This is a genomic window from Streptomyces sp. Da 82-17, from assembly GCF_046098215.1.
Taxonomy (GTDB): Bacteria; Actinomycetota; Actinomycetes; order Streptomycetales; family Streptomycetaceae; genus Streptomyces.
The window spans coordinates 109,646-163,636 of record NZ_JBJURH010000014.1 but is presented as its reverse complement, the minus strand read 5'-3'; the positions used below and the strand labels follow the sequence as shown (position 1 = coordinate 163,636).

Annotated in this window: 57 protein-coding genes (1 of these 57 running past the window's edge); 30 read left to right on the top strand and 27 right to left on the bottom strand. The window is 74.1% G+C overall.

Annotation, left to right across the window (positions count from 1 at the left end):
* On the top strand, positions 1-369 hold the 3' portion of the coding sequence (locus ACIDOF_RS23780) for a uracil-DNA glycosylase (RefSeq protein WP_409008080.1). It extends 330 nt beyond the left edge of the window; the window shows 369 of its 699 coding nt (coding positions 331-699); its start codon lies beyond the left edge, outside the window; it ends in the stop codon at positions 367-369.
* A gap of 139 nt (positions 370-508) precedes the next feature.
* The gene (locus ACIDOF_RS23775) at positions 509-1,039 is read left to right on the top strand and encodes a hypothetical protein (protein WP_409008079.1); all 531 of its coding nucleotides are present in this window, start codon (positions 509-511) and stop codon (positions 1,037-1,039) included.
* Positions 1,040-1,086: 47 nt separating this feature from the next.
* On the opposite strand, the gene ACIDOF_RS23770 is transcribed toward ACIDOF_RS23775, so the two are convergent.
* Both ACIDOF_RS23770 and ACIDOF_RS23765 read right to left on the bottom strand, forming a co-directional pair.
* Positions 1,087-1,593, bottom strand: a complete 507-nt coding sequence (locus tag ACIDOF_RS23770; RefSeq protein WP_409008078.1) for a hypothetical protein — start codon at positions 1,591-1,593, stop codon at positions 1,087-1,089.
* A 124-nt stretch (positions 1,594-1,717) separates the two neighbouring features.
* Positions 1,718-2,410 carry a TetR/AcrR family transcriptional regulator gene (locus ACIDOF_RS23765; RefSeq protein WP_409008077.1) on the bottom strand — a complete coding sequence of 231 codons (693 nt, stop codon included), beginning with the start codon at positions 2,408-2,410 and terminating at the stop codon, positions 1,718-1,720.
* An 81-nt stretch (positions 2,411-2,491) separates the two neighbouring features.
* Here ACIDOF_RS23765 and ACIDOF_RS23760 point away from each other — a divergent pair, with 81 nt between their 5' ends.
* On the top strand, positions 2,492-3,661 hold the full coding sequence (locus tag ACIDOF_RS23760) for an FAD-dependent monooxygenase (protein WP_409008076.1): 1,170 nt from the start codon (positions 2,492-2,494) through the stop codon (positions 3,659-3,661).
* A gap of 126 nt (positions 3,662-3,787) precedes the next feature.
* Positions 3,788-4,729, top strand: a complete 942-nt coding sequence (locus tag ACIDOF_RS23755; protein ID WP_409008075.1) for a Gfo/Idh/MocA family protein — start codon at positions 3,788-3,790, stop codon at positions 4,727-4,729.
* Here ACIDOF_RS23755 and lnt read toward each other — a convergent pair.
* The 4 genes from lnt to ACIDOF_RS23735 all read right to left on the bottom strand — a co-directional run bounded on the left by lnt (position 4,617) and on the right by ACIDOF_RS23735 (position 7,666).
* Positions 4,617-6,326 (bottom strand): apolipoprotein N-acyltransferase, encoded by a 1,710-nt coding sequence (gene lnt, locus ACIDOF_RS23750; protein WP_409008074.1) that lies wholly within the window; start codon positions 6,324-6,326, stop codon positions 4,617-4,619. The genes ACIDOF_RS23755 and lnt overlap by 113 nt on opposite strands.
* Positions 6,327-6,438: 112 nt before the next feature.
* Complete coding sequence (locus ACIDOF_RS23745; RefSeq protein WP_409008073.1) at positions 6,439-6,900, bottom strand: nuclear transport factor 2 family protein; 462 nt, start codon at positions 6,898-6,900, stop codon at positions 6,439-6,441.
* Positions 6,901-7,013: 113 nt separating this feature from the next.
* Entirely contained in the window at positions 7,014-7,190 is a 177-nt protein-coding gene (locus ACIDOF_RS23740) for a hypothetical protein (RefSeq protein ID WP_409008072.1), read from the bottom strand.
* Positions 7,191-7,327: 137 nt separating this feature from the next.
* Positions 7,328-7,666 (bottom strand): deoxyxylulose-5-phosphate synthase, encoded by a 339-nt coding sequence (locus ACIDOF_RS23735; protein ID WP_409008071.1) that lies wholly within the window; start codon positions 7,664-7,666, stop codon positions 7,328-7,330.
* 188 nt (positions 7,667-7,854) lie between these two features.
* On the opposite strand from ACIDOF_RS23735, the gene ACIDOF_RS23730 reads away from it, so the two are divergent.
* Complete coding sequence (locus ACIDOF_RS23730) at positions 7,855-8,082, top strand: antitoxin (protein ID WP_409008070.1); 228 nt, start codon at positions 7,855-7,857, stop codon at positions 8,080-8,082.
* Positions 8,083-8,121: 39 nt separating this feature from the next.
* Here the strand turns inward: ACIDOF_RS23730 and ACIDOF_RS23725 are convergent, their stop codons facing one another.
* Positions 8,122-8,994, bottom strand: coding sequence for an undecaprenyl-diphosphate phosphatase (locus ACIDOF_RS23725; RefSeq protein WP_409008069.1), 873 nt, complete (start codon positions 8,992-8,994; stop codon positions 8,122-8,124).
* A 250-nt stretch (positions 8,995-9,244) separates the two neighbouring features.
* Positions 9,245-9,973, bottom strand: a complete 729-nt coding sequence (locus ACIDOF_RS23720; protein WP_409008068.1) for a TVP38/TMEM64 family protein — start codon at positions 9,971-9,973, stop codon at positions 9,245-9,247.
* Positions 9,974-10,010: 37 nt separating this feature from the next.
* Between ACIDOF_RS23720 and ACIDOF_RS23715 the strand changes: the two genes are divergently transcribed.
* The 3 genes from ACIDOF_RS23715 to ACIDOF_RS23705 all read left to right on the top strand — a co-directional run bounded on the left by ACIDOF_RS23715 (position 10,011) and on the right by ACIDOF_RS23705 (position 12,739).
* On the top strand, positions 10,011-10,760 hold the full coding sequence (locus tag ACIDOF_RS23715) for a DNA alkylation repair protein (protein WP_409008067.1): 750 nt from the start codon (positions 10,011-10,013) through the stop codon (positions 10,758-10,760).
* Between the two features lie 100 nt (positions 10,761-10,860).
* Positions 10,861-11,700: a patatin-like phospholipase family protein gene (locus ACIDOF_RS23710; RefSeq protein ID WP_409008066.1), complete on the top strand. Its 840-nt coding sequence runs from the start codon at positions 10,861-10,863 to the stop codon at positions 11,698-11,700.
* Between the two features lie 247 nt (positions 11,701-11,947).
* Positions 11,948-12,739 (top strand): spermidine synthase, encoded by a 792-nt coding sequence (locus ACIDOF_RS23705; RefSeq protein WP_409008128.1) that lies wholly within the window; start codon positions 11,948-11,950, stop codon positions 12,737-12,739.
* Here the strand turns inward: ACIDOF_RS23705 and ACIDOF_RS23700 are convergent.
* Entirely contained in the window at positions 12,701-13,993 is a 1,293-nt protein-coding gene (locus tag ACIDOF_RS23700) for an MFS transporter (RefSeq protein WP_409008065.1), read from the bottom strand. The genes ACIDOF_RS23705 and ACIDOF_RS23700 overlap by 39 nt on opposite strands.
* Positions 13,994-13,997: 4 nt before the next feature.
* Positions 13,998-15,104 carry a hypothetical protein gene (locus ACIDOF_RS23695; RefSeq protein ID WP_409008064.1) on the bottom strand — a complete coding sequence of 369 codons (1,107 nt, stop codon included), beginning with the start codon at positions 15,102-15,104 and terminating at the stop codon, positions 13,998-14,000.
* Positions 15,105-15,369: 265 nt separating this feature from the next.
* Here ACIDOF_RS23695 and ACIDOF_RS23690 point away from each other — a divergent pair, with 265 nt between their 5' ends.
* Positions 15,370-15,807, top strand: coding sequence for a DUF4442 domain-containing protein (locus ACIDOF_RS23690; protein WP_409008127.1), 438 nt, complete (start codon positions 15,370-15,372; stop codon positions 15,805-15,807).
* 129 nt (positions 15,808-15,936) lie between these two features.
* Positions 15,937-16,623 (top strand): DedA family protein, encoded by a 687-nt coding sequence (locus tag ACIDOF_RS23685; protein ID WP_409008063.1) that lies wholly within the window; start codon positions 15,937-15,939, stop codon positions 16,621-16,623.
* A 63-nt stretch (positions 16,624-16,686) separates the two neighbouring features.
* On the opposite strand, the gene ACIDOF_RS23680 is transcribed toward ACIDOF_RS23685, so the two are convergent.
* On the bottom strand, positions 16,687-17,217 hold the full coding sequence (locus ACIDOF_RS23680) for a gamma carbonic anhydrase family protein (protein WP_409008062.1): 531 nt from the start codon (positions 17,215-17,217) through the stop codon (positions 16,687-16,689).
* Between the two features lie 153 nt (positions 17,218-17,370).
* Here ACIDOF_RS23680 and ACIDOF_RS23675 point away from each other — a divergent pair, with 153 nt between their 5' ends.
* Positions 17,371-18,165, top strand: coding sequence for an acyltransferase (locus tag ACIDOF_RS23675; RefSeq protein ID WP_409008061.1), 795 nt, complete (start codon positions 17,371-17,373; stop codon positions 18,163-18,165).
* A gap of 182 nt (positions 18,166-18,347) precedes the next feature.
* Here the strand turns inward: ACIDOF_RS23675 and ACIDOF_RS23670 are convergent, their stop codons facing one another.
* Positions 18,348-19,214, bottom strand: a complete 867-nt coding sequence (locus ACIDOF_RS23670; RefSeq protein ID WP_409008060.1) for an EamA family transporter — start codon at positions 19,212-19,214, stop codon at positions 18,348-18,350.
* 137 nt (positions 19,215-19,351) lie between these two features.
* On the opposite strand from ACIDOF_RS23670, the gene ACIDOF_RS23665 reads away from it, so the two are divergent.
* The 4 genes from ACIDOF_RS23665 to ACIDOF_RS23650 all read left to right on the top strand — a co-directional run bounded on the left by ACIDOF_RS23665 (position 19,352) and on the right by ACIDOF_RS23650 (position 24,309).
* Positions 19,352-19,924 (top strand): helix-turn-helix domain-containing protein, encoded by a 573-nt coding sequence (locus ACIDOF_RS23665; RefSeq protein WP_409008059.1) that lies wholly within the window; start codon positions 19,352-19,354, stop codon positions 19,922-19,924.
* A gap of 117 nt (positions 19,925-20,041) precedes the next feature.
* On the top strand, positions 20,042-20,605 hold the full coding sequence (locus tag ACIDOF_RS23660; protein WP_409008058.1) for a YbaK/EbsC family protein: 564 nt from the start codon (positions 20,042-20,044) through the stop codon (positions 20,603-20,605).
* A gap of 258 nt (positions 20,606-20,863) precedes the next feature.
* A complete protein-coding gene (locus ACIDOF_RS23655; protein ID WP_409008126.1) occupies positions 20,864-22,159 on the top strand; it encodes a peptidoglycan-binding protein in 1,296 nt (431 codons plus the stop codon).
* Positions 22,160-23,268: 1,109 nt separating this feature from the next.
* Complete coding sequence (locus ACIDOF_RS23650) at positions 23,269-24,309, top strand: SPFH domain-containing protein (protein ID WP_409008057.1); 1,041 nt, start codon at positions 23,269-23,271, stop codon at positions 24,307-24,309.
* A gap of 143 nt (positions 24,310-24,452) precedes the next feature.
* Here ACIDOF_RS23650 and ACIDOF_RS23645 read toward each other — a convergent pair whose 3' ends face one another.
* On the bottom strand, positions 24,453-24,872 hold the full coding sequence (locus ACIDOF_RS23645; RefSeq protein ID WP_409008056.1) for a CoA-binding protein: 420 nt from the start codon (positions 24,870-24,872) through the stop codon (positions 24,453-24,455).
* A 36-nt stretch (positions 24,873-24,908) separates the two neighbouring features.
* Between ACIDOF_RS23645 and ACIDOF_RS23640 the strand changes: the two genes are divergently transcribed.
* On the top strand, positions 24,909-25,490 hold the full coding sequence (locus ACIDOF_RS23640; protein ID WP_409008055.1) for a DinB family protein: 582 nt from the start codon (positions 24,909-24,911) through the stop codon (positions 25,488-25,490).
* Positions 25,491-25,501: 11 nt separating this feature from the next.
* Here the strand turns inward: ACIDOF_RS23640 and ACIDOF_RS23635 are convergent, their stop codons facing one another.
* Positions 25,502-26,467, bottom strand: coding sequence for a rod shape-determining protein (locus ACIDOF_RS23635; protein WP_409008054.1), 966 nt, complete (start codon positions 26,465-26,467; stop codon positions 25,502-25,504).
* 237 nt (positions 26,468-26,704) lie between these two features.
* Here ACIDOF_RS23635 and ACIDOF_RS23630 point away from each other — a divergent pair, with 237 nt between their 5' ends.
* Complete coding sequence (locus ACIDOF_RS23630) at positions 26,705-26,965, top strand: hypothetical protein (RefSeq protein ID WP_409008053.1); 261 nt, start codon at positions 26,705-26,707, stop codon at positions 26,963-26,965.
* Between the two features lie 21 nt (positions 26,966-26,986).
* On the opposite strand, the gene ACIDOF_RS23625 is transcribed toward ACIDOF_RS23630, so the two are convergent.
* Complete coding sequence (locus tag ACIDOF_RS23625; RefSeq protein ID WP_409008052.1) at positions 26,987-27,613, bottom strand: YigZ family protein; 627 nt, start codon at positions 27,611-27,613, stop codon at positions 26,987-26,989.
* Between the two features lie 251 nt (positions 27,614-27,864).
* Between ACIDOF_RS23625 and ACIDOF_RS23620 the strand changes: the two genes are divergently transcribed.
* The 4 genes from ACIDOF_RS23620 (at position 27,865) to ACIDOF_RS23605 (ending at position 33,307) form a co-directional block, all read left to right on the top strand.
* Positions 27,865-29,028 carry an exonuclease SbcCD subunit D gene (locus tag ACIDOF_RS23620; RefSeq protein ID WP_409008051.1) on the top strand — a complete coding sequence of 388 codons (1,164 nt, stop codon included), beginning with the start codon at positions 27,865-27,867 and terminating at the stop codon, positions 29,026-29,028.
* Complete coding sequence (locus ACIDOF_RS23615) at positions 29,025-32,021, top strand: AAA family ATPase (protein WP_409008050.1); 2,997 nt, start codon at positions 29,025-29,027, stop codon at positions 32,019-32,021. The genes ACIDOF_RS23620 and ACIDOF_RS23615 overlap by 4 nt, the downstream gene beginning before the upstream one ends.
* 19 nt (positions 32,022-32,040) lie before the next feature.
* A complete protein-coding gene (locus ACIDOF_RS23610) occupies positions 32,041-32,982 on the top strand; it encodes an endonuclease/exonuclease/phosphatase family protein (RefSeq protein ID WP_409008049.1) in 942 nt (313 codons plus the stop codon).
* Between the two features lie 178 nt (positions 32,983-33,160).
* A complete protein-coding gene (locus ACIDOF_RS23605; protein ID WP_409008048.1) occupies positions 33,161-33,307 on the top strand; it encodes a hypothetical protein in 147 nt (48 codons plus the stop codon).
* Between the two features lie 141 nt (positions 33,308-33,448).
* On the opposite strand, the gene ACIDOF_RS23600 is transcribed toward ACIDOF_RS23605, so the two are convergent.
* Positions 33,449-34,342: an alpha/beta fold hydrolase gene (locus ACIDOF_RS23600; RefSeq protein WP_409008047.1), complete on the bottom strand. Its 894-nt coding sequence runs from the start codon at positions 34,340-34,342 to the stop codon at positions 33,449-33,451.
* Positions 34,343-34,394: 52 nt separating this feature from the next.
* Positions 34,395-34,898: an Lrp/AsnC family transcriptional regulator gene (locus ACIDOF_RS23595; protein ID WP_409008046.1), complete on the bottom strand. Its 504-nt coding sequence runs from the start codon at positions 34,896-34,898 to the stop codon at positions 34,395-34,397.
* A 94-nt stretch (positions 34,899-34,992) separates the two neighbouring features.
* Between ACIDOF_RS23595 and ACIDOF_RS23590 the strand changes: the two genes are divergently transcribed.
* Both ACIDOF_RS23590 and ACIDOF_RS23585 read left to right on the top strand, forming a co-directional pair.
* Positions 34,993-35,508 carry a rhodanese-like domain-containing protein gene (locus tag ACIDOF_RS23590; RefSeq protein ID WP_409008045.1) on the top strand — a complete coding sequence of 172 codons (516 nt, stop codon included), beginning with the start codon at positions 34,993-34,995 and terminating at the stop codon, positions 35,506-35,508.
* Between the two features lie 78 nt (positions 35,509-35,586).
* A complete protein-coding gene (locus ACIDOF_RS23585; protein ID WP_409008044.1) occupies positions 35,587-36,435 on the top strand; it encodes an SDR family oxidoreductase in 849 nt (282 codons plus the stop codon).
* Between the two features lie 86 nt (positions 36,436-36,521).
* On the opposite strand, the gene ACIDOF_RS23580 is transcribed toward ACIDOF_RS23585, so the two are convergent.
* On the bottom strand, positions 36,522-38,213 hold the full coding sequence (locus ACIDOF_RS23580; protein ID WP_409008043.1) for a DUF885 domain-containing protein: 1,692 nt from the start codon (positions 38,211-38,213) through the stop codon (positions 36,522-36,524).
* Between the two features lie 72 nt (positions 38,214-38,285).
* Positions 38,286-38,807, bottom strand: a complete 522-nt coding sequence (locus ACIDOF_RS23575) for an Lrp/AsnC family transcriptional regulator (RefSeq protein ID WP_409008042.1) — start codon at positions 38,805-38,807, stop codon at positions 38,286-38,288.
* Between the two features lie 59 nt (positions 38,808-38,866).
* On the opposite strand from ACIDOF_RS23575, the gene ACIDOF_RS23570 reads away from it, so the two are divergent.
* Complete coding sequence (locus ACIDOF_RS23570) at positions 38,867-40,114, top strand: trans-sulfuration enzyme family protein (RefSeq protein ID WP_409008041.1); 1,248 nt, start codon at positions 38,867-38,869, stop codon at positions 40,112-40,114.
* A gap of 356 nt (positions 40,115-40,470) precedes the next feature.
* Here ACIDOF_RS23570 and ACIDOF_RS23565 read toward each other — a convergent pair whose 3' ends face one another.
* The 5 genes from ACIDOF_RS23565 to ACIDOF_RS23545 all read right to left on the bottom strand — a co-directional run bounded on the left by ACIDOF_RS23565 (position 40,471) and on the right by ACIDOF_RS23545 (position 45,439).
* Entirely contained in the window at positions 40,471-41,868 is a 1,398-nt protein-coding gene (locus ACIDOF_RS23565; RefSeq protein ID WP_409008040.1) for a GNAT family N-acetyltransferase, read from the bottom strand.
* Positions 41,869-41,984: 116 nt separating this feature from the next.
* Positions 41,985-43,565, bottom strand: a complete 1,581-nt coding sequence (locus tag ACIDOF_RS23560; RefSeq protein WP_409008039.1) for an alkaline phosphatase D family protein — start codon at positions 43,563-43,565, stop codon at positions 41,985-41,987.
* A gap of 146 nt (positions 43,566-43,711) precedes the next feature.
* On the bottom strand, positions 43,712-44,026 hold the full coding sequence (locus ACIDOF_RS23555) for a hypothetical protein (protein ID WP_409008038.1): 315 nt from the start codon (positions 44,024-44,026) through the stop codon (positions 43,712-43,714).
* A 153-nt stretch (positions 44,027-44,179) separates the two neighbouring features.
* On the bottom strand, positions 44,180-44,359 hold the full coding sequence (locus ACIDOF_RS23550) for a hypothetical protein (RefSeq protein WP_409008037.1): 180 nt from the start codon (positions 44,357-44,359) through the stop codon (positions 44,180-44,182).
* A gap of 249 nt (positions 44,360-44,608) precedes the next feature.
* Positions 44,609-45,439 (bottom strand): alpha/beta fold hydrolase, encoded by an 831-nt coding sequence (locus ACIDOF_RS23545; RefSeq protein WP_409008035.1) that lies wholly within the window; start codon positions 45,437-45,439, stop codon positions 44,609-44,611.
* A 205-nt stretch (positions 45,440-45,644) separates the two neighbouring features.
* Between ACIDOF_RS23545 and ACIDOF_RS23540 the strand changes: the two genes are divergently transcribed.
* The gene (locus ACIDOF_RS23540) at positions 45,645-46,535 is read left to right on the top strand and encodes an RNA polymerase sigma-70 factor (RefSeq protein WP_409008034.1); all 891 of its coding nucleotides are present in this window, start codon (positions 45,645-45,647) and stop codon (positions 46,533-46,535) included.
* A 252-nt stretch (positions 46,536-46,787) separates the two neighbouring features.
* On the top strand, positions 46,788-47,504 hold the full coding sequence (locus tag ACIDOF_RS23535; RefSeq protein ID WP_409008033.1) for a GntR family transcriptional regulator: 717 nt from the start codon (positions 46,788-46,790) through the stop codon (positions 47,502-47,504).
* A gap of 129 nt (positions 47,505-47,633) precedes the next feature.
* Here the strand turns inward: ACIDOF_RS23535 and ACIDOF_RS23530 are convergent, their stop codons facing one another.
* The gene (locus tag ACIDOF_RS23530; protein WP_409008032.1) at positions 47,634-48,791 is read right to left on the bottom strand and encodes an ROK family protein; all 1,158 of its coding nucleotides are present in this window, start codon (positions 48,789-48,791) and stop codon (positions 47,634-47,636) included.
* 93 nt (positions 48,792-48,884) lie between these two features.
* Here ACIDOF_RS23530 and ACIDOF_RS23525 point away from each other — a divergent pair, with 93 nt between their 5' ends.
* Complete coding sequence (locus ACIDOF_RS23525) at positions 48,885-49,355, top strand: diadenosine tetraphosphate hydrolase (RefSeq protein ID WP_409008031.1); 471 nt, start codon at positions 48,885-48,887, stop codon at positions 49,353-49,355.
* 311 nt (positions 49,356-49,666) lie between these two features.
* On the opposite strand, the gene ACIDOF_RS23520 is transcribed toward ACIDOF_RS23525, so the two are convergent.
* Entirely contained in the window at positions 49,667-50,317 is a 651-nt protein-coding gene (locus tag ACIDOF_RS23520) for a response regulator (RefSeq protein ID WP_409008030.1), read from the bottom strand.
* Between the two features lie 77 nt (positions 50,318-50,394).
* On the bottom strand, positions 50,395-51,588 hold the full coding sequence (locus ACIDOF_RS23515) for a sensor histidine kinase (protein ID WP_409008029.1): 1,194 nt from the start codon (positions 51,586-51,588) through the stop codon (positions 50,395-50,397).
* A 107-nt stretch (positions 51,589-51,695) separates the two neighbouring features.
* On the opposite strand from ACIDOF_RS23515, the gene ACIDOF_RS23510 reads away from it, so the two are divergent.
* From ACIDOF_RS23510 to ACIDOF_RS23500, 3 genes are all read left to right on the top strand, one after another.
* On the top strand, positions 51,696-52,673 hold the full coding sequence (locus tag ACIDOF_RS23510) for an ATP-binding cassette domain-containing protein (protein WP_409008028.1): 978 nt from the start codon (positions 51,696-51,698) through the stop codon (positions 52,671-52,673).
* Positions 52,670-53,407, top strand: a complete 738-nt coding sequence (locus ACIDOF_RS23505) for an ABC transporter permease (protein ID WP_409008027.1) — start codon at positions 52,670-52,672, stop codon at positions 53,405-53,407. The genes ACIDOF_RS23510 and ACIDOF_RS23505 overlap by 4 nt, the downstream gene beginning before the upstream one ends.
* Before the next feature lie 99 nt (positions 53,408-53,506).
* Positions 53,507-53,926, top strand: coding sequence for a hypothetical protein (locus tag ACIDOF_RS23500; protein WP_409008025.1), 420 nt, complete (start codon positions 53,507-53,509; stop codon positions 53,924-53,926).
* Positions 53,927-53,991: the final 65 nt, after the last annotated feature.

Genomic DNA, 53,991 nt, shown 5'->3' with positions numbered 1-53,991 from the left:
CCGGACAACGGCTATCTGATGCCCTGGGCCCGGCAGGGCGTGCTGCTGCTGAACGCGGTGCTCACGGTCCGCGCCGGCGAGGCCAACTCCCACAAGGGCAAGGGCTGGGAGAAGTTCACGGACGCCGTGATCCGCGCGGTCGCCTCCCGCCCCGACCCGGCGGTCTTCGTGCTGTGGGGGAACTACGCGCAGAAGAAGCTGCCCCTGATCGACGAGGAGCGGCACATCGTGGTGAAGGGCGCCCACCCCTCGCCGCTGTCGGCGAAGAAGTTCTTCGGCTCGCAGCCGTTCACGCAGATCAACAAGGCGGTCGCCGCCCAGGGCCACACGCCCATCGACTGGCGCATCCCGGACCTGGGATCCGCCTGACCGACCGGCCCGGGCCCGCCGCCGTCCGCATCCGCCGCCATCCGCATCCCGCGCGTACGCGCCTGACCCGGATTGTCAGCGGTGGCGGATAGCGTCGACGGTGTTCGCAAATGATGGTCGTACGAGTCGGGAGAACGCAGTGGCGGAGCAGCAGGAGCAGACGTCCGAGGACGCCGTGATGGCACGGGCGGGGCAAGCGATCATGCTGCATCGCGCAGGGGACCGCGAGGAGGCCCGCAACCGCCTCCTCGAACTGTGGACGGAGATCGGCGAGGACGGCGATCCGCTGCACCGCGTCACGATCGCGCACTACATGGCGGACACCCAGGACGACCCGGCGGACGAGCTGGCCTGGGACCTGCGGGCCCTCACGGCCGCCGACGTCCTGACCGACGAGCGTCTGGAGCAGCACCACAGATCGCTCGAAGTCCGCGCGTTCTACCCGTCGTTGCACCTCAACCTCGCGGCGGACTATGTGAAGCTCCACCGCGAGGACGAGGCCCGCGGGCACATCCGCAAGGCCCGCGGCGCGATCGGCGCCCTCGGGGACGACGCGTACAGCCACGGCATCCGCGCCGCCATCGAGCGCCTGGAACTCCAGCTGGGCCAGGACGGCGAAGACGGCACGGAGGGCGGCGGCCAGGTGGCCCCGCCCCGCAAGGAGGACTAGGCGGGAGGGGGAGGGGCCTGGAACGTCCGGGGCCTCCCCCTCGCCCCTCAACTCCCGTACGCGCCCCGGCAGATGCGCGCCTGCGGGCTGTCCGGGCCCCACTGGCCGTACCGCTCACCGAGCCCGCAGACGCCCTCGCCCGGCAGCAGATGCTTCGGGCGTACGGGGGAGTCGGACAGGGAGGGGATGCGCGGGCCGTCGGCCGACTCCTCGCCCTGGCCCCGGTCGGCGGTCCCTTCGGGGCGCCGGGCGTCGTCGGGTCGGGGGCCGGCGGGGGAGCGGCGGTGTTTCGCCTGCTCGGGGACGCGCAGCGAGTCCGTGGACTTCGGGGCGACGGGCCGCATCAGCCGTAACGCCTCGTCCGCCGGGGCGGTGACGATCTTCGGCCGGTCGGCCCGGCCGTTCTGCGGGGCGGGCAGCGGCCCGCCGTCCTCTCCGTGCCCCGCGTCGGACCGCGCATGCGGCACGGCCGCACCCCCCACGGACACGCAACCGCTGACGGCCGAAGCGGTCATGACGATGAGCAGGCCGGCCACGGCCCTCGTTCGATGCATCTGCGCAACTCTGGTGTGCGCACGCCCGCTTGAGCGAGGAATCGCCCTCAGAATGCCCCGCACGTGTGAACCTTGATCGTTCGGCTCGACAGTGCGCCGCCCGGCCGCGACCCGGTGCCCTGCCCTAACCCCGCCGTCCGCCGCTCCCCAGTATCCCGTCCAGCAACTCCCGGAAACCGGTGCGGAGTTCGTCCCGCGACGGCACCTCCGCGTGGTACGAGCCCGCCGTGCAGGAGAAGAGGAGGCCCTCGCTCCAGGCCACGAGGGCGAGCGTGTGACGGCGCGGGGCCGGGGAGCCCGCCGCCGTCAGCATGGCCTCGACCGCCTCGCGGAACTGCGCGCCCTGCTCGTCGTAGAACGACCGCAGCTCCGGACGGCGGGTCGCTTCGAGGGCCAACTCGTAGCGGGAAACCGTCAGTTGGCGGTGCTCCGTGAGGGCGCGGTGCAGGGCCAGGGCGAGCGTGTCCGCGAGGGCCTCGGCGCCGCCGGCCGGGTCGGGCGCCTCCGACGGCATCAAGGTCTGCGCCTCGCGCTCCGCCTGCCGTCGCACCGTCGCCTCCAGCAGCGCGAGCCGCGTGCGGGCGTGATTGGACGTCGAGCCCTGCGGCAGCCCCGCCGCCTCGTCGACAGCGCGATGCGTCAGCCCGCGCATGCCGCGCTCCGCGAGCAGCTCGATCGCGGTGTCGGCGATCAACTCGGCGCGGGAGGTCCGTGGAGAGCCGTCGGCGTGCGAGGGGCCGGGCGTGCGCGACGAGTTCGAGGCGCGGTCTGCGCGGTCGGCGCGAGCGGTGTCGGTGGCGCGGGTGCGGTCGGGCATGGGGCCAGCCTATCCCGTACGACTACAGGTGTAGTAACGTCGGTCACGGGAATCACTACAGGTGTAGTTGCAGGAGGAGTCATGGCCCGTGCCATCGTGATCGGAGGGGGCGTCGGCGGTCTCACCGCGGCCGTCGCGCTGCACCAGCAGGGCTGGGCGGTGACCGTCCTGGAGCGCTCACCCGCGCTCGAACCCGTGGGCGCGGGCATCTCCCTCTCGCCCAACGCCCAGCGCGCCCTCGACGTCGTCGGGCTCGGCGACCGGATCCGGGACCTCGCCGCCTGGCAGCGCGACGGCGGCCTGCGCACCCCGAGCGGGCGGTGGCTCTCCCGCACCAGCAGCGAGGCCCTCGCCGAGCGGTTCGGCGGCTCCCTCGTCCTGCTGCACCGCGCGACCCTCGTCGACGTCCTCCGCTCCCGCCTGCCGGACAGCGCTGTGCACACCGGCCGCGCCGCCCGCCTCACCGACCCCGGCGGACCCGGCCGACCCGCCACGGTCGGCACCGACGACGGCGACCTGGAGGCCGAGCTCGTCGTCGGCGCCGACGGCATCAACTCCGGTGTCCGCGCGGCCCTGTTCCCCGGCCACCCCGGACCCGCGTACGCCGGATTCACCACCTGGCGGGTCGTCGTGCCCGCGCCCGAACGGCACTTCGGCTCGCACGAGACATGGGGGCGCGGCGAGTTGTGGGGCTCGCACCTGATGAAGGACGGCCGGGCGTACGCCTACGCCGCGGCCGGCGTGCCCGCCGGGTGGCAGGCGCCCGGCGGTGAACGGGCCGAGCTGCTGCGGCGGTTCGGGCACTGGCACGAGCCGATCCCGGAGATCCTCGCCGGGGTCGCGGCCGAGCAGATCCTGCGGCACGACGTGTACTGGATGCGGGACCCGCTGCCCGCCTACCACAAGGGCCGGGTCGCCCTCCTCGGCGACGCCGCGCACGCCATGACGCCCAGCCTCGGCCAGGGCGGCAACCAGGCCGTCGAGGACGCGGTGGTCCTCGCCCACCACGTCGACCCGGAGCGGGAGCCGGGGCCTGCGCTCGCCGCGTACACCGCGGAGCGGCTGCCGCGCACCATGAGCGTCGTCACGAAGGCGTACCGGACGGGGCGGATCAACACCACGCGGTTCAGCCGGCCGGTGACGCTGCTGCGGAACGGGCTGATCGCCGGAGTGAACAAGCTCGGCCCGAACCTCGTCCTCCGCACCCTCGACGGCATCGTGGACTGGCGGCCACCACAGCACCGCGGCTGACCTGCGCTCCCGCTCCGCAGGCACGCCCCCGTATGCTTCCCGCACGACCGGCACCGGGCCGCCGCGAGCGCGCCCGCGCAAACAGCCGCCGGTCCGGAATCACCACGCACAGCAGGGAGCACGCACGTGAAGGTCGGCTGCATCGGACTCGGGGACATCGCGCAGAAGGCGTATCTGCCCGTGCTCGGCGCGCTCCCCGACGTCGAGCTGCACCTGCAGACCCGTACGCCCGCGACGCTCGCCCGGGTCGCCGCCGCGCACCGCGTGCCCGCCGCGCAGGCCCACACCGACCTGGACGCGCTCCTCGCGCAGGGCCTCGACGCGGCGTTCGTGCACGCGCCGACCGTCGCCCACCCCGACATCGTGGGGCGGCTCCTCGAAGCGGGCGTCGCCACGTACGTCGACAAGCCGCTCGCGTACGAACTGGCCGAGTCGCAGCGGCTCGTGGAGCTCGCGGAGGAGCGGAACGTCAGCCTCGCCGTCGGCTTCAACCGGCGGCTCGCGCCCGGGTACGCGCAGTGCGCCGAGCATCCGCGCGAGCTGATCGTGATGCAGAAGAACCGCGTCGGGCTGCCGGAGGACCCGCGGACGCTGGTCCTGGACGACTTCATCCACGTCGTGGACACCCTGCGGTTCCTCGTGCCCGGCGAGGTCGACGACGTGTCCGTGCGGGCGCGGACGCGGGACGGGCTCCTGCACCACGTGGTCCTTCAGCTCGCCGGTGACGGCTTCACCGCGCTCGGCATCATGAACCGGCTCAGCGGCTCGACCGAGGAGATCCTGGAGGTCTCCGGCCAGGACACCAAGCGCGAGGTGCGCAACCTCGCCGAGGTCATCGACCACAAGGGTCAGCCGACGGTGCGCAGGCGCGGCGACTGGGTGCCGGTCGCCCGACAGCGCGGCATCGAGCAGGCGGTCCTTTCCTTCCTCGACGCGGTCCGCGCGGGCCGGGTCCTCAGTGCCCGGGACGCCCTGGCGACGCATGAGCTGTGCGAGCGGGTCGTCCTGGAGGCGCAGGCCGCGGGCTCCCGGAAGAGCGGCGCGGGGTCCGCGGGCGCCTGCGCCTGAGCGCCCGTACCGACTCCGCCGCGCAGAACAGGACGAGCGCGGCGAGCGCCCCGTACACCGCCCAGTCGCCGAGGGCGACGTACAGCGTGGTGCCGGTGGCGAGGGGCACGTCGTACGTCCGGGCCGTGCTCGCGTCCGTGCCGAGGGTGTCGCCGACGCGGGCGCCGTCCGGGCCGTGCACGGCGGAGATCCCGGTGAGCGTGGCGTGCACCATCGGGCGGCCGTTCTCGGCGGCGCGCACCGCGGCGAGCGACGCGTGCTGCGCGGGCGCCCAGCTGTCCTGGAACGTGGACGTCGCCGACTGCGCGAGCAGCAACTGGGCGCCGGAGCGCGTCAGATGGCGGCTCATGTCGGGGAACGCCGACTCGAAGCACACCAGCGGCCCCACCATCCCGAACGGCTGCGCCCCCGAGGCGCCCGGCGCACCCTCCGCGACCGGGATGACGACCGGAGCGGTGCCGCGCCTGCGGTCCTCGCCCGCCGCCTTGCCGACCGAGGTGGCCCAGCCGAGCAGGGCGCGCGCCGGGATGTACTCGCCGAACGGCACGAGCCGCATCTTGTCGTAGCGCCCGCCGGTCGGCCCCTCGGGGCCCACCAGAATCGCGGACTTGAAGATTCCGGGCTGGTCGGAGCGGCGCGCGTCGACGTTCACCAGGATCTGCGCGCCGACCTCCCGGGACAGCTGCGCGATCCGCCGCGCGAGGTCGGGCCGCCGCCCCAGGTCGTACCCGACGCTGCTCTCGCCCCACACGACGAGGTCCACGCCGCGGCCGGCCAGCGTGCGGGTCAGCTCCTCCTCGCGCGCGAACCGCCGCTCCGCTCCGCCCGCCCCGTCGATCACCCCCGGCTGTACGACGGCGATCCGCGCCGAGCCCGCAGCCTCGGGGCGCGGCGCCCACGCCCCGGCCGCGGTGCCCGCGAGGGCCACGACGACGAGCCCCGCGACGGCCCGCACGCGGGCCCGCCGCTCCGCGATCAGCACGGCGAGAGCGGTGTTCACTGCGACGACGAGCAGGCTCACCAGCCACACCCCGCCCACCGAGGCGACCCGCAGTGCCGGGCCGACCTGCCACTGGCTCGATCCGAGCAGCCCCCACGGGCCGCCCAACCCCTCCCAGGACCGGACCAGTTCGACCATCAGCCACGCGGACGGCACGAGCACGAGCGCCGCGGCCACACGCCGGGCCGGGACCCCGTGCCCGTCCGGTCGGGCGCCGAGCAGCCGCCGTACGAGCAGTCCCCAGGGCGCCCACAGCGCGCCGAGCAGCGCGGCGATCACGAACGTGAACACGTGCAGGCTCGGCAGCAGCCAGTGATGCACCGCGAGCATGAACCCGAACCCGCCGAGCCACCCGTCGTACGCGGCCCTGCGCGCGGTCGGCGCCGAGCGGGCGAGCAGCAGCCACGGCACGAGCGCGACATACGCGAACCACCACCAGGACGGCTCGGGGAAGGCCAGCGCGGGGAGCGCGCCCGCGAGGACGGCGAGGGCGCCGCGCACCCAGCGGGAGTCGAGCCGCCGCTGCTGCACACCTCGCCGGCCGCTGCCCTGGTCGCCGTCTCGCTGCGCGCCGGTCGACGAGCCGGTCAGCTCCATGCCGTGCCTCCATCCGGCGCGCCCGGTGCGTGCGTACGTCCAGTGTGCGCCCGCCCGGCGATCTTCGACAGAGGGCGTGGGGCGTGGGGGAGGGGCTGGGCGCCCGCCCGGCTCAGGGGTTCTCGATGCTCGCGCGGCGCCACTTCTCGTGCACGACGACCTTGGTGACGCGCCAGCCGACGCGGGTGCGCAGCACGGAGAACGCGTACCGGCCGCCGCACTCGAAGTCGGGGGCGCCGCCGTCGGGCCGGGTGCGCATCGGGTTGGCGTAGTCGGCCTGCACGTCCGCGGTGTCGCCGACGTCCCCGTCGAGGGCGCCGAAGCGGAGGCGGCGGTTGACGATCAGGTGCTGGCGCATCGGGAAGAGCCGGAGGGTGCCGGACAGCCACTCGGCGACGTCGTCGGCGGAGCCCTCGATGCCGCCCGCGGAGCTGTAGTCGGCGCGGCCGTCGGGGCTGAAGAGGCTGCGGTACGCGAGCCAGTCGCCGTCGTCGACGGCCACGGCGTAGTCGGTGATGAGGGCGTCGATGGCCAGCCGGTCCATCACGGTTGCGAGGTCCACGCGCTGCGTCATCGATTCAGTGTTGTCCGCTCGTGCCGCGAGGCCAAGGGGCGTGCGCGGGCTCGTACGCGGACTTGCGCGCGGACGTGCGCGGGCCTGTGCGAGGCCGGGCGGTCGTATCGCGGTCAGGCCACCTTCACAACCTGTTCACGAATGGCCGCCGACCAGGCGACGACGAGCACCTGGTACTCGGCACGCTGTTCATCGCTCAACCGCCCGCCGGAGCACAGCATCAGGCCCCGTATCCGCTCGTTCAACTCGTCTGCGGACCACGGGACACCGTCGGGCGAAGTGGCGATCATGTGAAAGAGTCTAGGGCCTGGGTGTGACAACGGCCCTGACTTGAGGGCGACTTCTGTGCCTATCCGGTCACACCCGCGGCAATATCCGTCGAAGTCGACCCGCAATCCGTCGCGAAGCCACTCCCTCACGCCTGCCGTCACTCGCCCCACGGATCAGGATCGGCGAGAACTTCCTTGAGAGAACGCCCGGTTCGCCCGGCAATCGCCTGCCGCTCCCGCACCTCGCGCATCGTGCGGGGCCGATACCCGGGCCCGTCCGGCATGCACCCCGAGGTCGGGTGGAACCGCAGTCCCGCTTCGAGGACCACGGCGAGCGCCCGCCAGCCGTCGAGGTCCCGCCGCGGCGGCACGGCCAGTTGCTCCCCGGCGTCGGTCATCGGCACCCGGCAGGTGGGGCACGGCACGGGCTCCGGCGAGGCCTTCTTGAAGGCGTGCCGGCAGTCGGTGCAGACGAGATGGCTGCGCATGACGGTCATGGATGCACGGTACGGAGTCGTACGGACACGGGGCAGCCGGTTTTGCGGCGTGGTCGCGCAGGCGGGCCCGAGCTCGCGGGGAGGGGGTCTGAGCTGGGGTGGCGTCGGGGGCGGGGCTCAGCGGATGCAGGCCCGGCGGGCGTCCGCGATGCTGGAAGGGACCCCAACAGCCAAGCAGGAGGGCTGCCATGTCTGCGATGGACAAGCTCAAGAAGATGCTCAAGGGCCACGAGGACCAGGCCTCGAAGGGCGTCGACAAGGCCGGTGACATGGTCGACGAGAAGACGCAGGGCAAGTACAGCAAGCACGTCGACACCGCCCAGCAGAAGTTCAAGGACCAGCTGGGGCAGGGCGGCCAGGAGCGCGGCCAGGAGCGCGGCCAGGGCGGCGGCCAGGAGAACCCGCCGCAGCAGTGACCCTCCGACCCTCCCGGGCGGTGTCGACGCTCGGGTCGGTCAGCCCGCGGACTCGCCCGCGTGCGGGCTCAGCACACCCATCCCCACCAGCACGAACAGGGCGATGCCGAGGACGATGCGGTAGTAGACGAAGGGCATGAAGGACTTCGTGGTGATGAACTTCATGAACCAGGCGATGACCGCGTAGCCCACGACGAAGGCGATGATCGTCGCGAAGATGGTCGGCCCCCACGAGACGTGGCCCTCGCCCGCGTCCTTCAGCTCGTACGCGCCCGAGGCGAGCACCGCCGGGATGGCGAGCAGGAACGAGTAGCGGGCCGCGGCCTCGCGGGTGTAGCCCATGAGCAGGCCGCCGCTGATGGTGGCGCCGGAGCGGGAGACGCCCGGGATCAGCGCCATGGCCTGGCAGACGCCGTAGATCAGGCCGTCGCGCACGCCGAGTTCGCGGAGCGTCTTGCGCTCGCGGATGGCGCGGTGCTTGCCGCCGAGCTCGTCGCGGGCGGCGAGGCGGTCGGCGACGCCGAGGACGATGCCCATCACGATCAGCGTCGTCGCGATCAGGCGCAGGTCGCGGAAGGGGCCCTCGATCTGGTCCTTGAGCGTGATGCCGAGGACGCCGATCGGGATCGAGCCGACGATCACGAGCCAGCCCATCTGGGCGTCGTGGTCGCCGCGCATCTCCTTGTTCGTGAGCGAGCGGAACCAGGCCGAGACGATCCGCGCGATGTCCTTGCGGAAGTAGATGAGGACCGCGGTCTCCGTGCCGATCTGCGTGATCGCGGTGAACGCGGCGCCCGGGTCGTGCCAGCCCGCGAAGGCCGCGGTGAGCCGCAGGTGGGCGCTGGAGGAGATGGGGAGGAACTCGGTGAGCCCCTGCACGAGTCCGAGGATGAAGGATTCGAACCAAGACATGTGGGTGCTAGGCCATTCGCGTACTGATCATGGACTGACCAGCGGACTGGCAGGTCAGGACCCCTGGGTGGATGGACGGTCGAGCTGTCGTTCTAGGCATCTGGCTGCCGGTTGATCGTTCTCACGCTGACTCTCGCTTGAGGATCACGCTGACACTGCAGGGGAAGCGTAGCGGCAGCCGATCAGGGCCCTGCCGCGGGGCGTTGGTCGGGCAGCGGCCGGCCGTGGGGCGTCGGTCGGGCGGCGGGAGTCAGTCCGCCGTGCTCTCGCCGCGCAGCTTGTGCCGCTTGCACCAGGCGACGACCGCCGCGGCCAGGCCGGTCACGGCGATGAAGCCCATGGCGACGAGGAATGCGGGCGACGTCGGCGTGCTCGCGCGGCTGCCGGCCACGACGTACGCCGCCGTGTTCGGGATCGAGCCGAGGCCGGTGGCGAGGAGGAACGGGAACCAGCCCATACGGGAGATGGAGGCGCAGTAGTTCGCCGCCCAGAACGGCACTCCGGGGAAGAGCCGGGCCGCGAGCGTCGAGCGGAAGCCGTGCCGGCTGAGCTGGCCGTCCACCGCGTGCACGATCCGGCCGCGCAGCAGCGGGCGCAGCGCGTCCTGGCCGAGGACCCGGCCGAGGCCGAAGGCGATGCCCGCGCCGATGACCGTCCCGGCGAGCGCCCCGACGAGCCCCGCCTGCGTGCCGAACAGGGCGCCCGCCGCGAGGTTGAGCAGCGGCCGCGGCACGAACGCCGCGGTGCACAGGCCGTACGCCACGGCGAAGACGACGACCGCCGCCGCGCCGTTCAGCTGCACCGGCCAGCCGTCGGCGAGCAGCCGCTGCGGTTCCAGGACGAGCACGCTCGTACCGGCCGCCGCGAGCAGGACGACCAGCAGGGCGAGCCGGGACCACGGGGCGAGCAGCACGCGTCCGAAGCGCACGGCGAGGCCCGGGGGAGCGGCGGCCGCGGGCCGGGCGACGGGATCGAACATCCGGGGAGAGTAACCGAGAGGGCGGTGTGATCGCCGTATGGTGCGTCTCATGTGCGCCGAACCGACCGAGCCGGCCTTTCCAGCCGGTCCCGCTCTTCCCGTGAGCGAGCTCGCGGACGAGATCCTCGCGCGACTCGTCGTCACGTACCCCCGGGGCGCGGACGCCGGGCGGGCCGGGGAGATGGCGGCGTACATGAAGGGCGTCGCGCCGTTCCTCGGGATCATGTCGACGGAGCGGCGGGCGCTGTCGCGCGAGGTGCTCGCGGGGCTGCCGCGGCCGGACGAGGCGGACTGCACGGCGGTCGCGGTGCGCTGCTGGCGGTTGCCGGAGCGGGAGTACCACTACTTCGCCGTCGACTATCTGCGGCGGCACCTGCGGTCCTGCTCGTCGGCGTTCCTGCCCGTGGCCCGGAGCCTCGTGACGAGCGTGTCGTGGTGGGACACGGTCGACCTGCTCGCGGCACACGTGGTGGGCGGGCTCGTCGCCGCGGACGCGGGCCTGGGGCGGGAGATGGACCGCTGGATCGAGGACGACGACCTGTGGGTGGTGCGCACGGCCCTGCTGCACCAGCTCCGCTTCAAGTCCGCCACGGACCCGGACCGGCTTTTCGCCTACTGCCTGCGCCAGGCCGGCCACCCCGAATTCTTCGTCCGCAAGGCGGTGGGGTGGTGCCTGCGGGAGTACGCGAAGACGGACCCGGACGCGGTCAGGGGTTTCGTCGCCCGGCATCGGGACGGGCTCGCGCCGCTGTCGGTGCGGGAGGCTCTGCGGAACGTCGGGGCGTGAGCCCCGGGGCCCCGGCCGCGCGGGGCCCGGCGCCGTGCGCCACACTGCTGGTCCAGTCGGCCGTGCCACCGGCACGGGGCGGGACGGGAGGGGTGGCGTGATGGGCGGAACCGCGTTGGTGCTCGGGGCGGGCGGGCTGACCGGGGTCGGGTGGGAGATCGGCGTCCTGCACGGCCTCGCCGAGGCGGGCGTCGACCTCAGTGACGCGGACCTCGTCGTCGGCTCGTCCGCCGGGTCGGTCGTCGGCGCGCAGCTCACCTCCGGCAAGCTCACCCTCCCCGAGCTGTACGAGCGTCAACTCGCCGACCCCGTGGGGGAGACCGCCGGACAGCTCGGCGCGGGCCTCGTCCTCAAGTACGCGCGCGCCGTCCTCGCCTCCCGCACCCCCGAGGCGTACGGCCGCAAGCTCGGCGCGCTCTCCCTGGCCGCCGACACCGGGGACGAGGCCGCGCGCCGCGAGGTGATCGCGCGGCGGCTCGTCTCGCACAGCTGGCCCGAACGGCGGCTGCTCGTCACGGCGGTCGACGCGGTGACGGGGGAGCTGCGGGCCTTCGACGCCGAGAGCGGAGTGCCCGTCGTGGACGCGGTCGCGGCGAGCTGCGCCGTGCCCGGGGTGTGGCCCGCGGTCACGATCGAGGGCCGCAAGTGGATCGACGGCGGGGTCCACTCCTGCGCGAACGTCCACCTCGCGGCGGGGTACGAGCGGGTCGTGATCCTCGCGCCGCAGCCCGCGGGCGGCGGGCCGTTGCCGTCGCCCCGGCGGCAGGCGGAGCGGTTGACGGCTCAGGGGGCGCGGGTCGTCCTCGTCACGCCGGACGCGGCGGCCCGCCGCGCGTTCGGCCGCCGCACCCTCGACCCGACCCGCCGGGCCCCGTCCGCCCGGGCGGGGCTTGCGCAGGCGGCGGGGGTCGTCGGGGAGGTGCGGGAGGTGTGGGGCTAGGGGGCGTCCAGCACCGTCGACTCGGTGGCCGTCCCTGCTTCGCCCTGCGGGCTCGCGTCCTCGAACGCCGGACGGGCTCGATCGCTCCGCTCCCCCTTCGCGAAAGCCCGCGGCGCCGTCGTGGTTGCTCGCGCAGTTCCCCGCGCCCCTCACGGGGCACCACAATGTCCCCGTGACCCCTTCGAACCCCCTGGCGGACGAGCCGATACCCGTCGGCAGGCGGGTCGACCACGGCTTCGCCAAGCTGATGCCGGACGTCGACCGCGACCACGCCTGGCTGCTGACCGTCGACGACGCACCCCAGTCGTACGTGGACCTGGACGACCCGACCCACCTGGAGTTCGAGTACGCCCGCAGACTCGCCCACGTCCTCGACCTCGCCGCCCCGGAGGGACAACCCCTGGACGCCCTGCACCTCGGCGGCGGCGCCCTCACGCTCCCCCGCTACCTCGCCGCCACCCGGCCCGGTTCCGCGCAGGACGTCGTCGAGGCCGACGCGGGCCTTGCCGGGCTGGTCGAGGAGGAGCTGCCGCTCGCCCCCGGCTCCGGCATCCGTACGCATCGCGCCGACGCCCGCGCCTGGCTGGAGGCGGCGCCCGGAGACAGTGCGGACGTCCTGGTCGCGGATGTCTTCGGCGGCTCCCGGGTGCCCGCCCACCTGACGACCCTCGACTACGCGCGGCAGGCCGAGCGCGTGCTCCGGTCCGACGGGATCTATCTGGCGAACCTCGCGGACAGCGCCCCTTTCGACTTCCTGCGCTCCCAACTCGCCACGTTCCGGGCGGTGTTCGAGGAGCTGCTGCTGATCGCCGAACCGGCGGTGCTGCGCGGGCGCCGCTTCGGCAACGCCGTGCTCGTCGCCTCGCACGGCGAGCTGGACACCGCCGCTCTCGCCCGCCGCACCGCCGCCGACGTGTTCCCGGCGCGGGTCACGGGCGGGGAGGAGCTCCGTCGCTTCGTCGGCGCCGCGCGCCCTGTCGACGAGCCGGACGCCGTGCCCTCACCCGAGCCGCCCGGCGGCACCTTCGGCATCGGCTGACCCGGACCCGGACGCCTCGGACCCGGCGACCTTCTGCTCCGCGCGCCGCGTGAGACGTCGTACGTCCGGTACGCAGAGGACCGCCGCCGTCGTCAGGACGACGAGGCTCGCGCAGCCCCACAGCGCGGTGTCGCGGCCGAAGGCGGTCTCGGCCGGGCCCGCGAGCGCGGTGGCCAGCGGCACGAGGGAGACGGAGCCGAACCAGTCGTACGCGGAGACGCGGGAGAACTTGTCCTCGGGGATCTCCTGGTGCAGGGCCGTCATCCAGGAGACGCCGAACACCTCGATGGCGACGCCGCTGACGAACATCGCGGCCGCGAGCAGCGGGAGTTGGAGGGGCACCGCGAGCGCCGCCGACGGCAGGGCGAGCGGGAACACGCACAGCGACCCGGCGAGCAGCAGCCGCCGCGGCTTCCACCGCATCATCAGGACCGCGCCCGCGACCGTGCCCACGCCGAACGCGCTGAGCGCGAGACCCCAGGGCGCCGCGCCGCCGAGCGAGTCCCGGGCGACCAGCGGGCCGTAGACCGCCTCGGCCGCGCCGATCACCGCCACCACCACGGAGAACTGGACGACGATCGTCCACAGCCAGGGCCGCCCGATCACCTCTCGCCAGCCGTCCCGCAGATCGGCGAGCATCCCGCCGCCGGGAGCGCGCTCGGGCACGTCGGCCACGCGCAGGAACGCCCGCAGCGCACCGGCGACGGCGAACGCGGCCGCGTCCACGGCGAGCACCCAGCCGGGGCCGATCGCCGCGATCAGGGCCCCGCCGAGCGCCGCACCGCCGATCGCGGCGCCGTGCATCGCCATCCGGAACAGCGCGAACGCCCGGCTCGCCTGCTCCCCGCTGACGCTGGACAGCAGCATGCCCTCGGCGGCCGGGCTGAAGAACGCCTGGCCGGTGCCGCCGAGCGCGGTGAGCAGCATCATCTGCCACAGCTGCGGCTCGCCGGCCAGGACCAGGACCGCGAAGGCCGCCTGGGAAAGGCAGTTGAGGGTGTTGGCGGCGACCATGACGCGGTGCCGCGGCAGCCGGTCGGCGATCGCGCCGCCGACCAGCAGGAACACGACGAGCGGGATCGTACGGGCCATCGCGACGAGCCCGACGTCACCGCCGTCGCCCCCGGCGTCGAGCACCGCGAACGCGGCGGCGATCAGGGCGCCGTGGCTGCCCAGGTTGGTGACGACCGCGGCGACGGTCAGCAGGGTGTAGTTGCGGCCCGCCCACGAGGGGCGGGCCGGGCGCGGCGGCAACGGCTCAGACCTGCGGCATGCCCGCGAGGCGGACCGAGCTGAGGATCTTCTTGATGGTGGCCTCGCTGACCTCGTCCTTCACGTCCTTCGGACCGAAGATCGACCACACCACGAAGTCGTTGGCCTTGTTCTTGAACGCGAACGACAGCGCCTTGCCCTCGGTGGCACAGGGGTTCTTGGACTCCGGCACGCCCTGCGACTCGGCGTACGCGATGCTGCCTTCCAGGCCGGTGAGCTTCGACTTGTACTTGGACGGCTTGGACAGGCCGATGTTCTTCTGGTTGGGCTGCGTGTACGGGCCGTACACCCACCAGCCGACCGTGTTCTGCGCGGCCTCGCCGGTGTTCTTCGCGCCGTTGGCGCCCTTGGTGCCGGCGGCGGCCAGCTTCCAGCTGTCCTTCCGCCCGTCCTTGTCCTCGTCGTACTGGCACCAGTCGGGCTTGTACTCGGTGATGCCCGTCATCGTCGTGACCGGCTTCTCGGTCTTCTCGTCGATGTAACTGAGCTGGCTGTCCGGCTCCTTGACGACCCAGCCCGGCGGCACGTCGAAGGCGGTGCCGCGCTTCGGGTTGACCACGACCTGCCAGCCGTCGATGACCGGCTCGACCGACGGGCCGTTGCCGCGGCCCTCCTCGGTGGGCGTGGGCTCCTCGCTGGGGCTGGCCGGCGCCGACGAACTCGGCTTCTTCTCCCCGCCCTTGGCCGCGTCCGTGCCCTCGTCCTCACCGCCGAGGACCAGGAAGCCCGTCACGCCGGCGGCGATCACCACGGCCGTGGCGGCGACGATCGCGGTCACGGTCGTCTTGTTCCGGCCACCGCTCGGCGGCTGGGGCGCGCCGAGCGGCGTCGTGGGCGCGTTCCACTGCGGCGTGCCCTGCTGCTGGTACGGGCCGGGCTGCATCGGGGCGCCGGGCGGCGGCGGGGGAGTGCCCGGCTGCTGCTGGGGCGCGCCCTGGGGCGGCGTGGCCTGATAGCCCGGCTGCGTGTACGGGTTGGGCTGCTGTTGTCCCTGCTGTTGCCCTTGCTGCGGGTACCCCTGCTGCGGGTACGGCTGCTGGTTGGGGTCCTGCGGGTTCTGCTCGCCCCCGGGCGGCTGCTGTCCTGGCCACATGGCCCGTAACGATAGAGGTGCCGCGCTCCCGGCTGCCATTCGCGGTCCGGATTGTGACCAGCCGCGGACACCGGAGTCCGGGCAAAGGGGGTGACCAGTGCATATGGGCGCCGCGACGGCATCGGTACGCGTGCCCCGAACGCCCCGACGCCGAGCGGATCCTGACCGGTCCGCACTCCCGGCGCTCGCGTGACGCACGTCACCGTACGGGCCGTCCGCGCGGAAGATACTCACGGGTAACATCCCGCTCATGAGCGCTGACCAGATGTCCATCGGCGAGATGCTCGCCGCCACCGTCCCGATGGTCCGGACCCTGAAGCTGGAGTACGCCGAGACCACGCCCGAGCGGGCCGTCCTCCACCTCCCCGACGACCCCGACTACCGCAACCACGTCGGCGGCCCGCACGCCGGCGCGATCTTCACGCTCGGGGAGTCGGCCAGCGGCGCGATCGTCCTCGCCGCCTTCGGGGACCAGCTGTCGCGCGCGGTGCCGCTGCCCGTCACCGCCGACATCGCGTTCAAGAAGATCGCCACCGGCCGCGTCACCGCCACCGCCACCCTCGGCCGCCCGATCGCCGACGTGCTCGCGGAGCTCGACGAGGGCAAGCGCCCCGAGTTCCCCGTGGCCGTCGCCGTCACCCGCGAGGACGGCGCCGTGACCACCGAGATGACGGTGGTCTGGACGCTTCGCCCCAACAGCTGAGCGGCAGTTCGACCAGGTCGGAGGCCGTACGAGCACGAGCCGGCCGTCCGCCCCTGATCCAGTAGGCTGCCCGGCGTGCGCCGAGGGCGCGCATGCCGGGCAGTGGCACAGAGATCGGGAGGACCGGCGTTGCACGTCCAGGAGTGGCTCGAGACCGTTCCCGCGGTCAGCATCTACATCCTGGTGGGGGTGGTCATCGGTCTGGAGAGCCTCGGCATCCCGCTCCCCGGCGAGATCATCCTCGTCAGTTCGGCCCTGCTCGCCTCCCAGAGCGGGGAGATCGACCCGGTGGTCCTCGGCGCCTGCGCGACGGGCGGCGCGATCATCGGCGACTCCATCGGGTACGCCATCGGCCGCAAGGGCGGCCGCCCGCTGCTCGCCCGGCTCGGCCGCAGATTCCCCAAACACTTCAGCGAGGCCAACATCGCCTCCGCCGAGCGGTCCTTCGAGAAGTGGGGCATGTGGGCCGTCTTCTTCGGCCGCTTCGTCGCCCTGCTGCGGATCTTCGCGGGCCCGCTCGCGGGCGTACTGCGCATGCCGTACTGGAAGTTCGCCACCGCCAACGTCCTCGGCGGCATCGTCTGGGCGGGCGGCACGACGGCCGTCATCTACTACGTGGGCGTGGTCGCCGAGGCCTGGCTCAAGCGGTTCTCCTGGCTCGGCCTGGTCGTCGCCGTCGCGTTCGGCCTCACGTCGATGCTCGTGCTGCGGCGGCGGGCGGCGAAGAGGCACGCGGCGACGGCCGCCGAGCCCGAACTCCAGCCGGAGGCGAGCCCGTCCGGGGGCACCTCCCGGCCGGCGGCCGGGGGAGTCTGAGGACGAGCCCGGAGGGCGATCCGCGGTGCCGTGGTCGACGGTGCGGCTCGCCCTCCGCGGGTCCTAGTGCCCGTGCGCCTCGCGATGCGTCTTCGCCAGCTCCGTGTACATCGCCGCGTTCAGCTTGAGGCCCTCGCGCTCCTCGTCCGTGAGCGGCCGCTTCACCTTCGCCGGGACGCCCGCGACGAGCGAGCCCGGCGGCACCTGCAGCCCCTGCGGTACGAGCGCCTGCGCCGCGACGAGCGAACCGGCGCCGATCACCGCGCCGTTGAGGACGGTCGCGCCCATGCCGATCAGGCAGTCGTCCTCGATCGTGCAGCCGTGCACCGTGGCGTTGTGGCCCACCGAGACGCGGTCCCCGATGCTCACCGGGAAGCCCGGGTCGACGTGCACGGTGCAGTTGTCCTGGATGTTGCTGTCGGCGCCGAGGACGATCGGGCCGCAGTCGGCGCGCAGCACCGCGTGGTACCAGACGCTGGACCCCGCCTTCATCGTCACGTCGCCGATCACGACGGAAGTGGGCGCGGCGAAGGCCGACTCGTCCACCTCGGGTTCCGCGCCGCCCACGGCTGCGATCAACGCCCGCTCTGCCATTGCGTCTCCTGGTTCTCGTACTCGTTCGGGTCCGTCGCGTCCATGCCCTGTCCGGAACCGTAAGCGACGCCCCCGTGGAGCCGCGCGCCGGGTGGGGTGAAGATCACAGCTCACGGGCCTGTCGGCCGCCGCCGCGCTGAGTACGGTGAGCGGGTGCCGAAGAACAAGAACGCGTTCTCATTGAGCGGTCGTGGGCGGGCCGGCGAGCGGGGCGCCGCCCTCGACGCCCTCGCCGCCTGGCGCCGCCGCGCCGTCACGCGTGCCGTGCACGCCGGCTGGCGCTGGGTGCAGGGCGCGGGCGCGGTCACGGCGGAGCGTCCGGGGCGGCTGAAGTTCGGCGCGATCGGCGCGCACACGAAGCTCGCCTTCCCGCAGGGCACCGTCTTCGGCGAGCCGTGGATCCGCCTCGGCTCGCACTGCATCATCGGCGAGCAGGTCACGCTGACGGCCGGTCTGATGCCCGACCTCGACCTGGGCCCCGACCCGATCCTGCGCATCGGGAACGGCGTGGTCCTCGGCCGCGGCAGCCACGTCATCGCCGACACCTCGGTGACCATCGGCGACGACTGCTACTTCGGGCCGCACGTCTACGTCACGTCCACCAACCACAGTTACGACGACCCGCACACCCCGGTCGGCAAGCAGTGGCCGCGGATGGAGCCGGTGGAGATCGGCCCCGGCTGCTGGATCGGCACCAACGCCGTGATCCTGCCGGGCGCCCGCATCGGCCGGAACGTGGTGGTGGCCGCAGGCGCCGTCGTACGCGGAGAGGTGCCGGACCACGCGGTGGTGGCGGGGGCGCCCGCGCGGGTGGTGCGGAGGTGGGACGCCGAGCTCGGTTGGCAGCCGCCGCTGCGGACGCCGGCGCCGGTGCCGATACCGGAGGGGGTCACGTCCGAGGAGTTGTGCGCGCTGGCGGAGTTGCCGGACGAGACCCCCGCGGGCTGACCCCCGCGCCCCCAGGGGGCTCCGCCCCGGCCCCCGCTCCTCAATCTCCCCCAGCTACCGCTGGGAGGTGCCCCCAGAGGGGCTCCATCCGGGTCGTCCTTCGGCTTTCCCGCCGTCGTGGCTGGTCGCGCAGTTCCCCGCGCCCCTTGTCAGGGGCTACGCCCCTCGTCGGGACGCGGCGCTCAGCCGCCCGCCAGGAGGACCGTTCCCAGGAGGGCGAGTCCCGCCCCGGCCGCCTGGACGAGGCGCAGCTTCTCCTTCAGGACCCCGCGCGCGGCCAGCGCCGTCACCACCGGGTAGAGCGAGGCGAGCACGGCGGCGACGGTGACGGGCCCGGTGCGCGCGGCCAGCGCGTACGTACCGTTGGCCGCCACGTCCGCGAGCCCCACGAACGCGAGCGCGGGCAGCGCCGCCCGGACCACCGCGAGCCCGCCCTCCTCCGGCAGCGCCGGGTTGCCGCGGCGGACCGAGAGCCAGAGCGCGGCGCCGCCCGCCACGACGTTGGTGACCCGCTGCACGAAGAGTGCGAGGAACAGCCCCGTGAGCGTCGTCGAGGCCTCCGCGATCAGGGCCATCACCGCGCCGAACCCGAACGCGGCGACGAGGGTGAGCGTGATCGCCTGCCGCTGCACCGGCGCACCCCGGAACTCCGGCCCGCCCGCGAGCAGTACGCCGACGACGGCCACCGCGATCCCGCCGTACTGCAGCAGCCCGGGCCGCTCGCCGAGCAGGAGGCCGACGCCGACCGGGACGAGCACGCCGAGCGAACCGAGCGGGGAGATCACGCCCATCGGGCCGAGGGCGAGCGCGCGGTAGAACGCGAGCATCGCGACCGGGCCGACCACGCCCGCGGCCACCGCGAACCACAGCTGCGGGCCCCACTCGGTCCACGCGCCGGTCGCGACCACGATCGTGCCGAGCACGGCCACGGCGATGCACTGCGAGACGACCACGACGGTCAGGGCCGGGATGCGTCGGGTGAGGAGCCCTCCGCCGAAGTCGGCGAGCCCCCAGAGGAGGCTGGTGGCCAGGGCGAAGAGTGCGGACATGCGGCAGCCTCGCAGTACAGTGTGCTGGACGTTTGGTGCACCACACCGTAGTTCAGTGAAGTGAACTCTGTCATTCAGAATATTCGACTCCTGGGGTGGCTTCGGCTGTCGCCCGCAGACTCGACCATGGACGGGACGTGTCGGACCTCGATCAGCTCACCCAGTCGCTCGCCCGCAACCTCAAGCGCTGGCGGGGTGAGCGCGGCTTCACGCTCGACGCCCTCGCGGCCCGCTCCGGGGTCAGCCGCGGCATGATCATCCAGATCGAGCAGGCGCGCACGAACCCCAGCGTCGGTACGACGGTGAAGCTGGCCGACGCGCTCGGCGTCAGCATCACCACCCTCCTCGACTACGAGCAGGGCGGGCACGTACGCATCGTGCCCGAGGAGCAGATCGTGACCATGTGGTCGACGGAGGCGGGGAGTTGGACCAAGCTCCTCGTCGGCACGGAGAAGCGCGGCCCGCTCGAACTCTGGTCCTGGCGGCTCATGCCCGGCGACAGCAGCGAGTCCGACCCGCACCCGCGCGGCACGGTCGAGCTGGTGCACGTGTCGGCGGGCGAGCTGACCCTGCGCGTCGACGGCGTCGACCACTCCGTGCCGGCCGGCTGCTCCGCCAGCTTCGAGTCGAACGTCCCGCACGGCTATCACAACCAGGGCGACGAGCCCGTCGAGATGACGATGGCGGTGTCCATCCCGCCCGCGACGTGAGGCGGTCCGTTCGACGCGGGCCGGGCTGTTCGACGTGATGCGGTCCGCCCGGAGCGAGACGGTTCGCTGATTGAGACGGTCCGGCTCCGGTCGCGGGCGCGCTGTTACGTTCGGCCCATGCGCGCTCCCCTCGGCAATTTCGACAACGCCCGACCCGCCCCCGACTGCCTGGACGAGCTGACCGAGCCCGTCGCCGCCGCCGTACGCCACTGGCGCGGCAGCGTCCCCGCCGAGCAGTTCGTGTACGTCGACACGGACCCGGAGATCGCCGACACGGCCGTCTTCGTCGAGCATCACGGGGCCGAACTGCTCGACCGGTCCGCGAACTGCGTGGTCGTCGCGGGCAAGCGCGGCGGCGAGACCAGCCTCGCGGCCTGCGTGGTCCTCTCCGGCACACGCGTCGACGTGAACGGGGTCGTCCGCCGCCAACTCGGCGCCCGTAAGGCCTCGTTCGCGCCGATGGACACGGCGACCGGCGAGACCGGCATGGAGTACGGCGGCATCACGCCGATCGGCCTGCCCGAGGAGTGGCCGCTCCTGGTGGACGCCGCCGTCGTCGACGTCCCGTACGTCCTGATCGGCAGCGGGCGGCGGCGCGGCAAGCTGATCGTTCCCGGCAAGGCCTTCGCGGAGCTGCCCGGCGCCGTGGTGATCGAGGGGCTCGGGATTCCGGCGAGCTGAGGCGGCCGGCGGGCCCGTGGGCTGGGGGCTCGGGGGCTCGGGGGCTCGCGGGCTCGGGGCGGTGCGCGGTTGTCGGATTCGGGGACGAAAGTCCTGAATCATCGGGACTTTTGCGGAACCTGACGGGTGTTCGGACATTGCAAGATCACGTAGGTGATCGTGATCGTCCGACCCGAACTCGCCCCGGCCTTACGCCGGTTGGCGGGCGAGGCAGCCCCGAGCCGTGGAAGGGACAGCCGCCCCATGTCCGAACCGACCCTGCCCGCGCCCGAGTTCCGAGAGGTGGCCGCCGAGCCCGGCTGCGCCTGCGCCGGCTGCGTACGGCAGCGCCGGGACGCCTTCCGCCTCGTCACCTCGCACGCCGGAACCGCGGCCCCCGGCCACCGCGCCGCGACCCGCGCCCTCGTCCTCGTCACGGCGGCGGGCACGGTGCTCGGCGGTGCGGGGGCCGCCGAGGCGGCCCGACCGGCGTACGCGCACGGGCAGTCGACGGAGGCGGCCGAGCCGTCGCCGTCGACCCCGCAGGGCCGCACCGGCCCGCTGCACACCACCGCCCTCGACGTCACCCCGGCCGCGTTCAGCTCCCGCGGCACGACCCGGGAGCAGATCCTGCAGCGCGCCCAGACCTGGGTGGACGCACGCGTCCCGTACAGCATGAACGCGTACCGGGGCGGCTACCGCACCGACTGCTCGGGGCTCGTGTCGATGGCCTGGGGGCTCGGCAGCAACGAGTGGACCGGCAGCCTCGCCCGCTACGGCACCCGCATCAGCCGCTCCGAACTCCGCCCCGGCGACATGCTGCTCTTCCACAACTCCGCCGATCCGGTGCGCGGTTCGCACGTCGTCATCTTCGGCGGCTGGGCGGACTCCTCCCGGACGCGGTACGTGGCGTACGAACAGACCCGGCCGCACGCCCTCAAGCGGACGACGCCGTACGCGTACTGGAACAACTCCTCGCGCTATGTGGCCTACCGCTACAACGGCCTGCGGGAGGGCGGCGGCTCCGGTGGCGGCTCAGGCGGCGCCCCCGGGGCGGGGCACGGATTTCCGGGGGCGTCGGCGTTCGGGCCGGGCCAGCGGAACGCTCACGTGACGGAACTCGGGCGGATGCTCGTGCGGCGCGGCGGCGGCCGGTTCTACACGGTGGGGCCCGGCCCGTCCTGGGGCGTCGCGGACCGCAGTGCGACCCGCGCGTTCCAGGAGGCCCAGGGCTGGCGCGGCACGGAGGCCGACGGCATACCCGGCCCCGCCACCTGGGCCCTGCTCGTCTCCGGCAAGGGCCGCGACATCCCCGGCGGAGGCGGCGGTCCGACGGCGCCGTCCTTCCCGGGCACGGCGAAGTTCCGGCCCGGCCAGTACGGGCCGCACGTGACGGAACTCGGGCGGCGCCTGGTGTCGAAGGGGTACGGCCGCTACTACACCCAGGGCCCCGGCCCCCGCTGGACCGAGAGCGACCGCCGCAACGTGGCCGCGTTCCAGCGCGCCCAGGGCTGGCGGGGCCAGGAGGCGGACGGCTACCCCGGCCCGGAGACCTGGAAGCGACTGTTCCGGTGAACGGGGAGGAGATACGGAGCGGGGACCGGGCGGACGCCGAGGTTCGGGCGGACGGCGGATCCCGGTCGGAGGGCGAGGTCGGGGTGAGCGGTGAGGCTCGGTTCGAGGGCGTGACTCGGCTTGGCGGTGAGCTCGGGTGCGAGGGCGGGGCCCGGCCTGGCGGTGAGCTCCGGTGTGAGGGCGAGGCTCGGCCTGAGGGTGGGCTTCGGCCCGAGGGCGAGCTTCGGGCTGATGGTGGGGCTCGGTCGGAGGGCGAGGCTCGGTCGGATTGGGAGGCTCGGTCGGAGGGTGAGGCTCGGTTCGAGTGCGGGGCTCGGCCCGAGAGTGAGCTGCGGGCTGACGGTGGGGCTCGCTCGGAGGGGGAGGCTCGGTCGGGTTGGGAGGCTCGGCCAGAGGGTGAGGTTGGGGTGGGCGGTGAGGCTCGGTTCGAGTGCGGGGCTCGGCCTGGCGGTGGGCTTCGGCCCGAGGGCGAGCTTCGGGCTGATGGTGGGGCTCGGTCGGAGGGCGAGGCTTGGTCAGAGGGGAAGGCTCGGTTCGACGGTGAGCTTCGGGCTGAGGGTGCGGCGCGGTCCGAGGGGGAGGCTCGGTCGGACGGTGAGGCTCGGGCCGACGGTGAGCTCGGGCCCGATGGCGAGTCCCGGCCCGACGGTAAGTCTCAGCCCGGTGGTGAGGCTCGGTCTGACGGTTTGCTCCGGGCTGTCGACGAGGCTCGACCGGAGGGTGAGCCACGGTCCGACGGTGGGGTCCGGGCCGACGGTAAGTCCCGGCCGGACGGCGAAGCCTGGCCCGACGGTGAGCTCCGGCCGGGTGGTGAGGCTCGGTCCGACGGTTTGCTCCGGGCTGCGGGCGAGGTTCGACCGGACGGTGAGCCACGGTCCGACGGTGGGGTCCGGGCCGACGGTGGGGCGCGGCCGGACGGCGAAGCCTGGCTCGACCGCGAGGCACGGTCCGACCGCGAGGCACGGTCCGACGGCGAGGTGTGGCCCGAGGGCGGTGTGTCCGCGACACCGGTTGCGGCGGCGGGAGTTGGCGCGGTTGTCGGGGGCGTCGACGGCGAGGCCCGGTTCGACGGTGACGTGCGGTCCGACGTCAGCGTGCCCTCGACTCCCATGGCTGGAGCCGGAGTTGACGCGGTCATCCGTATCGCCGACGACGCCCTGCGTCGGGAAGCCGCCGCGCCCGCTCCGGCGTCGCGGCCCGTTCCGGTGGGGCGGGTGCCGGGGAGGGCCGTCGAGGGGCCGGACGAGTTTCGTGGGGGAGTGGCGTCGGGCTGGCTGGCCGTGCTCGTCGTCGTGGTCGCGCTCGCGGGTGGCGCATTCGTCGCGGTCGCCACCGAGCTCGTACCGGAGGGGCTGCTCGACCGGCTCGCCCTGCCGCGCTTCGAGCGGTTCGACCGGGGACCGTGGGGCCCCGCCGCGCTCGCGGGCTGCGTGCTCGTGGCCGTCGTGACCGCCGCCGGGATCGGGCGCGGGGCCGTCGGTTCGGCCTGGGTGCTGCGGTCGTTCGGCCGCTACCGGGGGACGGTGCGGCGGACCGGGCTCGTCTGGATCAGCCCGTTCGTGCTGCGCCGCCGGGTCGACGTACGGCTCAAGCACTGGCGCAGCGAGCCGATGCCGGCCGTGGACGCGGAGGGGAACCGGCTGAGCGTCGTCGTGCTCGTGGTGTGGCGGGTCGCGGACACCGCGCGGGCCGTGTTCGCTGTCGACGACAGCACCTCCTACCTGCGCGAACAGGTCGAGGCGGCGCTCGCGCGCGTACTCTCGCAGCGCCCTGCCGACGCCTACGAACAGCGGGACGGCCGGTCGACGCTGCGGGACGCGGAGGCGGTGGGCGGGGCGTTGACCGCGCTGCTGCGGGAGGAGTGCCGGGCGGCGGGCATCGAGGTCTACTCGGCGCAGCCCACACGCATCGAGTACGCGCCCGACGTGGCCGCCGCGATGCACCGCCGGCAGGTCGCAGCGCTCGACGCCCGGCACCGGGACGGCGTGCTGTCGGCGGTGGTCGACTCGGTCGAGGACACGGTCGTACGGCTCACCGCGCGCGGGCTCGTCGAGCTCGACGACTTCGAGCGCAAGGCGTTGGTGAAGGACCTGACGATCGCGTTCTACTCGGCGCGCGCGGAGCGCGGCGAACGCGCGGACGCGGTGTGACGGTGGCTGCCCCGCGCCCCGCCGACCAGGTACGGGGCAGCCAGAGCCGTTCTACACGAGAGCGGAACTGGTAATTCCGGAAAGGGGCGAATTCAGGCCAACCCTGGGTCTGTTGGGCCCGTTGCGGGACGCGCGCGGCGGGCTCAGTCCAGGCGCGGGATCTCGATCGCCGGGCACCGGTCCATCACCATGTCGAGCCCCGCGGCGCGCGTCCGCTCGTACGCCGCCTCGTCGACCACGCCGAGCTGGAACCAGACCGCCTTGGCGCCCGCCGCGACCGCCTCGTCGGCCACCTGCCCGGCGAGCTCGCTGTTCACGAACACGTCGACGACGTCCACGGGGAAGGGGATGTCCGCGAGCGAGGCGTACCCCTGCTCGCCGTGGACCGTCTCCGCCTTCGGGTGGACGGGCACGATCCGCTTCCCGAACCGCTGCAGCACCTCGGCCACACCGTGCGCGGCCCGCGCCTCGTTGGTCGACAGCCCGACGACCGCCCAGGTGTCACCGGTCTCGGTGAGCACCCTCCGGATGACCTCCCGGTCCGCCGTTGCGACGACGGGCATTCCCCCCGGGCGGACGGGCTTCGGCAGGATGAGCGGATGACCGAGACCGAGACCGAGACCGAGTCCGAAACCGAGTCCGAAACCGAGTCCGAACCGACACGTGCCCGTCCGGCCCTTCCTCGCCCCGTCCTCCCCCTTCCGACCGAGACCGACGAGCGGGCCTCGCTGTGCCGGTTCCTCGACGACCAGCGCGCCGTCCTGGAGCGCAAGTGCGCGGGACTGACCGCCGAGCAGCTGCGCACCCCGGCCGTGCCGCCCTCCGGGCTCACCCTCCTCGGGCTCGTGCGGCACGCGGCTGAGGTGGAGCGGAGCTGGTTCCGGAACGTGCTCGGCGGGCAGGCGACCACGACGCGCTGGCCGGGCCCGCGCCCCGGGGAGTTCGCCGAGTTCGACGTGGCCGGCGCCGACCCGGACGAGGCGTTCGCCGCCTGGCGTGAAGAGTGCGCCCACGCCCGCGAGTTGGCGGCGGCCGCCCCCTCCCTCGACATGACGGGGACGGCCCGCGGTACGACGTACTCGCTGCGCTATGTCCTCACGCACATGATCGAGGAGTACGCCCGCCACAACGGCCACGCCGACCTCCTGCGCGAGCGCATCGACGGCGAGACGGGGGAGTAGGGGCCCGCGGGTCAGACCTCCGCCACGTCCCAGGCGCCGAGCACGCCCACGTCGCCGGGGCGGTCCGGGACGTGGACCGGGAGGCGGAGGCGGTCGCGGAGGCGGTCGGCGAGACCGAAGAGGCGGGCGCCCTCGCCGCACAGGACGAGCCCGCGGTCGTACACGTCCTCCACCAGCTTCGGCGGGCTGTCCGACAGGAGCGCGAGCACGTGCTTCGCCAGCGCGTCGTACGTGGCGAGCGGGACGCGGGCGAGGTCGGAGACCGGGATCGTGCGGGTCTCGGGGAGGCTGCGCAGCAGGTCGTGGCCGCGTACGGGAAGCGCGCCGGTGGTGGCCGTGCCGATCCGGACCTTGACCCGCTCGGCCTCCGTCGGCGAGATCAGCAGCCCGTGCCGGTGCCGCAGCAGGCGTACGAGGCCCGCGTCGACGTCCAGGCCACCGACCGGGACGCTGCTCGTCGCGATCACGTCGCCGCAGGAGAGCAGCGCGGCCGAGGTGCGCTCGGCGCCGACGTCGACGACCAGGGCGCCCGCGGGCTCGGCCAGCGGCACGCCCGAACCGGCCGCGGCGGCAAGGGACTTGGCGACCAGCCGGACCCGGCGCAGGCCCGCCGTCTCGCAGGCCGCGAGCAGCGCGTCGACCTGCAGCTCGCCCATCCGGTCGGGCACGCACAGCGTGGCGGCGGCGAAGTGCCGGGCCTTCCTGGCGCCGGACACCTCCTGGAGCGCGGCGCGCAGCAGATACGCGGCGACCATCGGGTCGGCGACGGACCGCTGCAGCACGGGGCGGACCAGGGTCAGCAGGTCGGGGCGGCTGCTCTGGATCTCCACGGCCCGGCTGCCGCGTGCGCGTATTCGGCCCTCGTGGTCGAGCGCGGCGACGGTCGGCATGTGCAGGACCCGCTGCCCGTCGCGGGCGAGGACTCGCAGCATGGCGCTGCCGAGGTCGATGGAGTATCCGCGGGCCGGGCTGCGCATAGGGGGTCTCTCCGCTCGCTGCTGACTGGCGTACTGGGGCTCACCGCCGTGGTTCGACGCTGGCACAGCTCGAAGAGGGCGGCGAGCGTGAGGCGTCCGTTTCAGCGGTGCCGCACGGCTGCTGTCCCGGTGGCCGGGAGCTGCCGTCCCGGTGGCCGGGAACTGCTGCTCCGGCGTACGGAAGCCGACGGGCGCGGACGGGAGGCGCGGCCCGGTGCGGCGGCTTAGCCTCGGGGCATGAGCGCGATCCCGGAGCGGTTCACCGTCGTCCTCAAGCCGCAGCTGACCGACGCCGAGGGCCACCTCGACCACGGCACCGCGCTGCGCTCGGCCACCGTCGAGCGCACCGGCGACACCGGCGCGAGCGGCTTCCCCCGGTACGAGGGGGACGGAGTGCACGTCGACATCGACCCGAGCACCCGCACCGTCGAGGCCGCGACGGTCGACGGCGAGGAACTGCCCTACGGGTGGGTGGCGGAGGTCGCCGACGACGAGTGAGGCCCCCGAGGAGGCGCGGGGTCAGGCGTCCCCGTACGCCTCGCCGCCGAGCTCCAGCCGGGCCGTGCCCGCCGTGACGTCGGCGAGCCAGGCGCGGAACGACTCGACGTCGGAGTCCGGCAGGCCGATCTCGATCGTGACGGCCTCGCCGTAGCGCACGTCCCGGACCTCGCGGCCCGTCGACCGCAGATCGTTCTGCACCTTGCCCGCCCGCTGGTGGTCCACCGTCACCGTGGCCAGCCGGAAGCGGCGCCGCGTGATCGTGCCGAGCGCGTCCAGGGCCTCGCCGACCGCACCGCCGTACGCCCGGATCAGGCCGCCCGCGCCCAGCTTCACACCGCCGAAGTAGCGCGTGACGACCGCCACGACGTACCGCATCTCGCGCCGGGTCAGCATCTGCAGCATCGGCACCCCCGCCGTGCCGCCCGGCTCCCCGTCGTCGCTGGCCTTCTGCACGGACGCGTCGGCGCCGATCACGTACGCCCAGCAGTTGTGGTTGGCGCCCGGGTGCTCCTTGCGGATGCGCGCGACGAACTCCTGGGCCTCCTCCTCCGTCGCCGCCGGTGCGAGTGCGCACAGGAAGCGGGAGCGGTTGACCTCGGTCTCGTGCACGCCCTCGCGGGCCACCGTGCGGTACTCGTCCTGCATTCGCTCAGCCTATGCGTGCCGGGTCGGCCGATCCTCCCCCAGGGGGCTCCGCCCCCGGCCCCCCGCTCCTCACGCGCCGGAGGGGCTTCCCTCCCCCCCCCCTTGTCATTCGGCTGCCGCGCCGTCGTGGTTGCTCGCGCAGTTCCCCGCGCCCCTGACCGGGCGCCCCCCCCGTGACCGTGGTCACCTGGGCCCGCGTACGGCTCGAAACCGGCCTGAGCAGTGACCACCGGCCGATACCCTCGAGGATCATGAGGTTGCTGCACACATCGGACTGGCACCTGGGGCGGGCGTTTCATCGGGTGAATCTGCTCGACGCCCAGCGGGCCTTCGTCGACCATCTCGTCGAGACCGTGCGCGCCGAGCGGGTCGACGTGGTGCTGGTCTCCGGTGACGTGTACGACCGGGCCGTACCGCCGCTCGCGGCCGTCGAGGTCTTCGACGACGCGCTGCACCGGCTCGCCGAGCTGGGCGTGCCGACCGTGATGATCTCCGGCAACCACGACTCCGCCCGGCGGCTCGGCGTCGGCGCCGGGCTCATCGGCCGCGCCGGCATCCACCTGCGCACCTCGCCCGCCTCCTGCCACGAGCCCGTGGTGCTCGCCGACGAGCACGGCGACGTCGCCTTCTACGGCCTGCCGTACCTCGAACCCGCCCTGGTCAAGGACCAGTTCAAGGTGAAGAAGGCCGGGCACGAGGCCGTCCTCGGGGCCGCCATGGACCGCGTGCGGGCCGATCTCGCCGAGCGCCCGGCAGGGACCCGCTCCGTCGTCCTCGCGCACGCCTTCGTCACCGGCGGCGAGCCCAGCGACAGCGAGCGGGACATCGCCGTCGGCGGCGTCGAGTCCGTGCCCGCCGCCGTCTTCGACGGGGTCGACTACGCGGCCCTCGGCCATCTGCACGGCTGCCAGACCGTCTCCGAACGCGTCCGCTACTCCGGCTCCCCGCTCGCGTACTCCTTCTCCGAGCAGCACCACCGCAAGACCATGTGGCTCGTCGACCTCGGACCCGGCGGGGAGATCGCCGCCGAGCGGATCGACTGCCCGGTGCCGCGCCGCCTCGCCCGTATCGAGGGCGAACTGGAAGTGCTGCTCGCCGACCCGGAGTTGGAGCGGTACGAGGACCACTGGGTGGAGGCCACGCTCACCGACGCCGTCCGCCCGCCCGAACCCATGGCCCGGCTCTGCGCACGCTTCCCGCACACCCTCAGCCTCTCCTTCGCCCCGCGCAGGCCCGACGGCGACCCCGTGGCCTCGTACGCGGCCCGCCTCAAGGGGCGCGACGACCGGGAGATCGCCGAGGACTTCGTCGCCCACGTCCGCGGCACCGGACCCGACGACGCCGAACGCGCCGTCCTCCAGGCCGCGTTCGACGACGTACGGGCCGCCGAGACGCTCCAGGAGGTGGCCCGGTGAGGCTGCACCGGCTCACGGTCACCGCCTTCGGGCCCTTCGGCGGACGCCAGGAGATCGACTTCGACGCGCTCGGCCGCGCCGGGCTCTTCCTGCTGCACGGCGCGACCGGCGCGGGCAAGACCTCCGTCCTCGACGCCGTCTGCTTCGCGCTCTACAACGCCGTGCCCGGCACCCGGCAGAGCGCCGGCACCACCCTGCGCAGCGACCACGCCGCCCCCGGCACCCGCACCGAGGTGTGCCTCGACCTCACCGTCGCGGGCCGCCGCATCGAGGTCACCCGGCAGCCGCCCTGGGAGCGCCCCAAGAAGCGCGGCACCGGCACCACCACCGAGAAGGCCCAGTCCTGGCTGCGCGAGCACGACGCCGAGACCGGCACCTGGAAGGACCTCAGCCGCTCCCACCAGGAGATCGGCGCCGAGATCGAGTCGCTGCTCGGCATGAGCCGGGACCAGTTCTGCCAGGTCGTGCTGTTGCCGCAGGGCGACTTCGCGCGGTTCCTGCGCGCCGACGCCGAGGCCCGCGGCAAACTCCTCGGCCGGCTCTTCGACACCCGCCGCTTCGCCTCCGTCGAGGCCCACCTCGCGGAGCGCAGGCGCGCCGCCCAGGCCGAGGTCACCGCGGGCGACAACCGGCTCCTCGCCGTCGCCCACCGCATCCAGCAGGCCGCGGGCGACGCCGCCGAACTCCCGCTCCCCGACATCGCACCCGGCGAGCCCGGACTCGCCGCCGCCCTGTCGGCCTGGGCCGCCGTCGCCCGCGCGGGCGCCCGCGAACGCCTCACCGTCGCCGCCTGCGCCGTCACCGCCGCCGAGTCCGCCCAGGCCCGCGCCCGCACCGAACTCGCCGCCGTACAGGAGACGCACCGCCTGCAGACCCGGTACGCCGAGGCGCGGGCCCGGGCCGCGCGGCTCGACGAGCGGGCCGACGAACAGCGCGCCTGGCAGGAACGCATGGAGCGGGCCCGCAAGGCCGAGACCGTGACACCCGCCCTCGCCCTGCGCGCCGCGACCGACGCCGAGCACCAGGACGCCCGCCGCGCCGAGACCGCCGCACGGGCCCTGTTGCCCGACCGGTTCGACGGGGCCTCCGCGTCCGGCCTGACCGCCGCCGCCCGCAAGGCACTTGAGGAGCTCGGCGGCCTGGAGTCGGCCCGCCGCGCCGAGCAGCGCCTCGCCGAGCTCGCCGAACGCCGCGCCGAGGCCGACCGGCAGGAACGCGCCGACGCCGAAGCACTGCAGGAGGCCGCCGCCTGGCTGGACGGCTGGGAGTCCAGGCGCCGCACCCTCCAGAAACGCATCGAGCACGCCCAGGACGCCGCGACCCGCGCCGAACACCTCGCAGGCCGGCTCGAACCCGCCCGGGAACGCGCCGCCGCCGCCCACCGCCGCGACCGCCTCGCCGCACAGGCCGCCGACGCCAAGGAGCAGGCGCTCACCGCCCGCGAGGACGCCGGCGCCGCGCACGAGCACTGGCTGCACCTCAAGGAACGCCGCCTCCAGGGCATCGCCGCCGAACTCGCTCAGGGCCTCGCACCCGGCGAGCCCTGCTCCGTCTGCGGCGCCACCGAACACCCCGAGCCCGCCCGCACGGTCGAGGGCCATGTGGGCCGCCAGGCCGAGGAGGCCGCGCTCGCCGCGTACCGCGGGGCCGACGAGCACCGCGCCGAGGCCGAGCGCGCCCTCGCCGACGTACGCGAGGCCCTCGCCGCGGAGACGGCCGCCGCCGGGGACGCGTCCGCGCGTGAACTCGCCGACGCCGCCGCGGAGTTGGAGCAGCGCCACGCCGAGGCCCGGCAGGTCGCGCTCGGCCTGCACGCCGCCCGCGAGGCGCTCGCGCGCGCCGAGGCCGAGCACGAGCGGCGCCTCGCCCACCGCCAGGAGGCCGCGACCCGCGCCGCGTCCCGCAGCTCCCTGCGCGAGTCCCTCGACCGCGAACAGGCCGCCCTGGAAGAGGAGTTGGCGCAGGCCAGAGGGGACGCCGCGAGCGTCGCCGTACGCGCGGGCCAGCTGGAGCGGCAGGCCGCGCTCCTCACCGACGCGGCCGACGCCGTGCGTGCCGCCGACGACGCCGCGCGCCGCCTCAAGGACGCCGACGCCCGCCTCGCCGACGCCGCCTACCGCGCCGGGTTCGCCACCCCCGAGGACGCCGCCGACGCCGCGCTCGACGACCGCGCCCACCGCGAACTCCAGCACCGCATCGACGCCCGCCGCCAGGAGGAGGCCGCCGTACGCGCGGTCCTCGCCGAGCCCGACACGGCCGCCGCCGACCGGCTCCCGCCCGCCGACCCGCAGGCCGCGCAGGCCGCCGCGGACGCCGCCGACCTGCGCCTGCGCACCGCCGTCAGCGCCCGTGCCGCCGCCGAGCACCGGTGCGCCGAACTCGACCGGCTGTCCCGCCAGTCCGCCGCCGAGGTCCGTCAACTCGGGCCGCTGCGCACCGAGTTCGACCGGGTGGCGCGGCTCGCCGGGCTCACGGCGGGCACGTCGGCGGAGAACGAGCGCAAGATGCGCCTGGAGTCGTACGTCCTGGCCGCCCGCCTCGAACAGGTCGCCGCCGCCGCGACGGCCCGGCTGCAGCGCATGTCGTCCGGCCGCTACACCCTCGTCCACTCCGACGACCGCGCGGGCCGCGGTCGCTCCGGGCTCGGCCTGCACGTCGTGGACTCCTGGACCGGCCGCGAACGCGACACGGCGACGCTGTCCGGCGGCGAGACGTTCTTCGCCTCCCTGGCCCTCGCCCTCGGCCTCGCCGACGTCGTCACCGACGAGGCCGGCGGCGTCCGCCTCGACACCCTCTTCATCGACGAGGGCTTCGGCAGCCTCGACGACCAGACCCTCGACGAGGTCCTCGACGTCCTGGACTCGCTCCGGGAACGCGACCGCAGCGTCGGCATCGTCAGCCACGTCGCCGACCTGCGCCGCCGCGTCCACGCCCAGCTGGAGGTCGTGAAGGGCCGGGCGGGCTCGCGGGTGCGGCAGGTGGGCGGGGAGTGAACCGACTTTCCGGGGAGGGGTGTTGAAGCGAGGGCGGGACCAGGGTCGGGGCCGGGTGCTCGCCGGGTGCGCGCTGCTCGTCGGCGGTCTCCTCGGCTGCCATCGGGCGGTGCCGAACGCCGGGCTGCGGCTCGGCAGCCTCGTCGAGTCGTTCCTGCCGTGGCTGGGCCTGCCCGTCCTGGTGCTGCTCGCGCTCGCTCTCGTACGGCGTTCCGCGGTCGCGCTGGTGGCGTTGCTCGTGCCGGTGGCCGCGTGGACGTTCCTCTTCGGCGGGCTGTGGCTGCCCGCCGCGGCGGCCGGGCCGCGGGACCTCGTCGTCGTGCAGCACAACGTGAGCGACGAGAACCCCGACCCGCGCGGCACGGCCCGCGCCCTCGCCGCGGCCTCGCCCGACCTGATCGCCGTCCAGGAACTCCTGCCCTCGGCCCGCCCGGCGTACGAGAAGGCGCTGGCGGCGGACTACCCGTACCGGGCGGTCCGCGGGACCGTCGGCCTCTGGTCGCGGCACCCGCTGTCGGGTGCGCGGCTCGTCGACCTCAAACCCCGTGCGGTCGAAGCGAGTTGGCGACGCGGGCTGCGGGCCGAGGTGCACACTCCGTACGGAGTGATCGCGGCGTACGTCGCCCATCTGCCGTCGGTCCGCGTGGGCGCGGGCGGGCTCGCGTCGCAGTGGCGGGACGAGAGCGCGGGCCTGCTCGGGGCGGCGGTCGCGGCGGAGGAACGCCGGACGGTCGTGCTGCTCGGCGACCTCAACGGGACGGTCGACGACCGGGGTCTCGCACCGCTCACGTCCCGACTGGCCGTCGCGGAACGGGGGTTCGCGTTCAGCTTCCCGGCGGCGGCGCCGGTGGCGCGGATCGACCAGGTGATGGCCCGCTCGGCACGCGTGGCGGAGATCCGCACCCTGCCGGCCACGGGCAGCGATCACCTGCCGGTGGTGGCGCGGGTCGTGCTGCGCTGACGGGCGGGGCGGCCGGGTAGCGCCGTCGGGCGGGGCTCCGCCGTGGGGTCTCCGCCGCGTGGGGGAGGCGGCTGAGACCTGCGGATGATGCCGGGGCGGGGCGGGCCGGTGAGGATCAAGTGGCAGTAAGCGTCCATGACTTCCCCTACCGGACGGGAGCCTCACCGTGCTTCGTGACATGCCCTTGATCCAGCCGACCCTGCGGGTCGTCGCCCTGCTCGCCGTCGTGGCGGCACTCGTGCTGCCGGTGGCGGTGGCGGGGACTGCACCGGGGGAGGAGGTGACGGCGCGGCCGGTCGTCGTCTCGGCGTCGGCGCTGCACTGAGCGAGCGACGGGGCGCGCGGATCCTTTGGGGGCGCGGGGAACTGCGCGAGGGACCACGGCGGCGCGGCAGCCGAACGAAGAACCGGGAGGCCGGGGGAGGCCGGGGGGCCGGGGGCGGCGGCGCCCCCGGCGTGACGCGGGTCAGCGTGCCGCCTCCAGCACCGCACGGAGTTTGACCGCGAAGACCTCCGGCTGGCCCGGGTAGCCGGAGGACTCGTCGGTGAAGCCGCCGTGGTGGCTCGGGAAGACCGTCGGCTCCTGGCCGAGGAGCCGGGCGACCGCCGCCGTCGTACGGCCCGTGAGCGTGTCGCCCGATTCCTCCGCCACGCCGCACACGATCCGGGTGGGCGCGGCCTTGAGCGCGGCGACGTCCGGGCGGTGGTCACTGACGGCCCAGGAGCGGTCGGACAGCAGCGGGTCGTCCCGGGAGCCGTCGTCGTCGGCGGGCAGACCGAAGGCGGCCGGGTCCGGCGCGGGCTGCGCGAAGTACGCCTCGGTGAGTTCGCCCTGCCAGGACGTCATCGCGATGAACGCCGCGAGGCCCGCGCCCCAGCCGTTCTTCTCGTACGCCTCCGTGACCCCGGCGCGGGCCCGCAGTGCCGCGTCCGCGTCCGGGAGCAGCGCGAGCAGCGGCGGCTCGTGCGGGACGAGCGTCGTCACGTCGTCCGGGTGGCGTGCGACGAGCGCGAGGGACGTGATCGCCCCGCCGCTGCTGGCGAACATCTCCACGGGGCCCGCGCCGAGCGCCCCGATGAGCGCGTGCAGGTCGTCGGCCTGTACGAGCGGATCGTGGTCGACGCGACCGTCCGTACGCGTGCTGCGTCCGAGCCCGCGCGGGTCGTACGTGACGACGGTCCGGTCCGGGAAGTGCGCGGCCAGGGCCGCGAAACCGGACGCGTCCATGGGCTGGCCCACCATAAGCAGCGGCGGCAGCCCGTCGGCGGTCGGCAGCGGCCCCCGCACGTCGTACGCGAGCCGCGCACCGTCCGTGTCCAGGTGGTGGGTGCTGGGAGGATTCGAGTCTTCGGTGGTCATGTACGTACAGACTCCGCGCGCCGCCGGAACTCATCGCCCGGCCGCCGTGTGGTCAGGTGCCGAGCGGGCGGCGGGGCAGCGGCGAGGAGTAGACGACGCTGGTCGTGACGGAGCCGAGCGCGCCGACCTTGCCGGAGATCTCCTCCAGGTGCCGCATGGAGCGGGCCGACACCTTGAGGACGAAGCAGTCGTCGCCGGTCACATGATGGGCTTCCAGGATCTCCGGGGTCGCGTCGACCAGGTCGTGGAACGGCTTGTAGTTCCCGTTCGGGTAGCGCAGCCGTACGAAGGCGAGGATCGGCAGGCCGAGCCGCTCGGGGTCGACGACCGCCGCGTACCCCGTGATCACCCCGGCCTCCTCCAGGCGCCGCACCCGCTCGGTGACGGCGCTGGCCGACATGGACACGGCCCGGGCCAACTCGGCGTAGCTGGCGCGGCCCTGGCGCTGCAGGACGTCGAGGATGCGCCGGTCGGTGGCGTCGGGGGCGTAGCCGTACGAGGAGGACGGGCGGTTCTCGCGGCCTTCGTGGGGCGTGTCCGGGGATCGGGGAGGCATTCACGAGAACTAGCAGGGAAATCCACGGCAGTTCAAGGGTTCTGCCGGGGATCGTCTCTTCACCGTGATCTTCGCCGACTCCAGAATTCTGGGCATGGACACACAGACCGGCCCCGCTTCCGTGACCTCCGCCTCCACCTCCACCGCCGCCAACCCCGTGCTGCGCGTGCCGCCCGCCGCTCCCGAGGCGGCCGCCGCGTACTTCGCCGCTTCGCTGGCCTTCCACACCGACGCGTCGGACGTCGCCGCCGCCCTCGCCGCCGACGGCGACCCGGGTTTCGTGCTCGTCGACGTGCGTTCCACGGCCGCCTGGGACCAGGGCCACATTCCGGGCGCGCTGCACCTGCCGACCGACCAAGTCCCGGCACAGGCCGACGCGTTGCTGGACCGTGCCGTGCCGGTCGTCACGTACTGCTGGGGCCCCGGCTGCAACGGCGGCACCCGCGCGGCCCTCGCCTTCGCTCGGCTGGGCTTCCAGGTCAAGGAGATGCTCGGCGGGTTCGAGTACTGGGTGCGGGAGGGCTTCCGCCACGAGACATGGGAGGGGCCCGCGCAGCGCCCCGCCGACCCGCTGACCGTGCCGGTGTCGGCGGACGACTGCGGCTGCTGACCGGCCCCCACCGCCCTCCGGGCGGGCGCCGCGATTTCCGGTGGCGTCCGCCCCGTACGGGCACCATGATGTGCTGCCATGCCTCGACTTCCGCACCCCACGCCCGATCAGCTGCGTCGTGACCCGCTGCCGTTGCGCGGCCGCACCGCCCTCGTCACCGGTGCGAGCCGGCGCGGCGGCATCGGGCATGCGGTGGCGCGCAGACTCGCCGCATACGGCGCGAGCGTCTATCTGCACCACCATGTCCCGCACGACGCGGCGATGCCGTGGGGCGCCGACCGGCCGGAGGACGTCGTGGCGTCCGTCCGGGAGGCGGCGCCCGACCCCGACCGGGCTCAAGTCCTGCACGGCCCGGGCGACTTGACCGAACCGGACGGGCCCGCCCGACTGCTCGCGGAGGCGGCCGACGCGCTCGGCGGGCGGGTCGACGTGCTCGTCGCCAACCATGCCCTCAGCGGCGACGACGGCCCGCTCGACGCCCTCGACCAGGGCATGCTCGACCGGCACTGGGCGGTCGACACCCGCTCGGTGATCCTGCTCGTGCAGGCCTACGCCCGGCTGCGGGCCGAGCTGCCGCCGCGCACCCCGGGCGGCCGCGTGGTGATGATGACGTCGGGCCAGGACATCGCGGGCGGCATGCCGGGCGAGGTGGCGTACGCGCTGCAGAAGGGCGCCCTCGCCTCCGCCACCCGCACCCTCGCCACCACGCTCGCCGAGCTGGCGGTGACCGTGAACACCGTCAACCCCGGCCCGGTGGACACGGATTACCTCACCGGCAAGACGTACGACGCGGTCGCCGCGATGTTCCCCGGCGGCCGCTGGGGCATGCCGGACGACCCGGCCCGCCTGATCGCCTGGCTCGCCACCGACGAGGCCGAGTGGATCACCGGCAACGTCATCGACTCGGAGGGCGGCTTCCGCCGCTAGCCGCGTACGGGGAGCCCCCCCGCGCGCCCGGCGGTAGCGGCAGAGGGTACGAGGGGCCGGTCCGACCCCTCGTACCCCAACTGCCGTTACAGCTTGGACAGTTCGTCCACCAGGTCGTCCAGGCCCAGGGAGCCCTGGGAGAGGGCGGCCATGTGCCAGGCCTTGGCGTCGAAGGCGTCGCCGTGGGCCTTGCGGGCGTTCTCGCGGCCGAGGAGCCAGGCGCGTTCGCCCAGCTTGTACCCGATGGCCTGGCCGGGCATCGACAGGTATCGCGTCAGCTCGCTCTCCACGAAGTCCGCGGGCCGGCCGCTGTGCATGCCGAAGAATTCCTGCGCCAGCTCCGGCGTCCACCGCTCGCCCGGGTGGAACGGCGAGTGCTCCGGGATCTCCAGCTCCAGGTGCATGCCGATGTCCACGATCACGCGGGCCGCGCGCATCATCTGCGCGTCCAGATAGCCGAGGCGGCGCTCCGGGTCGGTGAGGAAGCCCAGCTCGTCCATGAGCCGCTCCGCGTACAGCGCCCAGCCCTCGGCGTTGGCGCTGACCATGCCGACCGACGCCTGGTACCGCGACAGGTCCTCGCGGACGTGCACCCACTGCGCGAGCTGCAGATGGTGGCCGGGGACGCCCTCGTGGTACCACGTCGACACCAGGTCGTAGACCGGGAAGCGGGTCTGGCCCATCGTCGGCAGCCAGGTGCAGCCGGGGCGGGAGAAATCCTCCGACGGCGGCGTGTAGTACGGCGCTGCCGCGCTGCCGGGCGGGGCGATCCGGGACTCCACCTTCCGCACCGGCGCGGCCAGTTCGAAGTGTGTGCCGTCCAGGGCGTCCATGGCCTCGTCCATCAGGCCCTGCAGCCAGCGCTGCACCTCGTCGACGCCCTCGATGTGCGTGCCGTGCTCGTCCAGGTGCTTGAGCGCCTCCCACGGGGTGCCCGCGCCGGGCAGCACCTTCTCCGCCTCGACGCGCATCTCGCCGAGAATCCGGTGGTACTCGGACCAGCCGTACGCGTACGCCTCGTCCAGGTCCAGGTCCGTGCCGTTGAAGTAGCGGGACCAGCGGGCGTACCGCTCGCGGCCCACCGTGTCGGCGCTGCCGGCGATCGCCGGGGCGTACTCCTCCCGCATCCAGTCGCGCAGCTCCGCCACCGCGCGGGTCGCGGCCGCGGCCGCCGGGTCGAGCTGCTCGCGCAGGGAATCCGGGCCGGCCGCGGCGAACTCCTCGAACCAGCCCTTGCCGCCGTCCTCGCCGGACCACTCGGCGAGCTGCCCGATGAACGTCTCCGTGGCGCGGGGCCCGCCGTACAGCTTGCGCTCCAGGCCGAGGGCGAGGCACTCGCGGTACCCGGCGAGGGCCGCCGGGACGGCGCGCAGGCGCTCCGCGACCGCCGCCCAGTCCTCCTCCGAGTCGACCGGGGTCACGGTGAAGACCTGACGCACCGAGTGCACCGGGGAGTGCAGATTGCTGATCGCGCGCAGATGCTCGTCCGCGTCGTGCACGGCCAGCTCCGCCGTGAGCCGTTCGCGGAGCAGCCGGGCGCAGCGCCGCTCCACGTCACTGTCGCCGCCCGGCGCGCGCTCGGCCTCCGCGAGCCGGTCGAGCGTGGCGCGGGCGAGGTCCGCGAACGCCTGGGCGCCCGCGGGGGTGAGGTCGGGCAGCGCGTTCGAGCTCTCCCGCACCCCGAGGTAGGTGCCGGTGATGGGGTCGAGGGCGATCAGTTCGTCGACATACGCGTCGGCGACCTGGCGGGGCAGTGGGGTGCGCGTCGTGTCTGGCATGCGCTCATCCTCGTACGCGAGACCGCTTCCCGTCAGGCGATTCTGCTCTGGGCATGCCCCGTCTGCTCTCGGCTACTTTTCCGTGACCTCGCCGGGCTTTTCGGGTAGGGCGGCGGTTTTCGCGCCCGGCGGCAGTACCGGCCCGCAGTCCCAGCGCTGGAAGATCAGCCGCGTCTCGACCCGCGCCACCTCGCGCCGGGACGTGAACTCGTCGAGCACCAGCCGCTGCAGATCCGCGGTGTCGGCGACCGCGACATGCACCAAGTAGTCGTCCGGACCGGCCAGATGGAACACCGCGAGGGACTCGGGCAGCGCCCTGACCCGCTCCACGAACGGCCCGACGATCTCCCTGCGGTGCGGCCGCAGCTGCACCGAGAGCAGCGCCTGCAGGCCACGCCCCAACCGGGCCGGGTCCAGCCGCAGTTGATGCCCGAGGATCACGCCCGCGCGGCGCAGCCGGGCCACCCGGTCGAGGCAGGTGGAGGCGGCCACGCCGACCTGCGCGGCCAGATCGCGGTACGTGGTCCGTGCGTCGTTCTGCAGCAGCCGCAGAATGTGCAGGTCCACCGGGTCAAGTACGACAGAATCGCCCATCGGCCGAACGTAGCACGGGATTATGCCGTCCGAGCCCGGTCGGTGTTCAGGCTCTGCGCATGGACTCCACCAGGGACTTCGAAGCCGTAGGCCGTCGCGACACCCCCGCGGGCCAGCACCGGACGGGATCCGTCCGCCGCGCCCTGACCACCGAGGCCGTGCACGCCGGGCGCGAGGACCTCGCCGGCCTCGGCCTGCACGCCCCGCCCCTCGACCTGTCCACCACCTACCCCTCGTACGACAGCCGCGGCGAGGCCGAGCGGATCGACGCGTTCGCCGCGACCGGCGTGCTCGACGAGGGCCCGCCGGTGTACGCGCGGCTCGGCAACCCCACCGTCGGCCGCTTCGAGACGGGCCTCGCCCGCCTCGAGGGCGCCGAGAGCGCCGTCGCGTTCGCCAGCGGCATGGCCGCGCTGTCCGCCGTCCTGCTCGTCCGGATCGCGGCCGGGCTGCGGCACGTCGTCGCGGTCCGCCCGCTGTACGGCTGCAGCGACCATCTGCTGACCGCCGGGCTGCTCGGGTCCGAGGTGACCTGGGTCGACCCGGCCGGGATCGCCGACGCGATCCGGCCCGACACCGGGCTCGTGATGGTCGAGTCGCCCGCCAACCCGACACTCGCCGAGCTGGACCTGCGGGCCGTGGCGCACGCCTGCGGGACGGTGCCGCTGCTCGTCGACAACACCTTCGCGACGCCGGTGCTGCAGCGGCCCCTGGAGAGCGGCGCCCGGATCGTGCTGCACAGCGCGACCAAGTACCTCGGCGGGCACGGCGACGTGCTCGGCGGAGTCGTCGCCTGCGACGAGGAGTTCGCGCGCTCGCTGCGGCAGGTGCGGTTCGCCACCGGCGGCGTGCTGCACCCGCTCGCCGGCTACCTGCTGCACCGCGGCCTCGCCACCCTGCCCGTACGGATGCGGGCCGCCGCCGCGACGGCCGCCGAGCTGGCCCGGCGCCTGGCCGCGGACCCGCGGGTGAGCCGCGTGCACTATCCGCGGATCGGCGGGGCGATGGTGTCGTTCGAGGTGACCGGGGAGGCGCACGAGGTGATCGCGGGCGTACGGCTGATCACCCCGGCGGTGAGCCTCGGCAGCGTCGACACGCTGATCCAGCACCCGGCGTCCATCAGCCACCGCGTCGTCGCCGAGGACGACCGCCGCGAGGCGGGCGTCGGCGACAAGCTGCTGCGGATGTCGGTGGGCCTCGAGGACGTCGAGGACCTGTGGTCGGACCTGGACGCGGCGCTGGGCCGCGCGGGGGCGGGGCCGGGGACGGAACGGGTCGGTTCGGGCCGGGGGGCGACTGCGGGCTGAGGCCCCAACCCGGGGGCTGCGCCCCCGGGCCCCTTCCGGGTCTCCGCCCCGGGCCCTTCCGGGTCTCCGCCCCGGGCCCTTTCCGGGTCTCCGCCCCGGGCCCGGCTGTCTTGCGGCTGCGGGCCGAGGCAGTGGCTGCTTCCCCTACCCGCCCTTCCCGAAAGTCCTCAGCGGACGGCTCGGGGGCTGCGCCCCCCCGCCCCCGGCCGTTGTTCGTCTGCGGCGCCGTCGTGGCTGGTCGCGCAGTTCCCCGCGCCCCTGAAGCAACGCCCGCCGGCGCCGTGAGAGTTCAGCCCCTCCCCGCAGCCGACGGCAGTCTTTCGGGAAGGGGCGGGGAGGGGAGAAGAAGACCTTGGCTACGACGAAGCCGCAGGCTGGTCCGCCGTCACCGGGGTCGGGCTCAGGCGGGCCGTGACCACCAGCGTGCCCTCCTCGATCTGGTAGTCCAGCGGCAGGCCGAGCCCACGCATCGCGGCGACCATCGCGGTGTTGGAGGACTGCGTCACCGCGTACACGCTGTCGCAGCCCGCCTCCCGCGCCAACCCGATGAGCCGGCGCAGCAGTTCGGTGCCGATGCCGCGGCGCTGCCAGTCGTCCTCGACGAGCAGCGCGACCTCGCTCTCGTCGCCGTCCCACAGCAGGTGGCCGAGGGCGACGAGGCGGCCGGAGGGCGTCTGCACGGTCAGGGTGCGGCCGAAGCGGGGGCTGAGCAGGTGGTTGAGGTAGCGGTCGGCGTCGCCGACGGGGCCGTGGTACCGCATGGTCAGCGTCCGCTTCGAGCAGCGTTCGTGCATGGCCTTGGCGGCTTCCAGGTCGTCGATGTCCGCGCGCCGCACCGTGATGTCGGGCCCCTCCGGCAGCGTCAGGACGTCCTGGCTGCGCGGGATCCGCGGCCCGAGCCGGGAGTCGAGCTCGACGAGGGCGCGGGCCCGCGCGAACTCGGTGGGCGTGAACGGCAGATAGGGCCGTTCCACGGTGATCGCCCCGCCGGCCTGGTCCCGCAGCCGCATCAGCGTCCCTTCGAGTACGCCCTCCACGGGCACGTCCCCGGCGCGTGCGGGCGCCTCGGCCGGGACGGAGCGGATCGTGCAGCGGCCCAGCAACTGCCTGAGGGCGAGCGGGAGTTCGGCCGCGTCGAGGGCGGTGCGGGTGGCGAGGTTCAGCATCCGGGTCGGGGCGTCGACCAGGTCGTGGGCGTCGGCCCGCTCGGTCCAGGTGCCGGAGCCGCCCGCTGCGGCGACGGCGCGGGTCAGCTCGGCGGCGCCGAGGTCGCCGGGGGCGCGCAGCAGGAACTCGTCGACGGTGCCGTCGGCCAGCGGGTGCGTCTGGAGGCTGAGGATGTCGACCTGCTGACCGGCGAGTGCCGTGCACAGCGCGGCGAGCGAGCCCGGCTCGTCCCGTACGGTCGTACGCATCCGCCACAGGGTCGTCGGGCCCGCCTGCGTCCCGCTCTGCCCGGTCGAGGCCGGTGCGGTGGTCCCCGCCGGGGGCGGGGTGCCGGTATCGCCGCCTGTATCCGGCTGCGTGGGCCCGGGTCGGCGGCGGCGCGACCACCAGGTGTGCAGTCCGGCCGTGACCAGGAGCGCGACCGCCGAGCAGATCAGGGCGACGGGCCCCTCGGGTCCGTTCACCACGGTCTTGGCGACGGTGTCGGCCACGGTCACGGCCGTGAACAGGGCGGCGAGTTCGACGACGTCCCGCCGCCAGTGGTGCTGGGTGCGGCGGGCTCGCTTCGCGGAGATCCGATCAGTCATGTCTGCACTGTGGACCACGGGTGTTGCGTGATCACGAACGACTTGTGACTGATCGGTTAAGAGGGCTTCTGCCCGATTTGCCGTTGTTTTACGTGCCGGGTTCCGGAGGGGTGCGCCTACTGCCCGACCCGACCCGGCTGCAGCACCTTCGTGTAAAGCACGCCTCCGCCCTCCTGCCGCAGCCGCACCGTCAACTCCCCGCTCCCGCCGTCGATCTCGACCTCCCCGAAGTACGGCGGCACCTCGGCCGGCGAGACGTTGGCGCGGGTCGGCGCCTTGACGAAGGACTGCTCGGGGCCGAACGTGCCGTCCAGCTTGAGCGCCGGGAAGCCGCCCGCCGCCAGCGGACCGGAGACGAACTCCCAGAACGGCTCGAAGTCCTTGAACGCCGCGCGCTCGGGGGAGTAGTGCTGCGCCGAGGTGTAGTGCACGTCGGCCGTCAGCCACACCGTGCCGGTGATCCGCTGGTGCTTGATGTGCCGCAGCAGCTCGGCGATCTGCAGCTCACGGCCGAGCGGCGCGCCCGGGTCGCCCTGCGCGACGGCCTCGAAGTTCTCCTTGCCGTCGGGCACGACGAGGCCCAGCGGCATGTCGGAGGCGATCACCTTCCACACGGCCCGTGACCGCGACAACTCCCGCTTCAGCCAGTCGAGTTGCTCCCGCCCGAGGATGCCGACCGGGTCCTCGACCTGCCGGCCCGGCGAGTTGGCGTTGCGGTACGTCCGCATGTCGAGGACGAACACGTCGAGCAGCGGGCCCTGCCGTACGACGCGGTACATCCGGCCCTCGGAGTCGCCGGACGAGAGCGTCGAGACCGGGAAGTACTCGCCGAAGGCCTGGAGGGAACGGGCCGCGAGGACGTCGACGTCCTTCTCCGTGTACCGCGTGTCGTCCAGGATCTGCCCCGGGTACCAGTTGTTGCGCACCTCGTGGTCGTCCCACTGCACGATCGACGGGACCTGCGCGTTGAAGCGGCGCAGGTTCTCGTCGAGCAGGTTGTAGCGGAAGTTGCCGCGGAACTCCGCGAGGGTCTCGGCGACCTTGGACTTCTCCTCGGTCGTGACGTTCCGCCACACCCGCCCGTCGGGGAGCGTCACGCTCGGCTGGATGGGGCCGTCCGCGTAGATCGTGTCGCCGCTGCACAGGAAGAAGTCCGGGTCGAGGCGGCGCATCTCCTCGAAGGCCGTGTAGCCGCCGCGCTCCGGGTTGATGCCCCAGCCCTGCCCCGCGATGTCGCCGGACCACAGGAACCGGACCCCGTCGGCGCGGCGCTCGGACGCGGTGCGGAACGTGCCCTGGGCGGCCTCGCCGGTGCGTCGCGGGTCGTCGGGGTCGCAGAGCAGGACGCGGTAGTGCACCTGCTCGCCGGAGGGCAGGCCGCGCAGCCGCGTCGTACCGGTGAAGTCGCCGGCCGGGCCGAGCAGCGGGCCCTGCCACCGGGTCGGGTTGCGGAACGACTCGGTGGCCGAGGTCTCGACGATCATCCGCGCCGGGCGGTCCGAGCGCACCCACACGAGGCCGGAGTGCGCGCTCACGTCGCCGACCTGCACGCCCCACGCGGCGCGCGGCCGGCCGGACAGGGCGAGCGCGGGCGCGGCCCCGGTGAGCGCGGGCAGCGCGAGCGCGGCCGACGCGGCGACGGAACCGCGGAGCACGGCACGACGGCCGGGGGTGTTGCCGGGCAGACCTTGCGACATCGATGCGCCTCCTGTGACGGCTACGACGAGTGACGGCTACGACGAGACAGGCACGGGACGGCCGATACCCGCCCCGGGTGCCCGCACCGTACTAGCTCGAAGGCCGCAGGTCTGCGGTCATGAGTGACGGGAGGTTGAACCGAGGGTCACAAGATCGTGCCGCGCGGCGCCCGCGCACCGCTCGGCGGCTGTCGGCGCGCGCGGGCGTTCCGGCGGGCGACGCAGTGCGCGAGGATCGCCGCGACCAGCACACCCGTGCCGACGGAGGCCCACACGACGAGCGCGACCCGGGCCGCCGTGGGCCCGGCCGCGCTGTCCACGCGGATCACGCCGACAAGCCCGAGCGCGCCGAGCAGCCCGAGCAGCGGCGCCTGGGCGCGCCGCGGCACCCCCGGGCGCGGCGCGGCGTCCGCGGCGGCGGCCGGTACGACGCGCGGCGAAGAGGCGTCCGCGGCGGTCACGCCACGGGACCGGCCGTGCGGCCCGGGTACGAAACGGACAAGGGCGCGAGGCAGAGGGATACGGGGCAGAGGGGTAAAGGGCAGGCGGATACGGGGCATACGGGCGCGGCTGCGGACGCGGTCGTGCACTCGGCGCATGACGTGCGCCACCCCTCAGGCGGCGCGGCGCTGCTCGCCGCGCACGGCGGCCGCCCACTCCACGACGAGCAGGTCGTAGGCCACGCGCTCATCGGCGGACAACCGCCCGCGGGCACGGGCCCACAGCGCACGGATGTCCGCGTTCACCGACGCGGCGGAGCGCGGCGTTCGACGGGACGAGGAAAAACTGGCCATGTCCGCCAGAGTACGGAACACCCGCGTCAGCCCGGCGTAAGCGGGAGCCGCCGGGGTGAACGCCTCAACTCGGGCATCCCGTAAGCGAGTTGGGCGCCGGCGTGACGGATCGGGGCCGCCCCGAACGGCCTTCGGGTGAGCCGACTCACAACACCCGCCGCTCCGCGATCATCCCGCCGCCCCCGGGGCCGTACCGGCGCTCGCCGCTTCCTGAAGGGCCCGTGGCCGTGACCGACGGGGGCGGTGTGATCAGCGACTCGTGTCGAGGATCACTCGGGCCACCAGAGCCGGGTCGTCGTTCATCGGGACGTGCCCGCAGCCGGGCAGCCGGACCAGGCGGGCCCCGGGGATCGTGTGCTTGGCGCGCACCCCCTGGCGGCGCAGCAGCAGCCGGTCCTTGGTGCCCCACGCCACCGTCACCGGAACGTCCGGCACGTCGTCGCGGAACAGCACGCCGCGACCGGCCGTCAGCGTCTCCTCGAAGCCCGAGGCGTCCCGCAGCGCGAGCGTCTCCGCGACGACCGCCTCGGGTGAACGGCGCCACGGGCGTGCGTAGATGGTGTTCGTCAGGGCCCAACGCCCCGCCGCCGTACGGGAGAGCCGCTCGATCGCGGGCAGCGGGAGGAGCCGCGCGCCCTGCCGCATGCCGAGCAGCACCGTGAACGCGTACCGCCGCTCCGCCTCGTTCCAGAATCCGCCGGGCGAGAGCGCGGTCACCGAGCGCACCAGCTTCTCCCGCCCCAGCTCCAGGGCGAGCAGCCCGCCGAGCGAGTTGCCCGCGACGTGCGGGGTGTCCACCCCGAGCGCGTCGCACAGCCCGCGCAGCGCGGCGACGACCGTCGGCAGGTCGTACGGTGCGCCGTCCGGCAGTCCGGGCGAGACGCCGAAGCCCGGCAGGTCCACGGCGATCACGTCGCGCTCGGCGGCCAGGATCTCGAACACCGGGTCCCAGGCCTGCAGATGGTGGCCGATGCCGTGCAGCAGAAGCAGCGGATCGCCCGCGCCCGCACGCCGGTACGCGACGGAGACCGGGCGCGGCCCGCTCGGGGTGTCGATGCTGAAGGACGCGGTGGCGGTCATGCTGCTCCCGGCTCGTGGACGTGCGCGTACGTGGGCACGCGTGGGCAGCGCTCGCGAACGGCGCTCATAGACTGCTTGTCAGCAACAATTACCGCCGGGTAGGCGGGAGTTCAACCCCCTCGCCGTCACCGCCCGCCGGTGCGAGCTCCGCCACGACCGGCGAAACCGCCTGGACAGCGGCCTGTCCGCGGCCTTGGATGGAAACGTGGCCACCGACACCGCTACCGCCGTCTTCGAAGAACACCGCCCGGTCCTCACGGGCGTCGCCTACCGCATGCTCGGCCGCGTCGCCGACGCCGAGGACGTGGTCCAGGACGCCTGGTTCCGCTGGTCCACGGCCGAGCACGACGAGATCCGCGAACCCCGCGCCTATCTCGTGCGGATCACCACCCGGCTCGCCATCGACCGCCTGCGCCACGTCCAGTCCCGGCGCGAGGCGTACGTCGGGCCCTGGCTGCCCGAGCCGCTGGCCACCGACTTCGGCGCGACCGTGCCCGACACCGCCGAGCAGGCCGTGCTCGCCGAGTCCGTCTCCCTCGCGGTCCTCGTCGTCCTGGAGTCGCTCTCGCCGCTGGAGCGCGCGGTGTTCGTGCTGCGCGAGGCCTTCGGCTTCCCGTTCGCGCAGATCGCCGCGACCCTGGACCGATCCGAGGCGGCCGTACGCCAACTCGCGGGCCGCGCGCGGAAGCACGTCGAGGAGCGCAGGCCGCGCTTCGACGTCGACCCGACGCAGCGCCGCGACCTCACCGAGCGCTTCCTCACCGCCGCCTCCGGCGGCGACCTCGACGGCCTGATGGCGCTGCTCGCGCCGGACGCGCGCCTGGTCGGCGACAGCGGCGGCAAGACCAGGGCCCCGCTGCGCGTCATCGAGAGCGCCGAGAAGGTGGGCCGCTTCATGGCGAGCGTCGCCCCGCAGGGCGTGCCGGACGCCGAGGTCCGCATGATCGAGGTCAACGGCGGCCCGGCTCTGCTGATCCTCTCCGCGGGGCGGCCCGACAGCGTGATGCAGGTCGACGTCGTCGACGGCCGCATCCAGTCCGTCTACATCGTGCGCAACCCGGACAAGCTGGTCTCGCTGGCCCCGTCGAAGGACTGAGCCGCCGCCCTCCCGGCCGACCCGGAGCCCTCGCCCTCGACGGGCGGGGGCTCCCTGCGTTGCGTCCGCGTGACCCGCCGCGAACAGCGCATGAACACTCAACGGAATCGGGCGAGTTCACTGTGTAACGAACCGATGATTGGTCTTGACCAAGGGTGGGGGCAGGCCTATGGTCGCGGAGATAGTGCAAGAACCTTTAATAAACAAAGGCGCGTAATGAGCCGCCGGGTCACGGGGATTGCGGAGGACAGGGTGGGGACCACGCAGCTGGACACTGTGCCGGAGCCGAAGTACTGGCACCTCAAGACCGTGCTCGCCGAGGCGCTCGACTCCGAGTTCGCCGTCGGCGAGATCCTGCCGAACGAACGCGAGCTCGCGGCCCGCTTCGGCGTCGCCCGCGCCACGCTCCGCCAGGCCCTGGAGCAGCTCGAACTCGAAGGCCGGCTGCAGCGCCGCCGCGGCGTCGGCACCACCGTCGCCCCGCCCCGCATGGGCGTCTCCATCGGCTCCGCCAAGGACGGCGGCCACGCCGAGGACGACTGGGAGACCGCCGGCGCCGAGACCGCCGTCCCGCCCGCCGCCGTCGCCCGCCTCCTCGGCACGGACGCCGACGAACCCGTCCACGTCGTACGCCGCTCCCGCGTCACCGGCGGCCAGCCCGTCGCCGCCGAGCTGCTGTACGTACCCACCGCGTCCGTCCCCGCCCTCACCGGGCCCGCCGACGCGGACGCCGTCCTGCGCGAGCTGCAGAACCTCGGCCTCGACGGCGAGGACCAGGCCGTCGAACTCGGCTCGGCCCGCGCGGACGACGCCAAGCAGCTGGACCGCCTGCCCGGCGCCCCGGTCCTGGTCGTCACCACCCGCCACTTCGCCGAGGGGCGCACGGCCGCAGTCGGCGTCGCCACGTACCGGGCGGACACCTGCCGGCTGACCTTCGGCAGCGACACGGTGAGCCTGTCGGGCGTCTGATCCGCCGGGACGGGCGCGTACCGGCGGGGCTTCCGCCGGTACGTCCCGATGCGCGCCGAAACGTGCCGCCGCACGCCGGTGCGGGAAGTGCCCGACCGGTGCGTGAAGTGCCCGACCGGTACGGGAAGTTCAGCGGCGGGCCGTGACCGTGCCCTCGACGGCGAACAGCTCCTCCTCGACGTGGTCGAGGGCAAGCCGCAGGGCGCCGGTCGCGATGGCCGCCTCGCCGAGCGCCGACAGCGTGACCCGCGGCGGGCGCAGGCAGTAGCGCGCCAACTCCCGCCGCAGCGGCTCCAGTACACCGTCGAGGCCGGCCGCCCAGCCGCCGATCACGACGACCTCCGGGTCCAGGGCCAGCACCAGCGCCGCCACATCGTGCACCAGACGCCGGATGAACCGCTCCACCGCCGCCGCGGCCCGCTCGTCGCCCTCCCGGGCGTGCGCGAACACATCCGTCACGGCCTGCTCGTCCAACGGGTGCAGGGGCTCGCCCGTCGTGGACAGCAGCGACTCCGGCGTGACCTCCCGGCCAAGCAGATGCAACGCCCCGATCTCGCCCGCCGCCCCGCCGAAACCGCGGTGCAGCCGCCCGCCGATCAGCGAACCCGCGCCCGGACTCAGACCCGCGAGGACGAACACCAGGTCGTCCGAGTCGGTCGCCGCGCCCTTCCAATGCTCGCCCACCGCGGCCGTGTTGGCGTCGTTCTCCACCAGGACCGGGCACTTGAAGGAGCGCCGCAGCCGGTCGCCGAGCGCGAGGCCGGTCCAGCCGGGCAGAGCGGTGCCGAGCCGCACCGTGCCGTCCGCCTCCACGATCCCCGGAGTGGCCGCACCCACGGCACGCAGCGAATCGTGGCCGATCCCCGACCGGCGCAGCAGATCGGCGACGGTGAGGCGGAGCCGCTCAAGCCGCTCGTCGGCGCACGCCGTCTCGTCGACCTCCCGCTCCGCGGTCCCGAGGACGCTGCCGTCCAGGTCGGACAGTACGGCGGCGACGCGGTGCGGGCCGACCTCCAGGCCCAGCAGATGCCCGGCCTCGGCGCGGAAACGGTAACGGCGGGCGGGCCGGCCCTGACGCCGGGCGACGCCCTCCTCGGCGGCGACCTCCACGACGAGACCGGCGCCCATGAGGCCCTCGACCACGCCCTCGACCGTGGGCCGGGACAGCCCGGTGACCCGGGTGATCTCCGTGAGCGTCGCGCACTCCACGCCGCGCAGCGCGTGCAGCACCACCGCGGAGTTGATCCGCCGCAACAACGAGGGATCCCCGCCGGTCAGCCGCCCCACCGTGATCCTCCCTGCACCCGAGCGTGTCCGCCGGATCGTACTCGCAGCGCCCGTCCCGAGCGAGACCGAGCCCCGCGCCGGTACGGTCCCGGCATGACCGACGACTGGCGAACCGACCGGGTCGGTTCCGCCCTGCGCGGCGAGAACCCCACGGTGCTGCGGCGCCTGGACGCGGGGTTCGCGGTGATCGGGGACGTGCAGTTCCTGCCGGGGTACGCGGTGCTCCTCACCGACGAGCCCGGAGCGGAGCGGCTCACCGACCTGCCGGCACGGAAACGGCTCGCGTTCCTGGCCGACATGGACCGGCTCGGCGAAGCCGTCGAACGCGCCTGCCGACGGGCGGATCCGGCGTTCCGCCGGGTCAACCTGGAGATCCTCGGCAACCGGGACGCGTTCCTGCACGCGCACGTCTGGCCCCGCTACGCGTGGGAGCCCCCGCCCCTCCGAACCCGCCCGGTCTGGCTCCACCCCCACACCCACTGGACGGCCCCCCACCACGCCCTGGGCCCCCAACACGACGCACTGCGCGCGGCGATCGGATCGGAACTGGACGCGCTGCGCTGACCCCACCCAAAACCCGGGGACCGGCCCCCCGGACCCCCGCTCCTCAAACGCCGAAGGGGCTGAAATACGGGGCCGCTTCCTGCGGAGCGGCGTACGAGACCGCTCGTGACGGACGAGTCCGCGTCTCGCCCAGCACGGCCCGGCCCGGTCCCACAAGGGAGCCTCACCGCCGCTGCCCCCCTTTCCCGACCGCTCAGCCACACCGCCTCGCCCCCGACGCCGCCACCCGCTGCGACTGCGCGGCGCAGGCTTTCGGGAAGGGGGGGTGGGGTGGCAGAGGACCCCGGGGCCAGTTCCGCCGGGTCCCGAGGTCAGCCGGGGGAGACGAAGCCCGACTCGTACGCCGTGATCACCGCCTGCGTGCGGTCCCGCGCCCCCAACTTCCCCAGCACCGCACTGACATGCGTCTTCACCGTCTCCGTCCCCACCACCAGCTCCGCCGCGATCTCCGCGTTGGACAGCCCCCGCGTCATCAGCCGCAGCACCGCCGCCTCGCGTTCGGTGAGCGCCGCGCGGTCGAGCGTCGCGCGGGCCTGCGGGTTGCCGTACTGGGCGGCGAGCGACCGTACCGCCGCGGGGAACAGGAGCGACGAGCCCTCGGCGACGAGGCGGACCGCGTGCACGATCTCCGCCGGGCGGGACCGCTTCAGCAGGAAGCCGTCGGCGCCGGCCCGCAGCGCCTCGTAGACGTACTCGTCGTTCTCGAACGTCGTGATCACGACGATCTTCGGCGGGTCCGGCACCGTCCGCAGCACCGCCCGCGTCGCCTCGATCCCGTCGAGGAGCGGCATACGTACGTCCATCGCGACCACGTCCGGCCGCAACTCCCGCACCAGCGGGACGACCGCCGCGCCGTCGGCGGCCTCGCCCACCACCGTGATGTCGGGCTGCGCTTCAAGCACGGCGCGCAGGCCCGCGCGTACGAGGGGTTCGTCGTCCACGAGCAGCACGGTCAGGGGCACGTGAGCAGCCTAGTCCAGCGCCCGGCAGGCTCAATTCCCGCACCCGGCAAAGCCGTTCGCTGCCCCCGGCAATACGTTCAGCGCAGCGGCAGTTCCACCCGGACCCGCCACTCGTCCGCCTCCGGCCCGGTGTGCGCGGTGCCGCCGAGGAGGGCGACGCGTTCGCGGATGCCGCGCAGGCCGCTGCCCGAACCCGTCGCCCGGGCCGCGGCGGCGGGTTCGACGGGGTTGGTCACGTCGAGGGTGAGGCGGCGGTCGGTGGCGGCGATCCGTACCCGTACCGTCGCCGTCGACGGGGCGCCCGCGTGCCGGAGCACGTTCGTCAGGCTCTCCTGCAGGATGCGGTAGCCCTCGCGGGACACCGGCCCCGGCAGGGTGTCGAGCGGGCCGGTCAGCTCGGCGTCGACCTTCGCGCCCGAGGCGCGCGCCGAGTCGAGGAGCCGGTCGGCCTCGGTGAGCGCGGGGCTCCGGCCGGCCGGGCGCTCCGGCTCCCGCAGCACCTTCAGGACCCGGTCGAGGTCCTCCAGGGCGGCCCGGCCCGTCTCCTCGATCGCGTCCAGGGCGCGTTCCGTGAACTCCGGGCTGCCCGCCGCCCGCGCCGCCCCCGCCTGCACGACGGCGACGGTCAGCGCGTGCCCGATCGAGTCGTGCAGCTCGCGCGCGATGTGCGTGCGCTCCAGGAGCTGTTCCGTACGGGCCTCCAGTGCCGCGAGCCGTTCCGCCGCCGACGGGCCGAGCAGCCGCACCGCCAGCTCCGTGACCAGCTTCCCGAGCAGCACGACCGCGACGAGCAGCACGAGCACCGGCACCGGCGCGAGCGCCGCGTACCACCAGGGGTGGCCCGGCAGCGGCACCGGCGAGTCGTCCACCGTCCCGCCCGCCGCGACATGCACCAGGTCGTACGCGAGGATCAGGCACTGCGCCCCGAACCAGGACGAGCCGAGGCCGAGCGTCAGGCGCAGCACCATCCACAGCGAGGTCCGGCCGCGGTCCGCCCAGCTCGCCGAAGGACCGGTCGCGAGCGCCACCGACGCGTCCCCCGAGCCCTCCGGCGCGAGCAGCAGCCGCGCCTGCACGCCCTCCACGACCCGCACCCACGGCACGAGCCCCGCGAGCGCGACGAAGACGAACGGCACCCAGTTCAGGTGCTCCGAGACCAACTGCCAGATCCCGAACACCACACCGCCGACGAAGAGATGCAGCCAACGGGTGTACGTGACGGACCGGCCGAGCGGTCGCAGCAGGCGCCGCAGGCGCAGCAGACGGGACATGCCGTCATCGTGCCAGCGCCGCCCGCGCACCGGCTCCCCCGCACGGGGGAGGAGAAGCCCCCGCACTGGGGAGGTGCGCACCCGCCCCGGCCCGCGAGGCTCGGAGCATGACAAGGATCGACGTCCACGAACTCACCAAGGAGTACGGATCCACGCGTGCAGTGGACCGGCTCACCTTCGCCGTGGAGCCCGGCCGGGTCACCGGGTTCCTCGGCCCCAACGGCGCGGGCAAGTCCACGACCATGCGCCTCGTCCTCGGCCTCGACCGGCCCACTTCGGGCACGGCGACCGTCGGCGGCCGCGCCTACACCGCGCTGGACGCACCGCTGCGGCAGGTCGGCGCGCTGCTCGACCCGCAGGCCGCGCACGGCTCCAGGACCGCCCGCGCCCACCTCGCGGCACTCGCGGCGAGCAACGGCATCCCGGCCCGCCGGGTCGACGAGGTGCTCGACGAGGCCGGGCTCGGCTCGGTGGCGGGGCGGCGCGTGAAGTCGTACTCGCTCGGCATGCGGCAGCGGCTCGGGATCGCCGCCGCGCTGCTCGGCGACCCGGCCGTCCTGATGCTCGACGAGCCGTCCAACGGGCTCGACCCCGAAGGGATCATCTGGATCCGGGAGTTGATGCGCCGCCTCGCCCGCGAGGGCCGTACCGTCCTCGTCTCCAGCCACCTCATGAACGAGACCGCCTCGTTCGCCGACCACCTGGTCGTCCTCGGCCGGGGCCGGCTCCTCGCGGACCTGCCGATGCAGGAGTTCATCGACACGCAGGTGCAGCCGCGGGTGCGCGTCCGCAGCTCCGACGACGCCGCGCTCACGGCACTCCTCGAAGGGCACGGCTACCGGCCCGTCCTGGAGCCGGAGTCGGGGCGCTGGACCGTGGCCGACGCGCGCGTGGAGGACATCGGCCGGCTCACCGCCCGCGCCGGCGTCCCGGTCCTCGAACTCGCCGCCCAGGAGGGCACGTTGGAGGAGGCCTACCTCAACCTGACCGCGGACGCCGCCGAGTACCGGTCCGCGCGTACGACCGACACCGCGTCCCCCGCCGGAACGAACCCGGCCGGAGAGAACCAGGAGGCCCGCCGATGAGCTTCGCCGCCGTGCTCCACTCCGAGTGGATCAAGGTCAAGTCCCTGCGCGGAACAGCCGGTTCCCTGCTCGCCGTCCTCCTCGTCACCCTCGGCGTCACCGCCCTCACCTTCGCGACGGTCGGCCGGGCGGAGGCCGACAACCCCGGCGCGGAGCCCGTCTTCGGCGCGTTCTACGCACTCAACTTCGGCCAGATCGCCGCGATCAGCTTCGGCGCGACCGCCCTGTCGTCCGAGTACCTCAACGGCGCGCTGCGCGTCTCGCTCGCCGCCGTACCGCGCAGGACCCGCTTCTACGCCGCCAAGATCGCCGTGACCGGCGGACTCGCCCTGGCCGTCGGCCTCGTCACGTCCTTCGCGTCGTTCCTGCTCGGCCAGTCCTTCCTGGGCTCGTACGCGATCGGGCTCGACCACCCCGGCGCGCTGCGTGCCTGCTTCGGCGCGGGGATCTACCTGGCGCTGATGGCGCTGCTCGCGGCCGGGCTCGCGACGGTGCTGCGCAGCGGGGTGGCCGTGCTCGGCATCCTCATCCCGTTCGTGCTCATCGTGTCGTTCGTGGTCGGCGACGTCGCCGGGGGCGCCGCCCAGTTCCTGCCCGACCGGGCCGGACAGCAGATCCTGCACGCCGACCCGGCCGGACATCTCGGCCCCTGGTCGGGGCTCGCGGTCTGCGCGGCCTGGGCGGCGGCGTCGGTCCTCGCCGGCTGGTGGACGCTGCGCCGCCGGGACGCCTGAGGACGGCCCCTGCGCGAACCTGGCCCGAACGGGCCGTTCCGGGGCGGCTGTTGACGGACGGCCGCCCCGTTGTCAGTGCCCGCCGGTTTACTGGGGGACATGAGTTCGGCCCGGCAACTGCACGCCATAGACCAGCTGTGCGCCCGCCCCCTGCGCGGCCACGGCGCCCTCACGGAATTACGGCGCACGGACTTCGACGAGACGGACCCGGGGGAGTACGAGGAGAGATGCGAGCAGTACGAGGCGGAGCTGGCCGCCCTGCACCGGCCGCTGAACCGCAGATGGGAGGCGCACGGACCGATGGGCCTCCAGGGCGTGCTGCTGCGCGGCGCCGGAGGCGGCTACGGAGAGGGGGAGCCGGAGGAGATACCCGAGCCGTGGCACGGCCTGAGCTGGGCGGCGAGCAGCGTCGACCTGTGGCACACCGGAGACCGCTGGCTGGTCCTCGCCCTCACCGACCGCGAGCGGCCCCGGCTGCTGCGCCTGATCGCCCTCACCACGCACGTCGACCCGCCGTGACCTCGGGGGCGACTGCGGTGAACGGCCGTGCCACCATGGCCCCTTGAGGATCATGGACGGCCGGA

Coding starts and splice junctions, on each gene's coding strand:
- ACIDOF_RS23770 (WP_409008078.1), bottom strand. CDS start 1,593: ATGCATCGAACGAGGGCCGTGGCCGGCCTGCTCATCGTCATGACCGCT.
- ACIDOF_RS23765 (WP_409008077.1), bottom strand. CDS start 2,410: ATGCCCGACCGCACCCGCGCCACCGACACCGCTCGCGCCGACCGCGCA.
- ACIDOF_RS23760 (WP_409008076.1), top strand. CDS start 2,492: ATGGCCCGTGCCATCGTGATCGGAGGGGGCGTCGGCGGTCTCACCGCG.
- lnt (WP_409008074.1), bottom strand. CDS start 6,326: ATGGAGCTGACCGGCTCGTCGACCGGCGCGCAGCGAGACGGCGACCAG.
- ACIDOF_RS23745 (WP_409008073.1), bottom strand. CDS start 6,900: ATGACGCAGCGCGTGGACCTCGCAACCGTGATGGACCGGCTGGCCATC.
- ACIDOF_RS23740 (WP_409008072.1), bottom strand. CDS start 7,190: ATGATCGCCACTTCGCCCGACGGTGTCCCGTGGTCCGCAGACGAGTTG.
- ACIDOF_RS23735 (WP_409008071.1), bottom strand. CDS start 7,666: ATGACCGTCATGCGCAGCCATCTCGTCTGCACCGACTGCCGGCACGCC.
- ACIDOF_RS23730 (WP_409008070.1), top strand. CDS start 7,855: ATGTCTGCGATGGACAAGCTCAAGAAGATGCTCAAGGGCCACGAGGAC.
- ACIDOF_RS23725 (WP_409008069.1), bottom strand. CDS start 8,994: ATGTCTTGGTTCGAATCCTTCATCCTCGGACTCGTGCAGGGGCTCACC.
- ACIDOF_RS23720 (WP_409008068.1), bottom strand. CDS start 9,973: ATGTTCGATCCCGTCGCCCGGCCCGCGGCCGCCGCTCCCCCGGGCCTC.
- ACIDOF_RS23715 (WP_409008067.1), top strand. CDS start 10,011: ATGGTGCGTCTCATGTGCGCCGAACCGACCGAGCCGGCCTTTCCAGCC.
- ACIDOF_RS23710 (WP_409008066.1), top strand. CDS start 10,861: ATGGGCGGAACCGCGTTGGTGCTCGGGGCGGGCGGGCTGACCGGGGTC.
- ACIDOF_RS23705 (WP_409008128.1), top strand. CDS start 11,948: ATGCCGGACGTCGACCGCGACCACGCCTGGCTGCTGACCGTCGACGAC.
- ACIDOF_RS23695 (WP_409008064.1), bottom strand. CDS start 15,104: ATGTGGCCAGGACAGCAGCCGCCCGGGGGCGAGCAGAACCCGCAGGAC.
- ACIDOF_RS23690 (WP_409008127.1), top strand. CDS start 15,370: ATGTCCATCGGCGAGATGCTCGCCGCCACCGTCCCGATGGTCCGGACC.
- ACIDOF_RS23680 (WP_409008062.1), bottom strand. CDS start 17,217: ATGGCAGAGCGGGCGTTGATCGCAGCCGTGGGCGGCGCGGAACCCGAG.
- ACIDOF_RS23670 (WP_409008060.1), bottom strand. CDS start 19,214: ATGTCCGCACTCTTCGCCCTGGCCACCAGCCTCCTCTGGGGGCTCGCC.
- ACIDOF_RS23660 (WP_409008058.1), top strand. CDS start 20,042: ATGCGCGCTCCCCTCGGCAATTTCGACAACGCCCGACCCGCCCCCGAC.
- ACIDOF_RS23650 (WP_409008057.1), top strand. CDS start 23,269: ATGGCTGGAGCCGGAGTTGACGCGGTCATCCGTATCGCCGACGACGCC.
- ACIDOF_RS23645 (WP_409008056.1), bottom strand. CDS start 24,872: ATGCCCGTCGTCGCAACGGCGGACCGGGAGGTCATCCGGAGGGTGCTC.
- ACIDOF_RS23640 (WP_409008055.1), top strand. CDS start 24,909: ATGACCGAGACCGAGACCGAGACCGAGTCCGAAACCGAGTCCGAAACC.
- ACIDOF_RS23635 (WP_409008054.1), bottom strand. CDS start 26,467: ATGCGCAGCCCGGCCCGCGGATACTCCATCGACCTCGGCAGCGCCATG.
- ACIDOF_RS23630 (WP_409008053.1), top strand. CDS start 26,705: ATGAGCGCGATCCCGGAGCGGTTCACCGTCGTCCTCAAGCCGCAGCTG.
- ACIDOF_RS23625 (WP_409008052.1), bottom strand. CDS start 27,613: ATGCAGGACGAGTACCGCACGGTGGCCCGCGAGGGCGTGCACGAGACC.
- ACIDOF_RS23620 (WP_409008051.1), top strand. CDS start 27,865: ATGAGGTTGCTGCACACATCGGACTGGCACCTGGGGCGGGCGTTTCAT.
- ACIDOF_RS23605 (WP_409008048.1), top strand. CDS start 33,161: ATGCCCTTGATCCAGCCGACCCTGCGGGTCGTCGCCCTGCTCGCCGTC.
- ACIDOF_RS23600 (WP_409008047.1), bottom strand. CDS start 34,342: ATGACCACCGAAGACTCGAATCCTCCCAGCACCCACCACCTGGACACG.
- ACIDOF_RS23595 (WP_409008046.1), bottom strand. CDS start 34,898: ATGCCTCCCCGATCCCCGGACACGCCCCACGAAGGCCGCGAGAACCGC.
- ACIDOF_RS23590 (WP_409008045.1), top strand. CDS start 34,993: ATGGACACACAGACCGGCCCCGCTTCCGTGACCTCCGCCTCCACCTCC.
- ACIDOF_RS23585 (WP_409008044.1), top strand. CDS start 35,587: ATGCCTCGACTTCCGCACCCCACGCCCGATCAGCTGCGTCGTGACCCG.
- ACIDOF_RS23580 (WP_409008043.1), bottom strand. CDS start 38,213: ATGCCAGACACGACGCGCACCCCACTGCCCCGCCAGGTCGCCGACGCG.
- ACIDOF_RS23575 (WP_409008042.1), bottom strand. CDS start 38,807: ATGGGCGATTCTGTCGTACTTGACCCGGTGGACCTGCACATTCTGCGG.
- ACIDOF_RS23570 (WP_409008041.1), top strand. CDS start 38,867: ATGGACTCCACCAGGGACTTCGAAGCCGTAGGCCGTCGCGACACCCCC.
- ACIDOF_RS23565 (WP_409008040.1), bottom strand. CDS start 41,868: ATGACTGATCGGATCTCCGCGAAGCGAGCCCGCCGCACCCAGCACCAC.
- ACIDOF_RS23560 (WP_409008039.1), bottom strand. CDS start 43,565: ATGTCGCAAGGTCTGCCCGGCAACACCCCCGGCCGTCGTGCCGTGCTC.
- ACIDOF_RS23550 (WP_409008037.1), bottom strand. CDS start 44,359: ATGGCCAGTTTTTCCTCGTCCCGTCGAACGCCGCGCTCCGCCGCGTCG.
- ACIDOF_RS23545 (WP_409008035.1), bottom strand. CDS start 45,439: ATGACCGCCACCGCGTCCTTCAGCATCGACACCCCGAGCGGGCCGCGC.
- ACIDOF_RS23525 (WP_409008031.1), top strand. CDS start 48,885: ATGACCGACGACTGGCGAACCGACCGGGTCGGTTCCGCCCTGCGCGGC.
- ACIDOF_RS23515 (WP_409008029.1), bottom strand. CDS start 51,588: ATGTCCCGTCTGCTGCGCCTGCGGCGCCTGCTGCGACCGCTCGGCCGG.
- ACIDOF_RS23510 (WP_409008028.1), top strand. CDS start 51,696: ATGACAAGGATCGACGTCCACGAACTCACCAAGGAGTACGGATCCACG.
- ACIDOF_RS23505 (WP_409008027.1), top strand. CDS start 52,670: ATGAGCTTCGCCGCCGTGCTCCACTCCGAGTGGATCAAGGTCAAGTCC.
- ACIDOF_RS23500 (WP_409008025.1), top strand. CDS start 53,507: ATGAGTTCGGCCCGGCAACTGCACGCCATAGACCAGCTGTGCGCCCGC.